Genomic DNA, 48757 nt, shown 5'->3' on the forward strand with positions numbered 1-48757 from the left:
TATATCATATCATCTTCATTCAAGCATTGTCAAGAAGAAATTTAAAATCTTTTTTCTGTAACTCGCTCTCAAGAAGCAACTTTTATATGTTATCGCAGTATCGAAATACTGTCAATAGTTTTTTCAATAACTTTCTAAGCAAGAATTGCTTGTCCGCTATTGGATACTTATATTACGCCCAAATTTACAAAATGTCAACAAAAACAACACTATATTTTAACCTGAATTTCATACAAATAATAAAAACCGCTCAACAGAGCGGTTTTCTTAATAACAATTGTAAATTTTACTTAGAAGTTTTTCTCTAATAAGTAGCTAAAATCTGTATCATCTAGTTTTTCAACTAGCAATACGCCATCACCTAGGGGTAGAATACTTGTTTTTAAATTTGGATGTTTCACAACTTCATCAAGTAATAAGTTCAGTTTTTTATGGATTTTACGTACACGTTTAGGAATGGTTTCCAATTCATGGAAGACCGTTCCCCCTTGGAAGATGTCATCAATCATCAACACACCACCGACTTGTAGACGATCCATAATAAGTGGGAAGAAATCAAAATATTTTGCTTTAGCAGAATCTAACAGTGCAAAATCATATTGATCCGTTAATGTTGGTAAGACATCTTTCGCATCACCTTCGTGAATCGTTACTCTATCTGCAACACCTAATTTTTCAAAGTTTTCTTTAGCAGCAGCAATCATTTTGTCATAACGATCGATGGTGTCTAATGTCCGGTCTTCATGACCATAAACCATTAATGAGCCAGAAAAGCCAATAGCCATTCCGATTTCAAGAATTCGTTTTGGTTTTTTGATATCTAACAGGAAATCCAAGAAGATTGCGGTTTCGTGTGGAATAACTGGTACACGGTTTTCATGTGCATAATCTTCTAATTCTTTCAGCGGTCCCGGGAAATCTGCTTGACCCGTACGCATAAAATTCAATACGCCTGCTTCTACGACTGGACGGTCCATCATTTCATTTTGAACGACTTTTGTTGTATTTGTTTCTTCCATAATGTCTCCTTTTGGCAGAAAAAAAGTCCGGGAATACTCCGAACTTCTTTCCTTTGCATGTTAACCTTCTAAGTTTTCAGCTGCTTCCGCTGCTAATTGTTCTTCTGTTAATTGTTTTACTTGAATACCTCGGATTCGACCATTTTCGACAGCTGTTGTCATCAAATTATAGTTTTCAATACGAATCACTTCTTCGGCACGGTCGTCAGGGAAGAAACCTAAAATTTCAATCATATAACCTGCAATCGTATCTGACTCAGCAGATTCAACTGATGTATGGAACAATTGATTAAACTTATCAATTGGCATAATCCCATTGATGATATAAGTTGTTTCATTGATTTTCTTATATAGGTGTGAAATTTCATCGTATTCATCTTCGATGTCTCCGACGATTTCTTCAATCAAGTCTTCCAAAGTTACTAGACCAACTACACCATTATATTCATCTTTTAAAATTGCCAAATGTTGGTGATTTTTCTTGAATTGTAATAGCAAGTCATCAATAAAGCTTGTTTCAGGTGCGAAGAATGCAGGTTTAATGACATTTCGTATTTCTACATTTTCGAAACCAACTTTTCTAGCTTCACGTAGAATGTCTTTTGTATGGATAATCCCTACAATATCATCTTTATCTGTTTCGAACACTGGCACACGTGAATATTGTGAACTCAAAATTTGATTTAAAATTTCTTGGCTGTCATCTTCAATATCAACCATGAATGTATCCGTACGTGGTGTCATAACCTCACGTGCTAACTTAGTATCTAATGATAAGACACCTTGCATCATTCTAAACTCGTCGATATCAATAACCCCTTCACGGCGTGATGAGTTAATGATCCCTTGAATCTCTTCTCTGGTAAATTGTTGGCTATCTGCCGAAAATTCGATAGGTGTTAAATGTTTCAAAATATTTGTAGATGCTGTTAGCAACCATACAAATGGTTTAAAAATCGTTTTTAACACGGAAATTGTACCCGCTGCGTTACGTGCATATGTTTCTGGCACTTGTAAAGCTAGTTGTTTCGGATATAACTCCCCTAATACTAAGGTGAAGTATGACAAAATAATAGTTACAGCTGCCGTTGCTAGTGTTTCTGCTGCAGGTAATCCTTCCATATACGGTTGTAAGTATGAAACGAATGTTGTAGATGCTGCCGCAGAAGAGAAGAACCCTGCAAAGGTAATCCCTACTTGAATTGTAGATAAGAAGTCGTCAGAATTTTCCAAAAGTTTTAATACTTTTTTTGATTTAACGTCCCCTTCTTCAGCCATATCCTCTAATTTTGAATGATTTACGGATACAAAGGCCATTTCAGCCCCTGCCAAAAATGCATTCACCAATGTCAAAATAACGATTAATAATATCTGTCCACCTACGTTTGAGGCCCCAGGATCTCCCATAATGTCGAATTCTCTCCTTTATTTTCAAGTACAATACGTCTAATTTTAGTATACAACCCAAACGTTCAAAAGGCAACATTCGCATACCACCTTTAAGATATACGTCACACTTATACTGGGAAGTCTCAAAAAGGCCCCGCACGCAGCGGAGCCTTTACATAAAAGGTAGATGATGTGATTTGCTTAAGGAATTTTATAGTGTTGGGCAATTATTTTGTTTTCGCAGGGTTCACGCGGTTAGCATATACATCTGCTGATGAGTAGTGTGTATCTTCAAATCCAGTGTATGAGTCAACAGGATCTACACCCTTGAATGCTTCTGGACCAGTCATCAATTTATCTAATAAGATTTCTAAGTTGAATGGTTGATCATCATAAGCATTGATGTAAGTTTGTACTTGAGGTACATCAGCTAAAGCAAATGGATGGTTCACTGAGATGTATAGCGTTGGAATTTCGTTCACATAGAATGGAATATCCGGTGTACCTTTAGATACTGGCCAAGCCACACGTTGAACAGTACCTGCTGCAATTTTCGCTAAGTTGATTACTAAGTCGTATTGATCAGTTAATTTAGCGATTGGTTGTTTTTGTGCATATACGTTTGCTACAGCTGCAGCACGTTCTGCTTCAGGTAACTTCATGATACGTTCTTCAGTTGATTCCCAAACAGAAACATTGAATCCTTTTGCTTCCATTTGCGCTTTCATAATATCTACTGGCGATTCTTTAGAAGCGATCATTTGACCAAATCCACCTTTCACACCTTCGTTCAATACTAATAGTACTGATTTATAGCGTTCAGGTGTAATGGGGAAGATATCTGGTTGTTCATTTTTCACTAAAGTGATGGCATGATCTGCAACTTCACGTGCCATTGCTTTATGTTCATCAGTAGAGATTTTTGCTAAAGCTTCTTCTTTAGGCGCTAAGATGTTTGTACGGTCCACTTTGTGTAAACCTAATTTTGCACGTAAACCTAATGTACGAGTTAAAGCGTCATGTAGACGTTCTTCTGTGATTGTACCGTTTTCGTAACCTGCTTTCATCCAAGCAAAGTCTTCATCCGGATCATTGAAGAATAAGAACATGTCACATCCGGCAGCAATTGCTGTTGGTAGTGCATCTTCACGTTTTAAGGCACTTGTGAAAGCAACCATGTGAGACGCATCTGTAATAACTGCACCGTTGAAACCTAATTCTTCTTTCAATAATTGTGTAATTAATTCATATGAAAGTGTTGCAGGTAAGTTCTTTTCAGATAATGTTGCATCTGGGTTAACTTTTTCTACCCAAGCAGGTAAACCGATGTGACCAGCCATGACTGCAGGAAGACCTTCATCGATTAAAGCTTTGTAAATTTTACCGTATGATTCAAACCATTCTTCTAATGATAAGTTGTTTGTTGCAAATGAGAAGTGGTGGTCACGTTCGTTGTTACCATCACCAGGGAAGTGTTTTGCAGTTGCAAGAATCCCTTGTTCTGAAATACCTTTTAGGTATGCTAATGAGTTTTGTAATACTTTTTCTGTATCGTTAGACCAAGTACGCACTGAGATAATTGGGTTACGCCAGTTTTCAGACATATCCACGATAGGTGCAAATGACATGTTGCAACCAATAGCAGCAGCTTCGATACCTGCAATACGGCCCATTTCGTAGGCATATTTCGGATCGTTTGTTGCAGCGATTTTCACTTCATGACCTACATACGTACCGTCGTTAGCAGCACCATTACCACCAGCTTCTGTATTCGCAGCGATTAACACAGGGTATTTTGAGTGACCTTGCAATACTTTGTTTTGTTCATATACAATTTCAGCTTTTGATTTGTTGTAACGAACACCTGAGATATGGTAAGTGTCTAAGACATCTTTTAAGTACTCAGGTTCAGTACTTGCACCCATATTAAAGAACAATTGACCGATTTTCTCGTCAACAGACATGCTTGCGATTGAATCCTCAACCCACTTGATGTCTTCTGCATCTAAATTATAGGGTTGTTTCGTTAAGTCAACTTTTGCCATGTAAAATTTTCCCCTTTCAAAATAGGTAACCGCTTACTTTTTTTGACGTAAACGTTTACAAAAAATTATTAACAAGACCATTATAACAAGAATTTCAATAAATGGAACCCCTTTTAGAGATTATTTTCACATTTAAATAAATGCAGTACATTTTTTGCAATATTCTAACCTTTTTGTAATCTTACGCATGATTTTGCCATTTTTATGGTATAATGAGAATTGAAAACAAAGAAAGAGCGAGGTACTAATATGAATATCCGCGAATTAAGTATTAAGCGGGATGCCATCAAATATGTTACCGAGGCGAACACCCTACAAGACGCCCTGGACATCATGCAAGATAACAATTTCCGCTCCTTGCCCATTTTGAGCCAATCAGGGACCATGTACCGCGGAAACGTTTATCGCCAGCATATATACAAACGCATAGTAAATGGTGAATCGTTAGATGTGTCCGTAACACATCACTTAAAGAATGCTACAAAATACATTTATACAAACTCTACCCTATTCCAAACAATCTTTGCCATTAGGGATTTACCGTATATCAGTGTCTTAAATGAAGATCATACTTTTTACGGCATTCTTACCCACCGCGCCTTCGAGCGAGGACTATTCCAAGCATGGAGTTTGGACGAAGAAGGTTTCGTACTTACCATCCAAGCTCGACAAGATGATCAAGGGGCAATAGCTGTCATCTCTCGCATCATTGGACGTTTCACCTCAATCAACACCGTCGTGACATCCGTTGATCCGAAAACTGACCTATCAAACATCATCATTTCATTGAATGGCGACTGTTCGCCCGCTTCTCTTGAAAAAATAGTCACTAGAATCGAACGAAAAAACTACAAGGTACTATCAGTGGACAACACCAAATCAATAGCCCTCAGTTAGCCAACACAAAAATAACCTGCCTTTCACGAAATCTCTCGCGAAAAGCAGGTTATTTTTTTAGTCTTAATCTTGTAAAAATGGATTTGTTGCTTTTTCAATACCAATCTTGGTAACATCACCATGGCCACTTAATACCAGTGTTTCATCCGGTAAAGTAAACAAGTGTTTTTTGATACTAGCAAGTAAAGCTTCTAGGTCACCGTATTCAAAATCTGTACGGCCGATAGAACCTTTAAATAACGTATCACCAGCAACGACAAAACCATCTTCTTCAAAAATGTATACAACTGATCCTGGAGAATGTCCAGGTACGTGTTCACTTCTAAAGTCGAAACCAGCAACTGATTGTTGGCCCATATTTTCCCAGTAATGTGTTGTCGTTAATGGTTCATGTGTTTGCTTGTCTGTTAACCAGTCAGCTTCTAACTCATGTTGCCATACATCGATATTGTAACGTTCACGAATGTATTCAACAGCCATCACATGGTCAAAATGTGCATGTGTTAATAAAATAGCTACAGGGTTTAGTTCGTTTTCTTCAATGTAACTTGCGATTAGTTCGCCGTCATCACCTGGATCAACGACTAAGGTATCTTTGTTATCTTTAACGATGAAATAAGGATGCTCTTGAATGCGTCCTACGGTTAATTGGTAAATGTTCATGTAGTGTTTTCCTCCACTTTGGGGTATTGACTTTTACTAGTCTGGCTAATTGTAGCAAGAGTCTAATCCACTTACAAATAATTAGTCTTCCATCATTTTATGGAAATCTAATCGTTTATCTAAATAGTAGAATAATGGTGCAGTAATACCCATGATGAATAATTCACTTAAGAAAGTTGTTAAGTAAGTCATCCAGAATGGTAATTGAATTACCCAGAACAATTCCAACGCGATGATGAAGATCATCACTGAGAATACGATACTAATAATCGTTAAACGTTGTTTCGTATTTTTCGCAAAACGGAATAATTGCTCTGCAACAAGGAATGAGATTAACGTATGTAAGGTACCAAATACGATATCATATACACCTAATGAAGCTGAAAACATTAAGTTAGATAAGAATACCCCTAACACAACGCCCCATTTATAATCCTTGTGGAAGACAGCTAAATGGTTTAAACCTTCTGACACACGGAATTGGATTGCACCAAATCCAAGTGGTTGCACAAAATACATCAATACGATGTAGATGGCCGTAACCATAGCTGAAGTGACTAATTTCTTCGTTTTCATAAAATATTTCCCCCTAGTTTTTTTATGTTGGATTTTTCGAACAACAGTTACTAAAATACCGCAATTTTGCCACATTAACAAGGGGTAAGCCCGTATTTAGGAATTTTATGCAAAAAAACGCGACTGACCAAGTGGATCAATCGCGTTTTCTTATGCGTATTATTTATCTTCGGATACATCTTTGTCATTTTGTTCAACAGGAGGATCACCATAAAAGTGCCCTGCCTCTTCAACATAATCTTCTTTTGAATCGACTTCTTCAATCGTGATGTTATCCAATTGTTCATCTTTCACACGTGAACGTCTGATTAAGCGAGGGTTTACTCGTTTTGACCAGAAGCCACCGTGAATATATTTGGCATCATAGGAAATATAGAAGGCTTTCGGATCAATTTCCTCGATCGTCTTGCGCAAGTATACTTCATTTGCTCGTGGCGTTAAGATGGTTAAAATCAAGCGGTCGCCGTCACGGCCATAACCGACTTGAATCGTAACCCCATAACCACGCTCACGTAGTGCATTTGCAAGTGTATGGTCGTCATTTTGAACATATACTGCTACTACGGAATAACCGAGTGCCATTTTTGTTTCAATCATCATACCTACATAAATACCTACCCCGAAACCTAAGGCATATGCCAATAGGTATAAAGGATTAGATAAATAACGCATCACCATTGATAAACCTAAGGTATAAACCGTGATCTCCATTACAGCGATAATTGGTGCTACCATCCGGTAACCACGCATGGTCATCAAGGTTCTAATTGTGTTTAGCATAATATAGACTAAGTTAATAATAAAGATTTGGAGCAATATTCCCCAATCCATAGTGTCACCCTTTCATTGCTATTTTGGTTATTTGCTTGAAGAAGGATCTAGTTTTTTCTCGATAAGGCCCAATAACCAGTCGGCAATGATAGACATTAAAGAAATTGGAATAACGGCTGCAATGATAATGGATGTACCATCTGAGGCGTTTACCCCACGTTGTAATACGTCACCTAAACCACCTGCACCTACAAAAGTACCAATTGTGGAGATACCAATACCGGTAATAAAGGCATTACGAATACCACCCATGATGACAGATAAAGCTAGTGGCAGTTCTACTTGATAAATGACTTGCCAAGGCGTCATACCCATCCCTTTACCCACATCAATCATATTGTCATCCACGCTGATTACACCAGTATAGGTGTTACGTAAGATTGGCAAAATGGAATATAGGAAAATCGTGAAGACAACCAAGTTAGTACCTAATCCCATAATCAACATGACAACTGATAGTAGTGCCAAGTTGGGAATGGTTTGGATAATATTGGCTACACCTAAGACAAAGGCCGATGTTTTTCGCTTATGGGCAATAAAGAATCCCAGCGGTACGGCAACAATAATGGCGAAGATAACACCATATGTTGTCATTAATAACTGACGGAAGAACTGTGACAGTAAATAGCCCCCATTTTGTTGGAAGTAATAAACTGTTTGTTCAAATAAATTTAATTGTGTCACATCTACCATTATTGTTCACCTCCTAATCCTTTTTCTGCTACTGGTTCCATATATGGTTCTGCATCTTCAAAGTAATTATTTTCTTCTAACCAACGTTCCGCAACCACTTGTGGTTCTAACAAGTATTGGTCACTTGTAAAGTTCAATTCTTGCATGGTTTCGTTGTCGATTTTATTGGCTAATTTTTGGAAAATCCCATCTAATTCTGGATACTCTTCACGCGCTTCGTTAGTTGCCACGGCTGCACCATCATAAGGTGGGAATAGTCGTTTATCATCTTCCAAAACAACTAAATCTTCAGAAATGATACGACCATCAGTTGAGTAACCTAACACAACATCCACTTCACCTGATGAAACGGCTGAATAAACCAAACCGATTGTCATAGGGTATAGATTTGGAAAATCAAAGCCATAAATTTCCTTGAAGGCTTGGTATCCATCACCTGCACGGTTAATCCAGGTGTTATCTACCCCCACCTTAACGTCGGCGGCGATTGCTTCTAAATCAGAGACAGTTTCTAAGCCATATTTTTCTGCATCTTCACGGCGTACCATGAAGGCGTATGTATTCTCGAAACCGTAGCCTGGCGTGTACCAAGTCATATCGTATTGTTTGTCGAATTCGGTGATGACAGTGTCCAAGGCTTTTTCAGGATCTGTTTCTGCTTCCATACCAAGTTCCCCTGTTAATGAAGTACCAGTATAGTTGACGGCTGAAACGTTGGCATCACCTGTAATGATGGCTTGATGGTTCATAGTTGATGAACCCAAGTTTGGAATAATGTTGGTTGGATAGTCTGTATAATGTTCGACCATACCTGCAACGATGTGTCCCATGATTTGACGTTCTGTGGTTGACCCAGAAACAATGGAAATCCCTGAATCCGCTGATCCACCTAATCCTGGTAAGGAACATGCTGATAAAATAAGGGTCGCTACAAAAGCTAGGACGGTCATTTTGACTGCTTTTAATTTACGCAAGGGATTCATCTCCTTCCTTGGAAGAGGTTGTTGGTGAAACCCAATCTTCTACGCGGGCCATAATGAAATCGGCAACGACTGCTAAAATCGTTACAGGAATTGTCCCACCTAAGATTAAATCAGGTCTAAATAGGTTTAATCCGTTGAAAATCATGTCGCCAAGACCACCACCACCGATATATGATGCTAGGGTTGTCCAGGCAATTACATATACTGTTGATAGACGAATACCAGCCATAATCACCGGTACTGCTAGTGGTAGTTGAACCTGACGGATTACTTGCATACGAGTTAAGCCCATTCCCTTGGCTGCATCCAATAACGTTGGATCTACTTTTGACATACCTAAATAAGTATTACGTAAAATCGGTAGTAGTGAGTAGATGAATAGTGCAACGATTGCAGGGACTTTCCCTACCCCAAGGATTGGAATCATTAAGGCTAATAGAGCTAGGGTCGGGATGGTTTGTAAGACGGATACGACACCTATGACGAAGTCAGCGATTTTTGGTGTTTGGGATAGCAGGATACCTAGTGGTACGGCTACGATGATCCCCAAACCAAGTGAGATGGCTGACATGTAAATGTGTTCCCACAGGAGTCGGACTAATTCGCTTCCTTGTGTTGCAAAGAATTCTTGCATTACTTCTCAGCTCCTTCAGTCGTGGCACTTGTGTTTACTGGTGTCGGATTGATAACTGGTTCGTCGGTTAGGTTATCAATTTCTTCTTCGTCACCCCAGATTGAGTTGTAGACAAGGTTTACTAGGGCAGTACGTGTAACCAATCCTGTTAAGTGACCTTCTTTGTCGACTACAGGCATGTTCGGAATACGGCCTTTCAAAATACGAGTTGCTGTATCTTGAACTAGGGCGTCTTCTAGTACTGGACGTAAGTTGGTGTGCATTACGTCAGCGACAGATAAGTTTGAATGCGCTGAACGAGATGCAACGTCGTTTAGGGTTAATAGCCCTTTTAGACGGTGGTCGTCATCGACTACAAATAGTGAGTCGACACGGTTTTTACGCATGACGCTAATCGCACGTGCAAGTGACATACCCATTGTTGCTGTCAACGGTTGGGTAATCATGATTTCTTTTACGGTAATGAATTCTGTTTGTGCTTGTAGTAAACGATCTTCACCTAAGAATCCACGTACATGCTCGTTCGCAGGGTTACGTAAGATTTCATCTGGTGTATCGTATTGAATCAATTCACCTTCATGCCATACCGCGATTTTGTCTGAAAGATTTAGCGCTTCGTCCATATCATGGGTTACGAAGACAAAAGTTGAACCAAATTCAACTTGTAATTCTTTTACTAGTTCTTGTAAAGCTTCACGCGTGATTGGGTCCAAGGCACCAAATGGCTCATCCATTAATACGATTTTTGGATTGGCAGCTAAGGCACGGATTACCCCGATACGTTGCTGTTGTCCACCTGATAGCTCACTTGGGTAACGATCTAAGTATTCTAAAGGTAACTCAACGCGTTTCATTAAGCGTTCTGCGATTTCTCTATTTTTCTTTTCGTCCCATTTCAATAAACGGGGTACCGTAACGATGTTGTCATACACTGTTAAATGTGGCATTAAACCTGTTTGTTGGATTACATACCCAATACCGCGACGTAATTTCACGGGATCAATCGATGTTGTTGCTTGACCATCAATCAAAATTTCCCCACTTGATGGGTCATGCATTCTATTAATCATTCTTAAGGCAGTTGTTTTACCTGAACCTGAGGTCCCGATGAAACACACAAATTCGCCATCTTCAATTGTCAGCGTGGCATCCTTAACAGCGGTTGTGCCGCCTGGATAAACCTTCTCAACATGTTTGAATTCTATCATTCACTAGTCCTCCTAATTTTTCGTTTGTGAAAAAATACCCTTTTAACTTTATCAAAATATGACCATATCCCCAACCATATAGCGGTAATTTCGACAAAAAAGCCGACAAATCGCCTTTTTGAACCTATAACCTTTAATGCGGTAAGGTATAGGTCATAAGGGATTGACGGGCTTTTTCACAAATAAAATAAACTTTTAGGTAAAATACAATTTTTGTACTATACATTTTCATGTAAGCAGTTGCAAAAATTAGATACTTTCGATGATGACAGTGGCCGTTGCATAGTGGGCTGTGTGGCTAATAGTGATGTGCACATAATCATCCACCTTACTCGTTTTGATGTATGGCTTTTGCTGTTCATCATTGGCTACTTCAATGTCATGAAAATGTAGCTGACTAGAGATGCCTGTACCATAAGCTTTGGAGAAGGCCTCCTTAGCCGCCCAACGTCCTGCTAGATACTCATAGCGTCGGGTATCGTTTGAAAAGGCTTCAAAGATGCTTAATTCGGCATCTGTTAATACTTTGCGGGCAAATCTAGGATTATTTGCCACCGCCTTTTGGATACGGTCGATTTCTACGATATCTGAACCTAAACCAATGATCATTTAAAATTTCCTCGCTTCTCTTCTGCTGATTGTTTGATGCTAGGGATTTGGTCCCTCAGCTACAATCTCGTTTTACCTTATTTTAGCGTATTTTCGTGGATTTATCGATAAGATTGACGGTTTGTGGTGTAACGGTAAAATGACTAATTTTGTTTTTTTAGGTAGGGGGTTGTGGCAGAATGCTGTGTCTCGCATTCCGGACAAATTTTCATTTTTGTATTGAATGGCGACCCATTCAATACAAATCCCACGTTTCTTTATGGAATGCGATGCCATTCAATACAGTTTCCGCGTTTCTTTATAGAATGGGATTTCATTCAATACAAATCCCGCGTTTCTTTATGGAATGAGATGTCATTCCATAATCCCAACTCGCGAATCGCACCACGCCCACCTTCAAACGACATAAAACGCCAAACACCACCAATCAAAAAACAGGCAACAGTGGAAGGTTGCCCTTCTACTATTGCCTGCTTAATCGGTTTATTTAGAAACTATCTAATTTTAAATTCTGCTGATTTAGGCTTAGATGGTTTTCCGCCGCCTTGGCCACCTGATTTTTTACGATCGTAGCTGTTGCGGTTTTTGTCTTTGTTGTTACCTTTGTAGCCACCTTTACGGTCACCACCACCTGAACGGTCGCCACGGTCGCCGCCGCTACGGTTACCATTGCGGTTACCTGAACGGTTACGGTTGTAGTTACGTTTTTGACCATTTCCACCACGGTTAGGTAATGGACGTTCTGGTGTGATTTCAACTTTAACATCAGAAGGATCTTTCACTAATGAACGAATCAAAGCGATAGCGATTTGATCTTCAGTGTAGTGTTCTGATAAGTAGTTCACAGCATCTTGGTATTTATCAGTGTCGTCAACGTCAGTAAGTTCTTTTACTTGTTCAACAACATTTGATAATTGACCACGGAATGCTTCTTGTGGCGTAGGTGGACGTAGGGCAGTGATTGGTTTCTTGGTTAAGTTTTCAATCGTACGTAGGTATGACATTTCATTACCTGTTACGAAAGTAACTGACATACCTTCTTTACCAGCACGACCTGTACGACCAATACGGTGAACGTATGATTCTGGGTCTTGTGGAATATCGAAGTTGTAAACATGTGTTACACCGGTGATGTCTAATCCACGGGCTGCAACGTCTGTTGCGACTAAGATATCTAATTTTCCGTTTTTGAAGTTACGTAAAACGCCTAGACGTTTTTCTTGACTTAAGTCACCGTGAATACCTTCAGCAGAGTAACCACGTTCGATTAAACCACGTGCTACTTCGTCTACACGACGTTTTGTACGGGCGAAAACGATTGATAAGTCTGGGTTATGAACATCGATAAATTGTGTTAATAAATCGAATTTTTCATAATCTTTACAACGAGTGTAGTATTGATCAATCAAATCAGCTGTCATTTCTTTTGATTCAACTTGAACACTAACTGGGTTTTTCATGAAGTGGTCAGCAATACGTTTAATTTCTTTAGGTACTGTAGCTGAGAACAACAATGTTTGACGTTCAGTTGGTAATTCACGAATAATTGATTCAATGTCTTCGATGAAGCCCATTTTCAACATTTCATCCGCTTCATCTAAAACCAATGTTTCCACATCGTTTAATTTTAAGATACCACGTTTGATCAAGTCTAAGATACGACCTGGTGTACCGATAACAACTGGTGGGTTTTTCTTCAATAACTTGATTTGGCCACCGATTGATGCACCACCGTAAACAGTAGTTGTATGGATGCCTTTAAATTTACCTAAACGGTATAATTCTTCACCTGTTTGAACAGCTAACTCACGAGTTGGTTCAATAATTAAGGCTTGAACACTGCTCTTGTCATGGATTTTTTCCAACAAAGGCAAACCGAAGGCTGCTGTTTTACCAGTACCTGTTTGCGCTTGTCCAAAGATATCTTGCCCCTCAAGTGCCATCGGAATTGTTTGTGCTTGGATGGGTGTTGCTTCCTCAAAACCCATTTCTTCGACTGCGCGAAGCACTGGCTTTGATAGATTCATTTCATTAAATTTCATCTAGTCTCTCCTTTTTCTACTTGAGTGAACTATTTATCTGTGAAAAATTTTCTCACATAACAAAAATAGTCGAGTATGCCAAATGCATCAGGCTCGACTATTTCTCATTTGATATTTATTACGTTGGCAGTAGACATTTCTACTGCTCCTCTAAACATACTCAAGCTAGTACAATATAGCATAGATACTTCAATTGCACAAATGAAATCACCTTGAAATTCAAGACTTTTCGTAACTTTGTGAAACTTAACCTATAAATGAAGCCGTCATCATTCTTGTTCTGATGACACTCTTAACGCTTCCACAACTTCGATTAATCCCATCCCATTACTTGCCTTAATTAAAATTTTATCTTCCGGCTCTAAAACAACTTTAACTTGTTCAATCAAGGCGGCTTTGTCCGTTTCGATATGGGTAATGATACTTGGATCAACCCCTTTTTGTACTAAAGCATCTGCTAATGGGCGAATACGTGGACCGAATAGGAAAATGTGTTTGAAGATATTCAAACCAATCACTGTAGCAATTTCTCCGTGTAATTCATCAGAGAACGTACCAAGCTCCAACATATCACCTAAGACAAGAATCTTCTGAGCGCTACCTTTCGTCGGAATCGCTGAGAAATTACGAATGACAGCCTTCATTGCAGATGGGCTTGCGTTGTAAGTGTCGTTCAAGATTTGCGTATCTAAAATACCACGTTCCCAAGCACCACGGTTAGCGGTCATTGAAAACTCAGCTAAATTTGTACGCACTTGCTCCATTGATAAACCTAAACTGTAGGCCACAGCTAGGGCTGATAAGGCATTTTGAACATTGTAACCACCAGATAATGGGATTTCCATTTTTAATTCTGGCGATAAATTTGTAAAGAAAGTTGAACGGAATTGATCCATTGTTACATCAAAAGCGAAGATATCTTGTTGATCATCCAAGCCAATCGTCAATGTAGATTGGGTCATATCTTGTGGCATTTGGTTCACAATTAATGGCTCATCTCCAGGGTAAATGAAAGTACCTTCCTCTTTCAAACCATCCAAAATCTCTAGTTTTGCTTTGGCAATATTGGCACGAGAACCTAGGAATTCAATGTGGTTTTCACCAATCATGGTAATCACAGCAACATCCGGTTGTGCTAATTGACTTAGGAACGAAATCTCTCCCGCAGCAGACATACCCATTTCAAGCACGATAACGTCTGTATCTTCAGGCATATCCAAAATTGTTTTTGGTAAGCCAATGTCATTATTGTAATTACCATTTGTTTTGTGGACTTTCAGTGCTGTTGATAAAACAGCAGCCGTCATGTCTTTGGTAGTTGTTTTACCAGAAGAACCCGTAATACCTACGACTTTTGGATCAATCCATGATAAATATGCGGCTGCAAATTTTTGCATGGCAACCAGGGTATCCTCAACTAGGATGATTGGAAAACCAACCGGTGCTTGGTCAGCTGGATTAGACCATAAAGCTGCAACTGCACCGTTTTCGATGGCTTTGTCAATGTAGCTGTGACCATCAGTTTCGCCTTTTAAGGGTACGAACAAACTGCCTGGTGTCACTAAACGGGAATCGAATTCCACGGAAGTGATCTCTTCAAATCTGGCCGCCGATGTAAAATCAATGGCCCCAACGGCTTTTACGATATCTTTAATTTGTGTGGGTTTCATAACTACCTCTCTAACTATGAACTTGCGCTAAATGCGGTGGCCACAAAGCCTACTGCATTGGGATTGGTTCATCTTAGCGTTCTATAGCTTCTGTTTGTGTCTTGGTTACGCGTTTATCGATTATTTCGATAGCTTGATCTTATAATTCAAATGCTTTTTGAATACTTTGTTTCTTATTATATCTGTTCAAGGCTAATTGAATCAATTCTTCAATCAAATCGTCAAAACCTTTGCCTGATGCTTCCCATAATGAAGGGTACATTGAGAATTGTGTAAAGCCGGGTAAAGTATTCACTTCATTGATATAAATATCCCCTTCTTGCGTTAAGAAGAAGTCGGCACGAGACAATCCTGAGCCATCCAACACAAGATATGCTTCCTTCGCATAGGCTTGTAATTTGGCTACCGTCTCATCATCGATTTTTGCAGGGATGATCATTTCAGTCGAATTGTTGATGTATTTTTCATCGTAATCGTAGAAACCTTGGCCCTTGCCTAATTCACCAGGCACTGACACAAAAACTTCTTCATTCCCTAAAACGGCTAATTCAACTTCACGAGGATTTTCAACGCTCGCTTCTACTAGGACGCGGCGGTCGAAGCGGAATGCTAGTGCTAGTGCCGCTTTTAATTCAGCATCGTCAGTTGCTTGAGAAATCCCTACACTTGATCCCATGTTCGCTGGTTTAACGAAGACTGGGTAGCTTAGGCTTTCAGTAACTTTAGCTACAGCAGCGTCTGCATCTTTTTCCCATTCATAAGCATTTAAAGTTGCGAATGGTACTTGTGGTAAACCAACTTGGTTGAATAAATGTTTCGATACAATCTTGTCCATTCCGGCTGCTGAGGCAAGTACACCTGCACCAACGTAAGCAACGTTTAAGCTTTCGAATAAACCTTGAATTGTACCATCTTCACCATTTGGTCCGTGAAGTGCTGGGAAAACAACTTGATCCTTGTCTTCGCTTAAGATGTCTGTTGGTACAACAGCTTGGCCATTTTCAGCTTGATTAAAACGTAAGTTGATGTCGGCTGCTGGTTTTTCGCTCATGTTCGGTCCAGCAAACCAATGACCATTAATGTCGATGTAGACTGGGGTTACATTGTGTGTCCCGTATTGAATATGTTGGATAATCGATGCTGCGGTTAACACTGAGATGTCGTGTTCCGCACTCTTGCCACCGTATAATACGATAATTTCCATGAATAGATGCCTCCATTGTTGAATTGAATATTATTTTTTTACCTAGATTATGCTTCGAAATTCCAGGTTCCTTCTTTTACATCATAAATTAGTGTACCAAATAATGGTTGTTTTGCCTTATCGGCTTCCACAAAACGTGGGTTGTCTTCTGCTAAATACACATGGAAGACGCGTTGATTCGGTCCCATATCAGCCCGGCCTTCAAAAGTAATGGCAATGCCATCATGACTTAACCCAGCTAAATGACTCAAAATCGGTTTGCTAGGAATGGGAATTGGTTTACTTGGTGGCGTAACGGTTTTTTTGCGGAAAACGAATAAAGGTTTTTGTTCCTTTAAATCTTCAGCCACTCGTTCAGCCAAAACATACCCTAATTGTTTGAAAAAATCATGAATATCGCGGTAATACATTTTGGTCGTTGGAAAAGAATTTGGATACGTTGACCCAAAAAATGTATAGCGATTGCCAAGTTTATAAAAGGTTGGTTGATTTAAAGGTGAATCTGTATGGCCTAGAAATAGTAATTCTGCAATTTCTTGGTCGGATAATTGTTGAAAAAGTGACTCATATTTAAAGTCAATCCATTTCGTTTGCGCTTGTTTACGGCCTTCTTGGGTTTCGATAAAATCTTTTACCTCTTCCGTACCGCTAACAATATGAAAACGAGAAAATTCATCAAAACGCCCTAAATTTTTAGGGTTCTTGATTAGTAACAAGTGATTTGGTAATGTTGTTACTGCAGTCGTAAAATATTTCAAGCCCACCCCTAAAGACTGAACTTGGTTAGAGATTGGGTTTGTAAAAATGTAAATATAATCATTTGTCACAGATGTGCACCTCTTATTCCAAACCATATTTTAACAAATTACATATCAAAACACTATCATTCATCTGATAAAAGCTTTAAAATACCAATGAATCATAGGAAAATCTATAAGGAGGTTCTTATATGCATTTACTTGCATCTCCATTGCAAAAACAATTTTACACTTATTTACCCAAATCACCAATATATAAAACATATTCCGTGGCTGATTTACCAATTGCTTATCATAATTTAGTCAATCATCAGAACGGTGGTTACACATCAAAAAGTTATGTACCGACAAATACACCGACTGAAGATGCCTTAAATGCAGCCTATATTCCATACATTGCAGGCATGTTTGAACAACAAATTACTGCAGCTTATCATATTCCAAGCATCACACGTCAAAACAAATTCAAAAATCGCCAACATGTGCCAGATACAGGAATCATCTTCTACGAAGACCAAGATCGCGTTGCTTATATGGACTATGCCAATGCACCAACTGGCAACCAACCATCTGTTGTGTATATGAATATTGGTTTAGGCCAACAAATTACTTTAGCGGATACTTTTGACGACTTCATCGCTAAATTTGAAGACCGTTTTCTAGGTAATCCCGCGCCTACTTTAATTTCATACCACCGTATCAACGCAGCCATTTTACGAGAATCATCATATGAAAATATCAATTATTTAATTGATACCTTTGGACTATTCTTAGGCAAAGAATGGCAAAACGACTGGCATGAATTAATGAATCACTACGAAGACAAACCATTCAGCCAATTCCAAGAAAGCATCCGGTCATACAGCCAAACACACGAACTATTTGTATAGGATGAGAGGAAAAGCGTTCAGCCCTCAACCAGTGGAAGAATAGTGCCGTGTCACGCGGAGCGTGACGCAAACTATTCTGAAGTGGGCTGAGGGTTGCTTTTTCGAACTCGACTTCATAGGATGTGAGCGCGGGCGTTTAGATAGGTAGCACTGGAAGAGATATGCAGTAGCAAGCGCAGCTTGCTGCAAATTTCTCTGAAGTGGAGACCTGTCTGCCCAAGCGAACTCAACTTCATAGGATGTGAGGTCTGAACTCAATTTTAAGATCTAACAAAATAGCCCACTTCGACGAAAAATCGAAGTGGGCTATTTTACTTTATTTAAAATATCCTTGCATTTCAGCGCTCGCATCTTCAAAGGCTATTGTCTCAACTAATGTCCCTTGTACAATTCGGCGCTGTGTTAAATCAGCCGTACATGTTTGTAGTGTAATAATAGGCTCCCCTTCAATATCTTGGGAAATGTATTGGACCTGATCTGGATTCACATCTTCAACAAAGAATGCTTCATACACATAGATATTTTCTAGGTCAGTTAAATATATTTTATCCCCAACAGAAACTGAATCCGTAATATTATTCAACAAAATATCTGTGCCATAACCGATATGGTGACTCGCCAAAGTATAATTTCCTTGACCCATAACTTGGTCAGGATACATGGTGCCGGCACCTGAAACTAGAGCCGCATCAGACATGCCTTCTAAAACACTTGTCTTCAGATTTGCTGTTGGAATGGCTACTGCACCCAGTACCTCCAAGCCAGCCTTACCTGATTTGATATCTTGACGAATTTCATTCACTTCAGCTGCAGAAACGTTTCGTACTTCATTGAAATCAAATTGACCCTCTGAAGTGTCCGATGAGTTTGATTGAATATCTTCAGCCGTATAATTTTCTATCGCGATATCATTTTGATTGAAATACACTTGTAGTAAAGGACGAACTTGTAAACCGACTAGGCCTAATCCTAATACGATTAAAGTAACGCCTAATATTCTACGCCATCCCCATTTTTTCAATATTTAAGACACCTCTTTGACTTTCTACTTTGACTCAATTATGCCATATACTGGATGATAGAGCTATCAAAATGCCGTTCCAATAAAAGTATTCACAGGACTGATTTTGATTTGTACCCATATTTTCCACAAGTGTGTGAAAAAAACTGTGCTTATATATCAAGTTTTCAACCGTTTTTACACAAGTTACCCACAACTTGTGCATAACTATCTAGATTTGTGCACAAGTTTTTCCCGATTTATCCCCAGTTGTACACACACTTATCCCCAATTGTGTATTTATTCCACAAAATATACGCTTTTTATCCAAAAAACCACCATTTCGGTGTATATCTTTCAAATTTGCAGGTACATATAGGTCAACTTATACACATGGATTAAGTCCAAAGTAATAGAGAAAACAAAAAAAACGACAAGCAAGTTTTCACTAGCTTGTCGCTTTTTCTCTCATCCTATGAAGTCGAGTTCGAAAAAGCAACCCTCTGCCCACTTCAGAATAGTTTGCGTCACATTACATGTGACACGGCACTATTCTTCCACCGGTTGAGGGCTGAACGCTTTTTCTCTCATCCTAAATAATATATTCCCCGATGCGGTTCCAGTTTTTGTCGTGCAAGATGATTCTTGCAGGGACGCCAACGGCTGTGGCATACGGTGGAACATCATGGATGACAACGGCGTTAGCACCTACTTTGGCGTGGTGACCGACTGTCACATTACCCAAAATCGTTGCATTTGCACCAATTTCAGCGTCATGTTTGATGGTTGGGTGACGTTTCGCACCCTTGTCGTTGCCCGTACCACCAAGCGTTACGCCGTGGTAGAGCTTTACACGATCGCCAACAATGGCAGTTTCGCCGATTACAATGCCCATACCATGGTCAATAAAGACATTTTCACCAATTTGTGCACCAGGATGAATTTCAATTCCGGTTTCTTTACGTGTTGCCTCTGCTTCTAGACGCGCTTGGTAGTACTGCTCTTGCAAGTACAACTCGTGTTCCGCTTTGTGGCGAATAATCGCTTGGAAACCGGGGTATAAAAAGACTTCTTCCACTGAATGTGGTGCTGGATCGTGGTCATAAATATATTGGGCGAAGTCGCGATGTTCTTCGTTTAGTTCCTTACTTAGCACTTCCGTCACCAAAGAATCCAGTTGATAGGTAACGTTCACCTGAGTCTGGGAATACTGTTACAACAACTTTACCTTTACCTAATTCTTTTGCTAAACGAGTAGCAGCTACGTAGTTTGCACCAGATGAAATACCAGCGAAAATACCTTGTGTTTTTGCTACTTCAACAGCTGCGTTAATCGCATCGTCGTTAGAAACTGTGACAACTTTGTCTAATACGTTTTGGTCTAATACGTCAGGGATAAAGTTTGCACCGATACCTTGGATCTTGTGAGAACCAGCTTTACCTTCTGATAATAATGGAGAGTCAGCAGGTTCGCCACCCCAGATAACTGTGTTCGCATTCGCTTCTTTTAAGACGTGGCCTACACCTGAAACTGTACCACCAGTACCGATACCAGCTACGAAACCATCAACGTTTGGTAAGTCAGCTAGGATTTCTTTAGCAGTTGTTTCTTCGTGAGCAGTTACGTTTGCAGCGTTTGTAAATTGTCCAAAGACAACCCCACCACGTTCTTCAGCGATTTGTTTTGCAGTATCGCCTGCTAATTTCATACCACCAGCTTTGTCTGTTAAAACAAGTTCTGCACCGTAAGCCGCAATCAATTGACGACGTTCAATACTCATTGATTCAGGCATAACAATTACGATGTTTAAGCCTAAAGCCGCACCAACCATTGCTAAACCAACACCTGTGTTACCAGAAGTAGATTCAACGATTGTCCCGCCTTTTTCAACTTTGCCAGAGTTTAATAAATCTTGAACGATGTATTTTACGGGACGGTCTTTGATTGAACCAGATGGATTGTTTTTTTCTAATTTGACATAGATATCTGCAGAATCTTCGTCTAAACCATTAATCTTAACTAGGGGTGTGAAACCAATTGCGTCTACTACATTTTCAAATAACATATTATCCCTCCAAAATTCATATCACTTATAGTTACTGTTACCCGAATGTTACCCTTTTCAAAAAGTCTGGTCAATCACTTTGCTCACAATAGTATAACCGATTTTCGAAGTACCTTGATATACAGTAACTATCACGGTCCAACTTGTACGGAAAACAGACAAGTGTATAATACTAGTATTACATCAACGGAGGTAAACTATGGACATAAGATACGCACAAACCCAAGATATTGACGACATTTTAAACCTACTAGGCCAAGTCAATCTGATCCACCACCTCGGCCGACCAGACATCTTCAAGAAGGCAACAAAATACACCCGCGACCAACTAGAGAAATTGATTAAAGACGACCGTCGCCCCATTCTTGTAGCTGTTGAAGACAATCATGTACTCGGCTACATGTTCGGTATCTTCGAAATTACCCATGGTGACAACATCTTAATTGATGACAAAACCCTATACATCGACGATATCTGTGTCGATGAAAACGCCCGCGGCAAACACGTCGGTCAAACCATCTACGAAGCCACCAAAAAATTCGCCCGCGAACACGGCTGCCGTCGCATCACCCTAAACGTTTGGTCATTTAACGATAGCGCAAAATCTTTTTATGAAAAAATGGGCATGCACCCCTTAAAAACGACCCTAGAAGACGTACTATAAGCCAAATAAAAAAATCGCTTGGACCATATGGCCAAGCGATTTTTCTTTTACAATGTCTTTTATTCGGCAACTGCTACAGCTTCAATTTCCACTAAAGCACCCTTAGGAATAGCAGCAACCTCAAACGCTGCACGCGCTGGGGTTACACCAGTAAAGAATTCAGCATATACTTCGTTCATTGCAGCAAAGTCATCAATATTGTCCAACAATACGGTTGTTTTCACAACATTTGATAAATCTAAACCAGCTTCTTGTAAGATGGCTTGGATATTGGTTAATGATTGACGCGTTTGGCTTTGAATATCAGTTCCCGCAAACTCACCGGTAGCTGGATCAATTGGTAATTGACCTGATACATAAACTGTACCATTTGCTTTTACGGCTTGTGAGTATGGACCTAAGGCTGCTGGTGCGTTATTTGTTGCGATTGCTTCTTTTGTCATTGGAATCTCCTCTAATCTAAATTTAATCTTTCTTCTATTATGTAATAAAAATTTAGGAATGTCGAGAGGGAATTATTGTACCAATATTCACAGAAATAAAAAGATAATTGCTATCGTAAACTGATATTTACATAAAATACTTACAATTCAATATTTATTTTCTAATCAGTTCTAGCTATCCATCAAAAAAACTCATGCAAAATTACCTAGGTTTCGCATCAATAGTTTTATCAGCCAAAATCGCTTTATAAATTATCTTACAAATTCCAATTATTGTATACTGAACTAAAACGATTGGAGTTATGTCATGGAAAAAGGAAAAAGTATCAATAGCTTAATGAAACATATTCGTACCGAACACAAGATTGATATTAGTGGCTCTAATGATAAAAAACATCTTTTAAATATGGGTTACTACCACGGTTACAAGGCAACAAGATTTATAAAACAAACCGATAACAAACAAGATTTTGAAACATTTAAAGAAGTCAAAGCAATGTATGAATTCGATAATGCAATGAAATCTTTATTTTATCCTTTACTTACCAGTATAGAAACTATTTTAAAAAATAGACTTATAGATTTCTTAGTTTCAAATGATAACCCTAGCCTTGAACATATTTATCAACATAAATTAACTTCATATAAAGACTATACTAAATCTTCTGACATTCAAAAATATCATAACAAAAGACTACAACTCCGAACGAAAATGGATGAAACCATAGCATACAATTATAAAAATAAAAACGTAATAATCAATCATTATTTCCATAAAGAAAAACCTTTACCTTTATGGGCTTATTTCGAAGTTATATCGCTAGGAGAATTTGGTAACTTTATATCTTGTATAAGACGTGATGTAAGAAAAGAGTTCACCTCTACCATCAATTTGCATCATTCGGGTTTTAATGAGGACGGTAGAATACTTGAATCACTTATTTTTCTAATTTCCGATTTAAGAAATGCCGTTATGCATAATTCTATAATCTTTGACTGTCGTTTTAAGAAATCAATGCCCAGCAAACAAGTTAAAGAATACTTTCAAAATGTGCTAGGCATAAACCGAATTGAATTTGAAACAATAACTGAATATCTAATTCTAGCTATTGTTCTTTTGAAAAAATTGAGCATTCCAAAAAAGGATTTAAGAAGAACTGTAAAAGAATTTGAAAATTTAACAGAAAATTTGTATAAAAATATACCTACTCCCGCTTTTTTTCAAATAGTAGATACGCAAAACAAGAATATAATTAAGAGTCTAAACCAATACATTGACAAATAAAAACATATAGAGATATACTATAAGAAATAAAGGTGCGCAAACTTCGGTTCGTACTTGAGGGGTTGGATGAGTCCAACCCCTTTTTTGGCGCTATGAATATTACAATAGCAACAAAAAAAGACCCATTGCCGGAGCAATAGGTCTTTTTAATTGGTTGAAGCTTATGCTTCTGGATCTGCGTTTGAGTCTTTGAAACCGTATTTTTTGTTGAAACGGTCCACACGACCATCGGCTTGTGTGAATTTTTGACGTCCAGTGTAGAATGGATGTGAGTCAGATGAAGTTTCAACACGGATCAATGGGTAAGTGTTACCATCTTCCCATTCAACTGTTTCGTTTGAAGAAACTGTTGAACCTGATAAGAATTTGAAACCTGTACTAGTATCCATAAATACTACTGGATGATAATCTGGATGAATATCTTGTTTCATAAGTTTGTACTCTCCTTTTCGCCCTGAACTTCCTCAGCCCAGAGATTATTTTTAACATAACACGAGTAGTCTATCACAATGAGCTATCACTTTCAAGTATATTTTTAAGATTTATGCTTATTTTTATCCTTGTTTAGGAAGGCACCAAGGCGTTCCACGAATTGTTCATTGTTTTCTGTTTTCTTCATTTCTTTCAGCATTTCATTGGTATATACCAACATATCGCCCTTCATGGTTTGACGTAATTTCCATAAAACCTTCAAGGTTGATTCCTCTAATAATAATTCCTCGCGACGTGTAGATGAACGACGAATATCGATTGCAGGGAAGACGCGACTTTCCGCTAAATCTCGGTTTAGGTGAATTTCTGCATTCCCTGTTCCCTTGAATTCTTCATAAATCATATCGTCCATGCGTGAACCAGTGTCGACAAGTGCCGTTGCTAAAATAGTTAGGCTTCCCCCATCTTCAATGTTTCGAGCGGAACCGAAAAATTTCTTAGGTTTGTAAAAAGCTGCTGGGTCAATCCCGCCTGACAATGTCCGGCCACTTGGTTTTTCTACCAAATTGTAGGCACGTGCTAGTCTAGTGATGGAATCCATCAAAATCACAACATCACGTTTATCTTCAACCAAACGACGGGCACGCTCTAATACTAATTCAGCAACGCGTACATGATTTTCTGGACGTTGGTCAAAGGTAGAAGATACAACTTCGCCTTTAATCGAGCGTTCAATATCCGTCACTTCTTCTGGACGTTCATCAATCAATAGCATGATCAATTCGACTTCTGGATGATTTGCCGTTATCCCATTGGCAATTTCTTTCATTAAAGTGGTTTTCCCTGCCTTAGGTGGTGCCACAATTAAACCACGTTGACCGAAACCAACCGGTGAAATCAAATCAATCATACGGGCTGACAAGCGTCCTGGCGTTGATTCTAGTTTCAACTGACGATCTGGATAAATTGGTGTAAGTGCCGGGAAATGAGCACGTTCTTTCGCTTCATTTGGGTCTTTGCCGTTCACAGCATATACATGCATCAAACCTAGATAACGTTCACTAGCTTTTGGTGGACGAGCTGTACCTGAAATCAAGTCCCCATTTCGTAAACCAAAGCGGCGAATTTGTGAGTTGGAGATATAGATATCCTCTTGACTCGCAGAGTAGTTAATTGGACGCAAGAAACCAAAATCAGTGCCCGTGATATCCAAGACACCTTCAACATTCATGAACCCTTGGCTTACTTCTTGTGCACGCAAAACGGCCATGATTAATTCACGTTTGTTCATTTGACTGTAGTAAGGAATCTTGTATGTTTTCGCATATTCATAGATATCCTTTAACGTCATAGCCTGTAGATTGTTTAATCTTAATGTTTCGGCTTCTTTTTGTTCTTCAATTTCTTTTGTTGACATAATAGAACCTTCATTTCTGTGGAGTATGGCTGCAACATCGATGGTAACGATGATGTGCCGAGGAAAGCTTCATCGGTTGAGAAAGCTTTTTTTACCTGTGCATTTACAAATAAAAAACACAGTTTGCCCTAAAAATAGGAAAAGTCCCTATGTAACAGTAGGGACTCAGATGTTTTAAATAACTTTAGGAATGATATTAGTCTAGGGCAGAGTAGTCATAATGAACTAACTCGATGTCTGCGCCGACTGCTGCTAATTTTTTATCGATATGATCATAACCACGTAAGATATTTCCTGCACCAAATAACTCTGTTTCGCCTTCAGCCATTAACGCTGCGATTACTAAACCAGCACCTGCACGTAAGTCAGAAGCAGTCACAGTAGCACCTGTAAAGGCATTTGGACCTGTATATGAAATTTGATCATTTTGAACAGAGATATTTGCACCCATACGTGCTAATTCTGGCACATGTTTCACACGTTTTGGATAGATTGTATCTAGGATTTTACCTGAACCTGTTGCTGTTAATAATAAAGGTGTAATTGGTTGTTGCAAGTCTGTTGCGAACCCAGGGTATGGTGCTGTTGTAATATCGACAGCTTTTAATTCCCCGTTTGTTGGATGAATGTAAATTGCATCATCAGTGATGTCCATTTTTACACCCATTTCACGCAATTTCGCTAAGAAACTTTCAATATGTTCTGCAATTACATTTTTGATGGTAACACCGTCACCTAATGCAGCAGCTGCCGCAATATAAGTACCTGCTTCGATACGGTCAGGAATTTGTTGGTGAGAAGTACCGTGCATTTCAGCTACACCTTCAATACGGATTGTTGATGTACCAACACCTTTAATTTTTGCACCCATTTTGTTTAATAACATTGCAATATCAATGATTTCAGGCTCACGCGCCGCATTTTCAATGATTGTCGTACCTTGTGCACGAGATGCAGCTAACATAATGTTAATTGTTGCACCAACGCTGACAACATCTAGGTAGATTTCAGCACCTACTAGACCTTTGCCATCTGTTGTTAAATGCATCGCACCTAGTTCATTCGTTACTGTCGCACCTAAGGCTTCAAAACCTTTCAAGTGTAAATCCATTGGACGTGGACCTAGATTACAACCACCTGGTAAACCTACGACACCTTCGCCGTATTTACCTAACAAGGCACCCATAAAGTAGTATGACGCACGTAAACTTTGGATTTTACCATTTGGCATTGGAATATTTTCCATATGCGTTGGATCGATACGGATGACATTTTCACTAAATTCTACATCTACATTAAAGTCTTTAAGAATTTCAATTAAAGCAAATACGTCATCAATTTCTGGTACACCTTCAATTACAACAGGTGAATCTGCCATAATCGCTGCGGGAATTAAGGCAACCGCACTATTCTTAGCTCCGGAAACCGTAATTTCTCCCTTTAAAGGATTACCACCCTTGATGATAAACTTTTCCATTATAAAACCCCTCACTCATCATTTTTGTTTTTTGTTTTGTTTTCTTTCAATTTTAGTCTTTCACAGATTGTTATCTATAAGATAAAGGACAAGTTTGTCCTAACGATTAGTCCACTTGTCCAAATTAGCGTAATAATGCATGGTTGATTATACCTAATTCTAAGCCATATAACTAGCAAAGTCGCCAATTTTAATGGATTTTTTAACTTCTGTGTTATTTTCTTTGCAAAAAATACAGAAAGTCAACTAACCTTTGTCCATCTATTATAACCTATAAGGGGATGAATGTTCATGTTTAGCTATCAATTTTGACCGTATTTACGCATTTCAGCGCATTTTACTAACATATGAATACAAAAAAAGAGCAATAACCCAAAGGCTATTGCTCAACATGTTTATATAAAACAAGTTATTCGCTCAAAAAAGTGAATTATGCTTTGTTGCTTGAACCAAACATACGTAAAGTTTCACGAGCAGTTTCAACGATAGCAGCTTTACCAGGTGCTAACACTTTACGTGGGTCGTAAACTTTGTCGTCGTTGTTTAAGTTTTCACGAACAGCAGCTGTGAAGACAATTTGTAATTCAGTGTTCACGTTGATTTTAGCGTGGCCACGTTCAATTGCTTTCTTAACTTGTTCTTCAGGAATACCAGAACCACCGTGTAATACTAATGGTGCACCAGTGTATTCTGAAATTTCTTTCATTTCATCGAAACCTAAAACAGGTTCACCAGAGTAAGGACCGTGAACTGAACCTAATGCAGCTGCTAAAGCATCTACGCCAGCTTCGTCAACGATACGTTTACATTCTTCTTTATCTGCGTAGTTGATACCAGCAGTAACGCCATCTTCAGTACCACCAACAGTACCAACTTCACCTTCAACAGAAGCACCGCGTTCGTGAGCGTATTCTACAACTTGTTTAGTCATAGCTACGTTGTCATCGATTGGGTGGTGAGAACCGTCGATCATAACTGAAGTGTATCCAGCGTCAATTGCACGTTTAGCAGATTCAAAAGATGAACCATGGTCTAAATGCAAAGCAACTGGTACAGTAATATTCATGTTTTCAACTAAAGCTTTTACCATAGCGGCTACAACTTCTGGGCCACCCATGTATTTGCCGGCACCTTCAGAAACACCTAAGATTACTGGTGAGTTTTCTGCTTGTGCTGCTTCTAATACAGCTTGAGTCCATTCCAAGTTGTTGATATTTAATTGTGCTACTGCATATTTACCGTCTTTTGCTTTTGCAAGCATGTCGACCATATTTTCTAATGGCATAAAAAAGTTCCCCCTGAGTTTTAATTTTGATGTGCTCGAGCTTATTTTAACTCTAATCGTTTACACTTTACAAGCGTTTTGACAAAGAAAAATCAAGTATTAAATTTTGCCATAAAATGACCCTATGTAATCGTAACCATTCGTTATATAAAGTTTGAAGTGCAATAATTGCAATGTTTATTTTTACTGTTTTTTTCAGTATCGAGACCTATATTCTACTATTTAAAAAGAAAAAAGACGATTATTTCCCTAATTATCACTAGGTCATAATCGTCCTTTATAAAACATTAGTCGTTTACTTTATGTTGAATATGTAATTGGTGTTGTTCAAAATTTGCACGTTTTAATTGTTTCAAGCTCATCATCGCGATAAAGCTAATGATATATAGGCTAGATAAGAAAATCATTACCATTGATACGCTAGATACATCCAAGATGTAACCGATGATTACACTTGAGAAACCACCTACAGCACGACCTACGTTCAAGATAGTGTTGTTTGCGATAGCATTAATTTTAAAAGGATATAAGCGACTAATCATCGCACCGTATCCAGCAAACATACCATTTACAAAGAAACCAACAATTGCCCCACCGATTAAGATGGCTGCACCTGAATTTGCGAAAGTAAATAAGTATACTGCAATGGCTGAAGCGATTAGGTATGAACCATAAGCTAATCTAGGTCCTATGCGGTCTAAGATTTGGCCAAATGTTAACATCCCCAAACACATACCAAGAATTGTTGTAATCATCCAAGATGAAGATCCTGATACAGTTACGCCAACTTGTTCTTGCATGATAGTTGGTAGCCAGTTCATCATACCGAAGTAACCGGCAATTTGCACAGTCGTCATCACCATTAAAATGATTGTTTGGTATGTCAAAGCTGGCGTTTTGAATAAATCGCTAATTGCTGGTTTCGCACCAACAATTTCTTCAGCTGCCGCATCTTCAACTACTTCATCTGTATTGATACCTAGTTCGTCCTCTTTGATTGTTAATTTCGCCCAGACAACTACTAGAATTGGTAATAGACCGAATAGGAATAAACCTCTCCACCCTAATGCCGGTACGATAAAACCTGCTAGCAATGCTGAAGTGATGGATCCAATTTGTCCAACAATACCATTTAGGGACGAAATACGACCAAGTTGTTTAGATGGTACTAAACCAGCCATGATTGAAATGGCTACACCGTACTCACCACCAACACCAATACCCGCGATGAAACGTAATAGGTATAAGTATTGAATGTTTGGCGTGAAGAAGATTAATGCTGTTGCGATTGAGAAAGTTAGAATTGTTAAATAGAAGACTTTCATCTTGCTATATCTATCTGCTAACACCCCGAAAACCAAGCCCCCAGCTAACATACCGAAGTTTGTGATGGTTGCAATCCAACCAGCTGCAACACTTGAAATTGCTAGGTCAGCGATGATTGATGACATTGAGAAAGCTAGGAACATGACGTTTAAATCGTCTGTACCTGAAGCGACAATTGCCGCGATAAGTGCATTGCGTTGTGATTTATTTAGTGGCTTTGTAACGTCGGCCGTTTGAAGATTTTTTTCATTTATTTTTTCCATTATATGCTCCTTTATATTGTAAAGTTGGCGTAAATTCCTCATTTTCGCTATACCAAAATAAAAATAGGCAAAAAAAAATAAGGTCTAATTGCAATTAGTAGTCGACTAAAAAGATATTCAATTAAGCGCGAGGCCTAACCGTGAAGGTCAGACCAAGCCTTAGGATCCTTATACCAATCCATCAATTTATCATAATGTGCTGATAATTTTGGATCTTGCACGGCATAATCTAGGATTTTGACATAGTTTGTCAGAGTTAGTAATGGGTAACCTGCTGCTTCAAATGCATCTTTACTTGCTTGTAATAAGTAGTCAAAAATAGCGACAACAGCTAATACTTCCCCACCTGCTTCTTGGACTTTATCCGCTGCTTTAATGACGCTACCACCAGTTGAGATTAGATCTTCAATGATGACAACTTTATCGCCGGCTTTCAAAGTACCTTCAATAGCGTTTTGTTTACCATGGTCTTTAGCAGAAGAACGTACATAAATCATTGGTAAGTTTAAACGGTCACTGACGAAGGCTGCATGCGGAATACCTGCTGTTGCAGTACCTGCGATGATATCAACATCCGGGAAGTTTTCTTTGATTAATTCTGCTAAAGCATCTTCAATAACTGAACGTACTTCAGGGAATGACATGATTAAACGGTTATCTGTATAGATTGGTGATTTCAAACCACTTGCCCATGTATAAGGTGCATCTGGGCTAAAGTTTACAGCTTTAATTTCTAATAATTTTTGGGCAACTAAGTCCGCTTTTGATAATGTCATGAAAATCCTCCTTATTTTTGTCCTGACCAATCACTTACAATTTGTTGATAGGTCGCTACCGCATCATCAGCTTGGGTAATTGGGCGTCCAACAACGATGTAATCTGACCCGCTGCGAGATGCTTTGGCTGGTGTCATGATACGTTTTTGGTCATCTGCTACAGAGCTTTCCAAGCGAATACCTGGTGTAACGGTCAAGAAATCAGGTCCGCAAGCTGCTTTAATCGCTGCAGCTTCTAATGGTGAACACACAACGCCGTCTAAGCCCGCTGCTTTTGTTAACTCGGCATAACGTAAAACTGAATCTAATACCTCACCAGGAATTCCTTGCTCTTGATTCATTTGTTCAGTTGATGTTGACGTCAATTGTGTCACACTAATTAATAATGGACGTTTCCCATTGGATCCGGCCTCTAAACCACGTAAAGCGGCTGCCATCATCTCTTTCCCACCTGCTGCATGTACATTTACCATCGCAACGCCAGTGCTTGCTAGAATGGCCATAGCACGTTCTACAGTATTCGGGATATCATGTAATTTCAAGTCTAGGAAAATATCATGTCCTTGCGCTTGAATACGCTCTAGGAAGGGTTTACCACCCGCATAGAATAACTCCATGCCAACCTTCACATTCAGTTGTTGACCTTCAAATTGATCTAAAAAATGAAACAGGTCCTCTTGGTTGGAAAAATCTAGGGCAATAATCGGTTTTTTCGGATCCACAGGGCACTTCCTTTCCATAAATACAAGTTTGTTTTCTAAAAATGGGCAAAAAAAATAACCAACAACGAAAACAGGTTGCTGATTATACTAGCCGATGCCGGTTATAAAAAATGTTCGCTTTTATTGATATGGGTACAAATATTGGCGAACAGCTCTAATAAAAAGGTCCATCTTTGTTTCGCTAGTTCAGTTCTCCCCGTTTTTTTACTCTGTTGGCTATTTTACAGAGATATCCATACAGAGTCAACACTTATTTTTAGGAAATTCTAATTATTTCCCATAAAAAAGATGCTGGTAGTAAAGTATAAAATCTACGATTTTCGTCCTTACTGTGTACGGTCCTTATAGCCGTGGCACCACCGGGAGCCACGGTCTCCCGGTTTGAAATCGAGCCACGATCTCGATTTCATGCTCTTTCACGGNNNTGAAACTAATAACAAATTCCAATGAAAAAGAATTTTTCAAAAAAAAGGCGCCAACAACTCTTATAACGAATTGTTGGCACCTGTATTTACGGGCTTTTGTTCCAGCTTCTATAACGATAATTCAATTTTAGCGGTTTTTGTCGCACTCTGTTAAAACCTGTTCCAAAAGGCAGATCCATCTTCACTTCAGATTCATTCGCGCCACTCATTGAGTGGCACATCATAAATCTTCCAGTGACTTGGATCTAAACGCCTTTTGTCACACTCTATTATTTTTGACTTGCTTCTAATGATGCGCCAACGAAACCGTTGAAGATTGCTTGTGGACGGTTTGGACGTGAAGCGAATTCTGGGTGGAATTGAGATGCCACGAAGAATGGGTGTTCTGGAATTTCAATAATTTCTACTAAACGGTTGTCAGGAGAAGTACCAGAGAATACCATACCAGCTGCTTCAAATTGTTCACGATAGTCGTTGTTGAATTCCCAACGGTGACGGTGACGTTCTTCAACTAATGGTTGGTTGTCGTATAGTTCACGTGCTTTTGAACCTTCTTTTAAGGCACATGGGTATAGACCTAAACGTTGTGTACCACCCATGTTTTCAACACCAGCTTGTGTCAACATCAAGTCGATGACAGGATGTTCTGTGTTCGGGTTGATTTCTGTTGAGTTCGCATCTTTGTAGCCTAAAACGTTACGTGCAAATTCGATTGACGCTACTTGTAAACCTAAACAAATACCTTGGAAAGGTACATTATTTTCACGAGCGTAACGAATTGCTTCGATTTTACCTTCGATACCACGGTTACCAAAACCACCTGGTACAAGGATACCGTCAGCTTGACCTAAAATTGCTTCAACATTTTCAGCAGTTACTGTTTCAGAGTCGATCCAGTCGATATCGATTTCTGCATCATGGGCATAACCTGCATGACGTAATGATTCAGCAACTGAAAGGTAAGCATCTTGAAGTGATACATATTTACCTACTAAAGCGATTTTCACTTTCTTAGATAAGTTCAATACACGGTTTTCAAGGTTACGCCATTCACGCATATCAGCTTCTGGTGTTTCATCTAAGCCTAATACTTCGCAAACTTTGTCATCTAAGCCTTCTTGTTGTAAACGTAATGGCAATGTATAGATAGTTTCAACGTCGCGGTTTTCGATAACTGCATCTTCTTCAACGTCACAGAATTGTGCGATTTTTTGACGCATGTTGTCTGGCAATGGTTTTTCAGTACGTACAACCAAGATGTTTGGTTGGATACCCATACCACGTAATTCTTTCACAGAGTGTTGTGTAGGTTTTGTTTTCAACTCACCTGCAGCTGCAATGTAAGGAATTAAAGTTGTGTGGATGTAACATACGTTTTCTGGACCAACTTGGCTACGCATTTGACGTAATGCTTCGATAAATGGTGTAGATTCAATATCCCCAACAGTACCACCTACCTCAGTAATGACAACGTCAGCACCTGTTGTTTCACCGGCACGCAAAATCTTGTCTTTAATTGAGTCTGTAATATGTGGAATTACTTGGACAGTTGCCCCTAAGTAGTCGCCACGACGTTCTTTTTCGATTACTTCAGAGTAAATTTTACCTGTCGTAACGTTTGAATATTTATTCAGATTGATATCAATGAAACGTTCATAATGACCTAAGTCTAAGTCAGTTTCAGTACCATCATCTAATACAAATACTTCCCCATGTTGGTAAGGGCTCATAGTCCCTGGGTCAACGTTGATATATGGGTCAAATTTTTGGATAGTTACTTTCAAACCTCTGTTTTTCAATAATCGTCCTAATGATGCTGCTACTAAACCTTTACCGATTGAAGAAACAACCCCACCGGTTACAAAAATATATTTTGTCATGATATCCTTCCTTTTCCTAAAAATTTTATACTGTGCTAAGAAGGGAGAATCGAATAAATATTTTCCTTTGAAAAAATAAAAAAACCCCCGCCTTTCAAGCTGAAAGACAGGGAGTAACGTGTTCAATCACCTTAGTTGAAAACTAAAGTGCCCAAAAAGAATAATAATGCATTTGTCATTGTGAGTCAAGAAAAAACATTATTTTCATTTTAGATCACGTTTTTATTATCGACTAGAAATCTTCTTCGTCGTCTTCTTCGTCGTCAACCAATGATAAATCGCCTTCAAGGCCATCTTCTAGGTCGTCTTCTTCTTCATCGTCGCCTAAGTCACCTAAATCTGATGAGTAAGCTGCGATTTCATCTTCTTCATCTTCATCTTCGTCGTCGTAGATTTCTTCTTCGTCATCTACGTAATCGCCGTCTTCTGGGTCATCTGAAGCGTAGTCAATTAAGTCGTCATCTTCAGTAGCCGCAAACAAGCTCTTAGTTGTTTTGTGTTTAGATTTGATGTCTTCATCATCAATTGAAGAAATAATTTCTTCATCGATTGAATCAACAGCATACCATTCACGTAAGCCCCAACGGTTTTCACCTAAAGAAATAAAGCTACCATCGTAGTTCATTTCTGTATAGAAGTTTGCCATTTTGCTTTCTAATTCATCTTGAGACATGTTTAAGTAGTCTTGAATTTCAGCCAATAAATCATTGAATTCGTATACGTTGTTTGTTTCAACTAAAATTTCGTACGCTACTTCAATCATTGATAACTGTTCTCTGTTTTGACCAGCTAATCCTTTTAATTCCACTGCTAGTTCATCCTTTCGCCTTATAACCAACGTTCTGTGATTAATCGTCTAGTATATCCACTATATATTACTACACTTGGGCCCTTGATTGCAATGCGATTTGGTATTGACCAATCATTTCGCCTGCTTGATAGAGTTTATAGCTAATATCCGCGTCCACTTTTTGGTTGTCGCCCACTTCAACCTTCATATCTGTTAGCATACCTTGGAACACAATCGTGTGTTGGTTGGCAATCGGGTACAAGATATCCGTCATCGTATCCTTGACCAAAGTCATGGTCGTTTCAGTACCAAATGCTTGGCGACGAATCACCACTTGTTGGTCGCCCATAAATTTCAAACGCACATTCACTGGCGCTTCTGTAATCTCTTCTAGGTACTCAATATAAAAAGCAGAACCCACTTCATAGTAAAAACCACTTGTGTTGGTTGTGAATACTTCTCTCACTTGTTCGCCGTCTCGCGCTTGTTGTATGTAATTGTTCACTTGAACACGTATTGCTTTTTTCCCAGCCGCAGCCATAGGGTAGCCTCCTCTAATTTTCATCCTTTCTATTTTACCATGATTCAAGCCAAGGTCAAAGGTAATCAACCGCGAGAAACCGCCTTGAAATCACGATTGCAAGCCTTTTTATGCTATAATGTAGGCAAAAGTGACGAAAGGATCGACTTATGCTATTCGATAGTTTTCTACCAACGGATCAACCATTACAAATGGCTGTATATCAAGATATTTACCATGACAACGTCCCTCTATCTTTGGCGGACCATGATCAGTTATTGGCGCCATTTGCGGTTGACGATGCCATTCTGAATGCCATTAACCGCGGACAGTTTGATGCGCCGCTCGCCTTACATTTTTGGCCGACGAGCCCGACTGTTATTCTTGGTGGTATGGACACACGTTTGCCTGATTTACCGGCTGCTGTAAAGCATTTGCATGACAACACGGGTATCGTCCCAGTCGTACGTCCTGCAGGCGGTTTAGCGGTCGTTTCAGACCCAAACGTAGTCAATTTCACCCTCTTATTAGATACCAAGCACAAACGTCTGGCTATCGATGACGCCTACCAACTCATCGTTGATTTGATGCAAGAAGCCATGGACGCCCACAACATCCAGCTGGAAGTCGGCGAAATCGAGACATCTTACTGCCCTGGGAAATTTGATGTTTCGATTCGTGGGAAAAAAATAGCCGGCATCGCCCAACGACGTATTGGTCATGCGGTAGGAATTTACGTCTACATTTCAATCACCGGAGACCAAGCCAACCGCGGGCAAGTAGTTCGAGACATGTATGCCGCTGGTCGCGCAGACCTAGATGACAAGGATCGTTATCCGCAAGTAGATCCAGATATCATGCGTAACCTCAGCGATTTTACCGCCATCGACAGCGTACAAGATTTTATTGATGATTTCTTGACTGCTTTTAAAGTCAACGGCGTGACGGTTGAAAACCGTGATGTCACAACAATAGAAACGAGCGAATACCTAGAACGCATGCAGAAGCGCAATCAAGTAATCTACGATATTTTAGGCAAAGATTAATTTTTATCGCTACTTTCTGCAAATATAACGTATATATAGAGTGAATGACTTTCACCAAAGGAGACTGTTATGAGTATTGCCGAAGCAAGTAAACGCATCCCTGAAAAAGTATTCCGGGACCCCGTCCATGACTACATTCATGTGCAACAACAAGTGATTATGGACCTCATCAACACCAAAGAAATGCAACGACTACGCCGTATCAAACAAATGGGTACAGCTTCTTACACCTTCCATGGGGCGGAACATTCTCGTTTCAGCCATTCCCTAGGCGTGTATGAAATTGCCCGCAAGATTTGTGATAAATTTGTCCGCAATTATTCAATAGAAGATGGTGGCGTTTGGGATGATTCAGAACGCTTGGTTGTGCTATGTGCAGCCTTGCTACATGATATCGGGCATGGCCCTTTTTCCCATACCTTCGAAAGTATTTTTAATACCAATCATGAAGAAATTACCCAACAAATCATCTTGTCTGAAGATACTGAAGTCAACCATGTCTTACGTTCAGTTAGCCCAGATTTTCCGAATCAAGTGGCTTCTGTCATCAATAAGACTTATCCAAACCCGCAAGTTGTGCAATTGATTTCTAGTCAAATTGACGCTGACCGGATGGATTATTTATTGCGCGATTCTTATTTCTCAGGGACCAATTATGGGAATTTTGATTTGAGCCGTATTTTACGTGTCATGCATCCTTATAAAGATGGGATTCGTTTCGACTACAACGGGATGCATGCGGTAGAAGACTATATCACCAGTCGTTACCAAATGTACATGCAAGTTTACTTCCACCCTGTATCACGAGGTATGGAAATGCTTTTAAATCATTTGCTTAAAAGAGCACAGGAACTCTTTTTAACAGAAGACCCTTATCTAGACCACGAAACGCATGCACCATTCTTGGAACCATTCTTCATGCAAAATTGGACCTTGGATGACTATCTTCGTTTAGATGATGGGGTTTTACAAACTTACTTCCAACACTGGATTCATTTTGCCAATGACCCAATTCTAAAAGATTTGGCTGTGCGTTTTATTGATCGAAAACCATTTAAATCAGTGACCTATAGCGAAGAAGAAAATCAAGAGGACTTAAAAGTCTTGATTGATCTAGTGGGTAAATTGGGTTACGACATCCGTTACTACGTGGCTTTAAATTCACGTTTTGATTTACCATATGACTTCTATCGTCCGAGTGCCGAAAAACCACGTACGCAGATTGAATTGGTGGAAAAAAGTGGCAACATGGTGGAATTATCTGTCGCATCTAGCTTAATTGCTGCCTTTACTGGTCAACAACGCGGAGATGAACGTATTTTCTTACCAAATGAATTGTTCTATGGTAAGAACCGCAATAACATTACCTTGTTTGAACCAATCTTGAAGCAAATCCATGCTATGACCAAAAGTGGTAAACTGACGCCATTAGCAGAGGGTTTCGACGGGGATGACCAAATATAATCATAAAAATGAAGGGCTTACATCATGAATATGTAAGTCTTTTCTTATATAATAAAGACAACGGAGGTGGCAACATGGAATATATTCGCTTAAATAATGGTATTACCATGCCTAAACTAGGTTTTGGTGTTTTTCAAATTAATGATTTTGATGAATGTGAACGTTCTGTTCTTGATGCACTAGAGGTTGGTTATCGCTCTATCGATACAGCCCAATATTATCAAAATGAGGAAGCTGTTGGTTCGGCTCTAGATAAATCAGACGTCCCTCGTGGCGAGGTTTTCCTGACAACGAAAATTTGGCCAACGAATTTTGGCGAAGAGAAAACCGCAGATGCTGTCTACGGTTCATTGAAAAGACTAGATACCGACTATCTTGATTTAGTCCTATTACATCAACCATTCGGTGACTATTATGGTGCTTGGCGTGCTTTGGAAAAGTTACATCGCCAAGGAATCATTCGCGCTATTGGGGTATCCAACTTCTACCCAGGTCGCTACTTAGATTTTGTGAACTTTGTGGACACTGTACCAGCAGTCAACCAAGTGGAATCACACGTTTTCCATCAACAAGATGAATTGGCAGACACCATGTCAGGATATGGCACTGCCTTTGAAGCATGGGGACCACTCGCTCAAGGGAAACATGATTTCTTCACGCATCCCGTACTTGCGGAAATTGGGGCGAAATATGGAAAAAGTAACAGCCAAGTCGGTTTACGTTTCCTATTACAATTGGACCGCATCGTAATTCCCAAAACAACGCACCGCGACCGCATGATTGAAAACTTCGATGTCTTCGACTTCACCCTGTCTGATGAAGACATGGCTACTTTGAAAACACTCGAAACTGGCCAACCAAACACTTGGCCACATTGGGATCGTCGCCGCGTCAACCAAATCCTACAAATGAAAAACGCTGACTGGAAATAATTTCATTTAACAAAAACATCCACGAACCTATTTTCAAGGGGCGCGGATGTTTTTTTATTGTGATGGGGGTTTTCTGTCTAAAATAAATCACATTAGTAGTGAGTCTGTGCCTTATTTGCCTGAATAAGTCACCACCCTCCTCAAAAAATGGACACGCTCGTATACGATTAGTCGCTCATCTGGACACATGCAAAGAAGTTGGCTGCAACTCACATGCAACCTTAGGTTTTAATCTTTAGTGTCATCCGTTACGATCCCCAACCGTAACGGAAACCCTTTGAAAAGATCTTATAGCTTTACCCAAAAACACAAAAAGACATTCAAGCGATGGCTAGGCTTGAATGTCTTTTGTTATTAATGATTAGTCAATTTGTATTGGTTTGATTATTTAGAAGTTAATGCGTCTACTGCTTGGATAGCGTAAGCAACGTCAGTTGCAGTTACTTCTGGGTCAAAGTTTTGTAATGTTTCACCTTCAGAAGTTGCTAATTCACCGACTTTCACTAAGTCTTCGAATGATGCATTTTCCAAATGGATGTCTGCTAATGTTGTTGGTAAACCAATTGCTTTGAAGAAGTTCGCGTATTTCAAGATTTCTTCTTCTGAACGGCTTTCTAATACTAATTGTACCAAGACACCGTAAGCTACTTTTTGACCATGAGTCAAGTGGTGGATGTCACCTGTTAAAGCTGTGAAACCGTTGTGGACTGCATGTGCTGCCGCTACCCCACCGTTTTCAAATCCTAAACCTGATAGTAAAGTATTTGCTTCGATGATTGCTTCTACTTGTGGTGTTACTAAGTGTTGTTCTACGGCTTTGTAAGCTGCGATACCTTGTTCAAACAAGATTTCTTCTGCTTTTTCAGCGATCGCAGTACCAGCTAATGTTGCTTTACCACCAGCCATTGTAGTTGCATTACGTTTTTGAGATGCTTTTGCTTCTACTAATGTAGCCATTGCGTCACCCATACCAGATGCGAATAGGAATGCTGGTGCACCTACGATGATTTGTGAGTCAACTAATACTAAATCAGGGTTTTTGTTGTAGAATTTGTAACCTTCGAATACACCTTCGTCAGAGTAGATGACTGATAATGAACTTGTTGGTGCATCTGTTGAAGCAGTTGTTGGTGCAACCACGATTTTAGTACCTAAAGCATCGTTTACAGCTTTAGCTGTATCTAATGTTTTACCACCACCTAAACCAACGACTACGTCTACGTTTAGATCTTTACCAATGTTTGCGATACGTTCGATTTCACCTTTAGAAGCTTCACCTGTGAATTCTTCGTAGTGGTAATCAACGCCTGCGTCTTTGAAGCTTTTTTCTACTAATTCGCCTGCGATACCCCAAACGATTTTATCTGCCATGATAAATGCTTTGTTACCCATTTTTCCGACTTCTTCACCGATTGTTGCTAAAACGCCTGCGCCTTGGATATATTTTGCTGGTGAGATAAATACTTTTTTCATAATTTGAGAACCCCTTTCAAAGGTTAAATGTTATTTTTTCATCGTGTTAGTTTTGTTAGTTTTGTTAGTTAGTTAGTTTGATTATTGTTCTTAGTGACGTTGTGATAATGAATTGTTATTTGTTTGTAAGATAAATAATTTTTCATTGTTTTTTTAGTGTTTCGTTTTAATTGTGATTTATTTTTTATATACGTTTTTATTTCATTGGTGAGCGCCAACATCGTTTAGCTGCAACTACACCCTGAAGAATTGTTAGTCATTCTTTTTCACCCCTTAGTTGTCTTGTGATAAAGTTTGTGAAAATTTTATATTATTCCGAATTCCATATTCTCGAATTCGAATTAACTTATGAACATAGTATAGCAAGGCACTTACTTTTTGTCAACACTTTTCACTGACTTTTTTTGACCATTCACAAATATATTTTGACGAATAGACGAAAACCATTGATATGTATAGATTTATAGTGGTTGATGAAATTTGAAGTTTTGTGATATTTCCTTTGATTGCATACAAAAAAGCCATACATATTAAAAAATATGCATGACTTTTTGACAAAATATTAAGCATCAATCTTGGCTAAAGGTTTGCCCGCTTCGATGAGCGCCTTATTTCGGCTAAAGCCAAAGGCAATAATCATTAGCACAAAGCCGGCAAATAATAGAATGATGGATATTGGCATGATATCAGCGAGTGGACCAAATAGAGACATGCCAAGTGGTAACATTGCGGTATTGATCATGGACATAACGCCAAAAACGCGTCCAAGGTAGGCGTCTTCTACGTGCTCCTGAATGAGCACCATGGCTGGTGTATTGAAGAATGGTACGGCAATTCCAGTTAGGACCATCAAGACGACATAAGCCCAAAAATTGGTCGTCATACCTAACCCCAAGGTACAGGCCGCTAGTAGAAAAGCACCTATCGAGATGGTTTTTGTACGGTTTGGAAAACCACCCCACCAGGAGATGATACCTCCACCAAGGACAAAACCAGCAGAAAAGGCGATTTCGATTGCTGATAATCGCCATACTTCATCGCCATAAGTACGGGTAACTACCAGTACCGGCAACATGGACGCAGGAGCGACCATAATCATATACAAGGCTAGCAAAATAAAGAGATTGCGTAGGAATTCGTGTTCCCAAACGTAGCGGATACCTAATTTAAAGTCATCCATATAGCTCGCTTGTTGTTCTTGATTAGCTTTATCGTGGGTTTTGACTTTTAGGAATAACATGGTAAAGATGGCTAGACCGGCCGTCACCACGTCTACTAGGAATATCTGTGATAAGGGCCACACTGCAAATAAGGCGGCTGCAATTAAGGGTGATCCGAAGTTTAAGATTCCCTGGATAGAGGAATTCAATCCATTAATTCGTGTCAGATGTTCTTTTGGCACGATTTGTGGTAAAACGGCACCGACTGCCGGTGTTTGAATAGCAGCACCTAAGGCACGGATAGCCGCCACAATCAGCAACATCCATATTTCCTGGTACCCAATACTATAGAAATAAACCAAGACAAGGGTAGCAATCGCAATCCCCCCATCCGCCAACATAATTAATAATTTTCGGTTATAGCGGTCAGCCCACACACCCGCAAATGGTGACAGTAGGAAAGTTGGTAGAAAACCGCAAACCATATATAAGGTCAACATAAGTCCCGAGCCGGTTTCAATCGTGATATACCACATGATAGCATATTGGACGATAGAGGAACCAAATAAGGATATACCTTGGCTCGTTAAAAATATGATGACGTCACGAACCCAATTCACTTGCTTTATTTCATTCGATTCACTCATCGAATCCCCCCTAAAAACGTTTCTCCGCTCCATTTTACTTGAAGCCTTTTATCTTTGTCTATTGTGACCAATATTTCGCCACAATATTTTGAACATTGCTTTTTGAATCGTCGGAAAAAGACCATCCGCACCAAGTCGTTTAGACAAAAAAAGTGCCCGGCATATCCCGGACACATATTTTTTACAGATAAGCGTTACTTATCTAATGTTTGCATGAAAGCATCCATTCTGTTCATGGCTTCTGCGATATCTTCATACGCTGCAGCATATGAGAAACGGAAATGGCCTTGACCACCTGGTCCAAAAGCAGAACCTGGAATGACGCCGACCTTACCTTTTTCAGCTAAATCTAAGGCAAAACGTTCGTCATCATCGCCATAAACAGCTGGAATACGCGGAAAGACGTAGAAGGCACCGGCTGCTTCAGGTACTTCGATACCCATAGCTTCTAAACGACCGACAATTAATTGACGACGACGGTTGTATTCATCGCGCATATCGTCAACGGCTTGGTCTCCTTGGTTATAAGCTGCGGCACCTGCCCACTGATCTGGCGTAGACACACATGTGACCATTGTTTGGAAGATTTTAAAGAATTCTTCATATAAGTCAGCTGGAATATGTAGGAACCCTAATCGGAAACCAGTCATGGCAAAAGATTTTGATGCACCTGCTAGTAAAATGACTTGTTCTGGCAATTCTTCAAGGATTGAGTAATGCGGTTCGCCGTATACTAAATCAGCATAGATTTCATCTGACAAAACATAAACATCCGGGTGTTGACGTAACACTGCAGCAAGTTCTTGAATTTGCGCCTTGGTGTAAGTCGTACCAGCTGGGTTGTTTGGATAGTTCAACATAACCAATTTAATTTCAGGATGAGCTGATAATTGGGCTTCCAAAGCTTCAGCAGTCAAAGTGAAATCATCATTAGATGTATCAAATTTAATGGTATCAGCGCCTGATAAAATAGAAGCATAACCATATAAAGGGAAGTAAGGTGACGGAATAAATACTTTATCCCCTTCGTTCAATAAGGCCATCATGGTAATCATAAAACCTTGCGTAGCCCCAACAGTCACCAATACTTGATCCCAATTTAAATCAAGATTTTGACGGCGTTTGTAGTAGTCCGCAATAGCATGGCGTAATTCAGGTAGGCCATCTGAAGGTGCATAGTGCGTTTGGTTTTCATCAATGGCACGTTTGGCCGCTTCTTTCACAAAAGTGGGCGTATCGAAGTTGGGTTCTCCAATGGTGAAGTTTAATAAATCTGGAATATTGGAAACCTTGGCGTCAAAGGCGCGGATTTCGGATTTGGTAATTTGAGCTAATCGTTTATTGATCGTCATTGGGAACATCCTCTCATGTTTGGAAATTTAGATATTTGTTTGTATTCTATCATTAATCTTTCATGATGAGTAGGTCATGTATGTAAAGCTTGAAGTGTTTTCATGAAAAAAGGACTAAAATCAAAGACTTTAGCCCTTTTAAACATAAAATATGAAATCTTCGTTTTTCGTCCTTGCAGTGTACGTTCCTTAAAGCCGTGGGACCAGCATAGTATGAGAGAAAAAGCGCTCAGCCCACAACCAGTGGAAGAATAATCTGCTCACCAATAAGCTGTCTAACTAACTTTCAGCTAAACCAAATGAATCAGGGGTTAGGCTTAAGATACCGTCTAGTTTTGTTGCGATAGTATCCTGTAAATGATGGGTAATCATAATCACCGTTAAGTTAGGGTTTGCCAAAAGGTCTTGTTCAATTTTTAAAGCCGTTTCTTGGTCAAGGCTAGACGTACCTTCATCCAGGAGAATGATGCGTTTGCCATGAATTAAGCCCCTGGCTAAGGCCAGACGTTGTTTTTGCCCACCAGATAAAAGACGGCCTGCTTCACCAATATCTGTATCCAAACCATTAGCTAAACCTTGAACTAGGTCTGTAAGACCCGCTTTATCGAGTGCTGCCCAAACCTCTTCATCTGAAAATACATTATCCAAGGTGACGTTATCCCGGATACTGCCCTCAAACATAAATGGTAGTTGATCTAAATAGATAATTTCTTGTCTAATATCATAGCCATCCACGTCTCTTAATTCGTTGCCCATCAATTGGACGGAACCACGATAATCCGTCAACTTCCCATTTAAGATATTGAGTAAGGTTGTTTTCCCTGACCCGCTTTTCCCAACGATGGCATATTTATGACCAGCTTCGAAAGTATAATTCAATTGATCAAAAATAGCCTTATCGCCATAGGCATAAGCAAGTTCATCCAAGTGAATGGTGGGTTCTCCTGCTGTAAAAGGTACATATACTTTGTCTGGATTAGCCTGGATACTATCGAATTTTTCAAATATTGGCTCAACCATCCGGACTTGAATCCAGTAATTATTAATGTTTCCTACACTATTAAAGAGTTGCGAACTCAACCCATCTGTGGCAATAATCGACCCAATCGGCACAATTTGACGGAAAGCTAAAAAGGCAGTTAGTCCCCAAACTCCGATTTGACCAAATACGTTGCCGGTTGCACCTAAAATAGCTGAATAAGTCATTTGCTTATATTGGTGGACAGTCGCTTTCCCCACATCTTTAGATCCTTGCGCTATACGCTTGGTAATCCGTGACAACAAGTTATAAGAAAATAAGGTGTCAAATCCTTGTAGGGAATTCGTGATTACCTGCATGAATTTTTCTTCTTCCTCTGTCGCAGCTAAGGTCGCAGCTTGAACGCGTTTGGTCATCAATCGTGGCAATAACAAGGTAATGACAGATGATACAAGTGAAAATAACAGAATGGACCAATGGAAATACAGTAAAGCAATGATGGCACCAATACCCATAAAAATTAAGGTAATCATTTCATAAACCGCATCAATACCATTTGTTTCAATCGTTTGCATATCATTCGTTAACCATGAGGCTAAGCTAGCAGAATGCTTCTCATGGTAAGCTTGGTAAGATAGTTGCTCAATCGATTGCGTGATGTCCTTACGAATAGCTGTAATCATCTTTTGTGTGACATAAGCTTGGTAGGGAATTTTAAATAAAAGACTGACCACATACAAGAGTTGTAAACCCGTCACCCATAAAATTCCCACCCACATTGCTTGCCAATCAAAAGCAATTAAGGCATTTAATACATTTGCATTCAGGACGCTAGACAATATTTGGGCAACTGCCCCAATGAAAATCAACCCAACTAACAAAGCATTCTCCCGCCAATACCTCAAATAATATTTCTTCATAGAACCTCCTCAATGCAAACTTTTCTTTAACACGTTTCGACTTAACAGTTATACTAACATCAATATTAAAAAAAACTAATGTTTTATTTCTTTTTATAATTATATTATCATTTTGTGAAATCCAAGAAATAAATCTCCCAAACCTGACCCTACTGAATCTATTTCTATATCCACCTATATAAACAATTACAGATTTAGTAAAGATTTCTTTATTGCTACACTTGGTTTTTTAGATAAGCTATAATAAAGAATGAAAAGTAATCGACAGTTTTCATGCTGTAAACTTACTTTTGATAAAATTGCCTAATGAGGAGTGTATCAAATGGCACAACGTAGATATAATACCGACATGGTGAACGACCAGGCATTGGCCCTGCGCAACGAAAACCGTCAAAAAGCCGCAGCCCTATCCGAAGACATGCGCTCATTCTATGACGATTGCGAAACCTATTTCCTAACCAGCGCCCCTGGACAAACAGCCATTTACCAAGAACTGAGTAAACTAATCGAACGCCTGCAAATCGCAGAATTACGTCAAATCTCTGCCGAAGAAGTCCTAGGCATGTCAGGTGAAGACTATTGTAAACTAACCCTTCGCCGCCTAAACATCGCTCGTTACGACTTCGATATCCGCAAATACATCCCTGGCGTAGTAGCCTTTGTACTACTAACCCTTACCATCTACGCGATATACATGTTCATCGCAGGCTACGCATGGTGGGGCGACTTTGCATCCGCAATTCAAATGCCGGTCGCAGTATCAGGACTAGGACTACCCTTGCAAATATTCGTCGTTTTCTCAGCCCTATTCTTCTGGGTCCAATTCCGACGCAACACATCATTCGGCCGTAAATGGTATCAAGACTTCAACATCCTGTACCTATTCTCAGCCGTATTCGCTAGCATCCTAGTCGTCGTCCTACCATATGTCATCCATACCTATCGCGTAGCCCAATTCAACCTACCCGTATGGTTCATCTGGTTCATCGACGCCATCTTCCTTGGCTACTACATCTTGTCCGAATACTTCAACGTCGGCGACAAAGTAGACGATTGGATTTCAAACCGTGTGGCGAAAAGTAATACTGCCGCTGAAGCTGCACCTACTGTAGATGCCTACATGACTGGCCAAGCAGGAGTCAGCGACGGCACACCAACGCCTGTGAAGGAAGCCGAATTAAACAATGACGAAGCAAACGGCTCACCCGTTTCTGACGAACCAATGCGCTTGAACAACTTGTGGAATACTTTAATGCTGAAACGCCCAATCTTGAACCGTAAAACCTACCGCGAAATGCAAGAGCGTCAAGAAAAAGAAGACCACAAAGCAACAAATGATCACAAACGTAAGAAATAAGTAGTATATGTAAAAGGAGCAATTTACGTGAAGATTGCAATCATTGGTGCCGGGATGGTAGGATCTACCGCTGCCTTTTATTTATCCCAAGACCACGACGTAACCCTATATGATGATGGCCACGGCCAAGCAACCAAAGCAGCTGCCGGGATTATCTGTCCCTGGTTTTCCAAACGTCGCAACAAGCCTTGGTATCGTCTAGCCAATGGCGGTGCCCATTTTTACCGAGACCTACTAGCAGACCTAGCCGAAACCGGCATCGAGACCACAGCTTATCAACAAAAAACAACTTGGCTGTTGAAGAAAAAACCCAAACTCATCGATGATTTGATGGCAATCGCTCAAAAACGCCAAGTGGATGCACCATTAATTCAAGAAATTCACAAGTTATCCCCAAGTTATCAACAGGCTGCATTTCCAGCTTGGCGCTACGACGGTGATTTGATTCAAACCGATGCCGGTGCCGTTGTTGACGGCCAAGCCTTGTGCCAAGATTTACTGGCTGGTGCCCGTACATTTGGTTTACGTGTGAAGGATATGAAAGTGTCATTAGACAAAATTTCCGACCATGAAATTATCGTGAAAGAAGACCAAGAATCCTATGATATCGTGGTTTTAACTAGTGGTGCTTGGTTACCAAGTCTCTTAATAGGTCACGACTATCAAGTGGACATCAGACCACAAAAAGGCCAACTAGCAGTCATCCAAACCGATTGGGACACAAGTCAAATTCCTTTAATCATGCCAGAAGGTGAAGGCGATATTATCCCTCATCTTGATGGCAAAATCTTCATTGGTGCCACCCATGAGGATGAAAAAGGCTATGATTTATCCACAGAACCTAGTCAATTGGCGGACATTTTGTCCACAGCCTATGCCCTTGTGCCGGAATTAGCCGATTTTCCTGTGAATGAATTAAAAGTCGGCACCCGCGCCTATGCCAGTGATTATGCGCCCTTCTATGGGCCAATACCTGACCAAGCCAATTTATATGTGGCGAGTGGTCTTGGTTCCAGTGGTTTAACAACAGGTCCCTTAATTGGTCGAGAACTTGCGCGCATGATTAACGGAGAGGCAACAAAACTAGATCCAAGCGATTACCCCGTTGGCAACTACATCAGTCGAGATTAAGTCTGCAACACAAAAAGAGGAAGTCCTCATGCAATTGCGTGATGACTTCCTCTTTTTTACTGCTGAAAATTAATCTTCTGCTACCGCTTGAGCGTCTTGACGTTTATGCATCATAAACAAAACTTGGCGTGCAATTGGTTGTGCCACTAATGCTTCAATGGCAAAGGCAATCGCAAAGTTTCTTGGCCAATTGATGTGGAATGTTTGGAATGGCAACCAAGAAATTTGGCCCATACCAATCCAAGTACCAATAATGGTCATGGAGATAGACATCAAGAAAACATTGAACAAGATATTTACTGTTAATGTTGCATTAAAACTATCTCCCTCTGACAAAAAGTTTTGCGTCATTTTTTCCGCAATTGGATGTGTGAGTAAAACTAAAATCACAACTGCAATCCAAATAAATGGCAATACTTTAAGGGTCATTTTCCATGTTTCCAAACTAAAACCCATTTGGTACATAGTAATGGTTGGCCCAATCGTGTTCACTGAAATTAATGAGACAATTAATAAAAAGATGACAAAATCCTTACCTGAACGTGGTAATTTCATATGAAAATCCATTTTTCCTTTTTCCTCCTAAAAATCTCGCATAAAAAAGACCAGCAATCCCATGGTGTATGGAATTGCTGATCAATTATACGCAATTTGTTATCCTTGGTCAGTCTATCACAATTCAAACAAAGATTTCTAATACTTTCGAACAAAAACGCAAAAAAAGTTGAGATGCGATCCACACCTCAACTTTCTTCTTTATTTAATGTCTCGTAGACATGTGGTTTTTGCACAAGGCGCAAACCATATAGGACTATTCATTTTTCATTAAATTAAACTAAAACAAGCAAATTATTGACGGTTGTTTTGTTCACGTAATAAGTCACGGATTTCTGTTAATAATACTTCTTGGCTATCAACAAGTGCAACTTCTTCTTCTTCAGCAGCTTCTTCTTCTTTAGCAAATTGGCTCTTCAATGAAGCAACAGCTTTCATAACGAAGAACAATACTAAAGCGATGATCAAGAATGAGATGATTGCTTGGATGAAGTTACCTACTGTTAATACAGCTGAACCGATGTTTACTGTGATTGAAGTGAAGTCTGTTGAACCTAAAATCAAACCAACAAATGGCATAATAATGTCGTTTACTAATGAATTAACGATAGCAGTAAAAGCAGTTGCCATTACAACCCCGATAGCCATATCTAATACATTACCCTTAGCGATAAAATCGCGGAATTCTTTTAACATGTGTTTTTTCCCCCTAAAATTAAAATAAAAATAAATATAATGAATAGTACATATCCATTAAACCATATGTATGAAAAAATGTAAAAAAAAAGACGAAAATTATACAAAAAAAGTACAATTTTCGTCTTTCTCATAAACAAGGTTCTATAATAAATAGTGTTGG

43 protein-coding genes and 1 pseudogene are annotated in these 48757 nt (G+C 39.4%); 9 read left to right on the forward strand and 35 right to left on the reverse strand.

Translation table 11 applies throughout. The annotated features are described in order from the left end of the window. Positions 1-290: 290 nt before the first annotated feature. The 3 genes from EF384_RS05745 to EF384_RS05755 form a co-directional block, all read right to left on the reverse strand. Positions 291-1019: an O-methyltransferase gene (locus tag EF384_RS05745; protein WP_123780154.1), complete on the reverse strand. Its 729-nt coding sequence runs from the start codon at positions 1017-1019 to the stop codon at positions 291-293. 60 nt (positions 1020-1079) lie between these two features. Then, positions 1080-2426: a hemolysin family protein gene (locus EF384_RS05750; protein ID WP_123780156.1), complete on the reverse strand. Its 1347-nt coding sequence runs from the start codon at positions 2424-2426 to the stop codon at positions 1080-1082. 209 nt (positions 2427-2635) lie between these two features. Continuing rightward, entirely contained in the window at positions 2636-4453 is a 1818-nt protein-coding gene (locus tag EF384_RS05755) for a glycoside hydrolase family 3 protein (RefSeq protein WP_123780158.1), read from the reverse strand. A 249-nt stretch (positions 4454-4702) separates the two neighbouring features. Here EF384_RS05755 and cbpA point away from each other — a divergent pair, with 249 nt between their 5' ends. Further along, positions 4703-5350, forward strand: a complete 648-nt coding sequence (cbpA, locus tag EF384_RS05760; RefSeq protein WP_123780160.1) for a cyclic di-AMP binding protein CbpA — start codon at positions 4703-4705, stop codon at positions 5348-5350. A gap of 63 nt (positions 5351-5413) precedes the next feature. Here the strand turns inward: cbpA and EF384_RS05765 are convergent, their stop codons facing one another. The 12 genes and pseudogenes from EF384_RS05765 to EF384_RS05820 form a co-directional block, all read right to left on the reverse strand. Then, entirely contained in the window at positions 5414-6013 is a 600-nt protein-coding gene (locus tag EF384_RS05765) for an MBL fold metallo-hydrolase (protein WP_123780162.1), read from the reverse strand. 81 nt (positions 6014-6094) lie between these two features. Beyond that, on the reverse strand, positions 6095-6589 hold the full coding sequence (locus EF384_RS05770; protein ID WP_123780164.1) for a QueT transporter family protein: 495 nt from the start codon (positions 6587-6589) through the stop codon (positions 6095-6097). A gap of 312 nt (positions 6590-6901) precedes the next feature. Then, positions 6902-7420 (reverse strand): annotated as a pseudogene (locus tag EF384_RS05775) (DUF2179 domain-containing protein); the annotation flags it as partial. A 27-nt stretch (positions 7421-7447) separates the two neighbouring features. After that, on the reverse strand, positions 7448-8104 hold the full coding sequence (locus EF384_RS05780; protein ID WP_305000413.1) for an ABC transporter permease: 657 nt from the start codon (positions 8102-8104) through the stop codon (positions 7448-7450). Positions 8105-8112: 8 nt separating this feature from the next. Beyond that, the gene (locus tag EF384_RS05785) at positions 8113-9096 is read right to left on the reverse strand and encodes an osmoprotectant ABC transporter substrate-binding protein (RefSeq protein WP_123780170.1); all 984 of its coding nucleotides are present in this window, start codon (positions 9094-9096) and stop codon (positions 8113-8115) included. Further along, entirely contained in the window at positions 9080-9730 is a 651-nt protein-coding gene (locus EF384_RS05790; RefSeq protein WP_123780172.1) for an ABC transporter permease, read from the reverse strand. The genes EF384_RS05785 and EF384_RS05790 overlap by 17 nt, the downstream gene beginning before the upstream one ends. Continuing rightward, positions 9730-10938 carry an ABC transporter ATP-binding protein gene (locus EF384_RS05795; protein ID WP_123780174.1) on the reverse strand — a complete coding sequence of 403 codons (1209 nt, stop codon included), beginning with the start codon at positions 10936-10938 and terminating at the stop codon, positions 9730-9732. The genes EF384_RS05790 and EF384_RS05795 overlap by 1 nt, the downstream gene beginning before the upstream one ends. A gap of 249 nt (positions 10939-11187) precedes the next feature. After that, the gene (gene acpS, locus EF384_RS05800; protein ID WP_123780176.1) at positions 11188-11547 is read right to left on the reverse strand and encodes a holo-ACP synthase; all 360 of its coding nucleotides are present in this window, start codon (positions 11545-11547) and stop codon (positions 11188-11190) included. 494 nt (positions 11548-12041) lie between these two features. After that, positions 12042-13589 (reverse strand): degradosome RNA helicase CshA, encoded by a 1548-nt coding sequence (cshA, locus tag EF384_RS05805; protein ID WP_123780178.1) that lies wholly within the window; start codon positions 13587-13589, stop codon positions 12042-12044. A 269-nt stretch (positions 13590-13858) separates the two neighbouring features. Then, on the reverse strand, positions 13859-15259 hold the full coding sequence (locus EF384_RS05810; RefSeq protein ID WP_123780180.1) for a UDP-N-acetylmuramoyl-tripeptide--D-alanyl-D-alanine ligase: 1401 nt from the start codon (positions 15257-15259) through the stop codon (positions 13859-13861). Positions 15260-15398: 139 nt separating this feature from the next. Continuing rightward, positions 15399-16463, reverse strand: a complete 1065-nt coding sequence (locus EF384_RS05815; RefSeq protein WP_123780182.1) for a D-alanine--D-alanine ligase — start codon at positions 16461-16463, stop codon at positions 15399-15401. Between the two features lie 47 nt (positions 16464-16510). Then, a complete protein-coding gene (locus tag EF384_RS05820; protein WP_123780184.1) occupies positions 16511-17290 on the reverse strand; it encodes a hypothetical protein in 780 nt (259 codons plus the stop codon). Between the two features lie 122 nt (positions 17291-17412). Here EF384_RS05820 and EF384_RS05825 point away from each other — a divergent pair, with 122 nt between their 5' ends. Beyond that, on the forward strand, positions 17413-18111 hold the full coding sequence (locus EF384_RS05825) for an SMI1/KNR4 family protein (RefSeq protein ID WP_123780186.1): 699 nt from the start codon (positions 17413-17415) through the stop codon (positions 18109-18111). A 316-nt stretch (positions 18112-18427) separates the two neighbouring features. Here the strand turns inward: EF384_RS05825 and EF384_RS05830 are convergent, their stop codons facing one another. From EF384_RS05830 to cysK, 3 genes are all read right to left on the reverse strand, one after another. Next, positions 18428-19132, reverse strand: coding sequence for a class A sortase (locus EF384_RS05830; protein WP_123780187.1), 705 nt, complete (start codon positions 19130-19132; stop codon positions 18428-18430). Positions 19133-19703: 571 nt separating this feature from the next. After that, positions 19704-20267 carry a serine O-acetyltransferase EpsC gene (gene epsC, locus EF384_RS05835; protein WP_123780237.1) on the reverse strand — a complete coding sequence of 188 codons (564 nt, stop codon included), beginning with the start codon at positions 20265-20267 and terminating at the stop codon, positions 19704-19706. Next, positions 20257-21177: a cysteine synthase A gene (cysK, locus tag EF384_RS05840; protein WP_123780189.1), complete on the reverse strand. Its 921-nt coding sequence runs from the start codon at positions 21175-21177 to the stop codon at positions 20257-20259. Before cysK ends, epsC begins: the two co-directional genes overlap by 11 nt. A gap of 199 nt (positions 21178-21376) precedes the next feature. On the opposite strand from cysK, the gene EF384_RS05845 reads away from it, so the two are divergent. Beyond that, positions 21377-21841, forward strand: coding sequence for a GNAT family N-acetyltransferase (locus tag EF384_RS05845; RefSeq protein ID WP_123780191.1), 465 nt, complete (start codon positions 21377-21379; stop codon positions 21839-21841). A 59-nt stretch (positions 21842-21900) separates the two neighbouring features. Here EF384_RS05845 and EF384_RS05850 read toward each other — a convergent pair whose 3' ends face one another. Then, entirely contained in the window at positions 21901-22284 is a 384-nt protein-coding gene (locus tag EF384_RS05850; protein ID WP_123780193.1) for a RidA family protein, read from the reverse strand. A gap of 307 nt (positions 22285-22591) precedes the next feature. On the opposite strand from EF384_RS05850, the gene EF384_RS05855 reads away from it, so the two are divergent. Then, a complete protein-coding gene (locus tag EF384_RS05855; RefSeq protein ID WP_123780195.1) occupies positions 22592-23569 on the forward strand; it encodes an Abi family protein in 978 nt (325 codons plus the stop codon). A 161-nt stretch (positions 23570-23730) separates the two neighbouring features. Here the strand turns inward: EF384_RS05855 and EF384_RS05860 are convergent, their stop codons facing one another. The 10 genes from EF384_RS05860 to EF384_RS05905 all read right to left on the reverse strand — a co-directional run bounded on the left by EF384_RS05860 (position 23731) and on the right by EF384_RS05905 (position 34903). Continuing rightward, positions 23731-24000 carry a type B 50S ribosomal protein L31 gene (locus tag EF384_RS05860; protein ID WP_094518025.1) on the reverse strand — a complete coding sequence of 90 codons (270 nt, stop codon included), beginning with the start codon at positions 23998-24000 and terminating at the stop codon, positions 23731-23733. 104 nt (positions 24001-24104) lie between these two features. Continuing rightward, on the reverse strand, positions 24105-25418 hold the full coding sequence (rho, locus tag EF384_RS05865; protein WP_123780197.1) for a transcription termination factor Rho: 1314 nt from the start codon (positions 25416-25418) through the stop codon (positions 24105-24107). A gap of 196 nt (positions 25419-25614) precedes the next feature. After that, positions 25615-26895 carry a UDP-N-acetylglucosamine 1-carboxyvinyltransferase gene (gene murA / locus EF384_RS05870; RefSeq protein WP_123780199.1) on the reverse strand — a complete coding sequence of 427 codons (1281 nt, stop codon included), beginning with the start codon at positions 26893-26895 and terminating at the stop codon, positions 25615-25617. A 430-nt stretch (positions 26896-27325) separates the two neighbouring features. Beyond that, entirely contained in the window at positions 27326-28180 is an 855-nt protein-coding gene (fba, locus tag EF384_RS05875; protein ID WP_123780201.1) for a class II fructose-1,6-bisphosphate aldolase, read from the reverse strand. Positions 28181-28467: 287 nt separating this feature from the next. After that, a complete protein-coding gene (locus EF384_RS05880; RefSeq protein ID WP_233570050.1) occupies positions 28468-29769 on the reverse strand; it encodes an MFS transporter in 1302 nt (433 codons plus the stop codon). A 134-nt stretch (positions 29770-29903) separates the two neighbouring features. Then, complete coding sequence (gene pyrE, locus EF384_RS05885) at positions 29904-30545, reverse strand: orotate phosphoribosyltransferase (RefSeq protein WP_123780205.1); 642 nt, start codon at positions 30543-30545, stop codon at positions 29904-29906. Between the two features lie 11 nt (positions 30546-30556). Continuing rightward, entirely contained in the window at positions 30557-31267 is a 711-nt protein-coding gene (pyrF, locus tag EF384_RS05890; RefSeq protein WP_123780207.1) for an orotidine-5'-phosphate decarboxylase, read from the reverse strand. Between the two features lie 694 nt (positions 31268-31961). After that, on the reverse strand, positions 31962-33572 hold the full coding sequence (gene pyrG / locus EF384_RS05895) for a CTP synthase (RefSeq protein WP_123780209.1): 1611 nt from the start codon (positions 33570-33572) through the stop codon (positions 31962-31964). A gap of 232 nt (positions 33573-33804) precedes the next feature. Next, positions 33805-34380 (reverse strand): DNA-directed RNA polymerase subunit delta, encoded by a 576-nt coding sequence (rpoE, locus tag EF384_RS05900; protein WP_123780211.1) that lies wholly within the window; start codon positions 34378-34380, stop codon positions 33805-33807. Positions 34381-34450: 70 nt separating this feature from the next. Continuing rightward, the gene (locus EF384_RS05905) at positions 34451-34903 is read right to left on the reverse strand and encodes a DUF1934 family protein (RefSeq protein ID WP_123780213.1); all 453 of its coding nucleotides are present in this window, start codon (positions 34901-34903) and stop codon (positions 34451-34453) included. Between the two features lie 149 nt (positions 34904-35052). Between EF384_RS05905 and EF384_RS05910 the strand changes: the two genes are divergently transcribed. The 3 genes from EF384_RS05910 to EF384_RS05920 all read left to right on the forward strand — a co-directional run bounded on the left by EF384_RS05910 (position 35053) and on the right by EF384_RS05920 (position 38324). Continuing rightward, positions 35053-35928 carry a lipoate--protein ligase family protein gene (locus tag EF384_RS05910; RefSeq protein ID WP_123780215.1) on the forward strand — a complete coding sequence of 292 codons (876 nt, stop codon included), beginning with the start codon at positions 35053-35055 and terminating at the stop codon, positions 35926-35928. A 69-nt stretch (positions 35929-35997) separates the two neighbouring features. Further along, positions 35998-37392, forward strand: coding sequence for an HD domain-containing protein (locus EF384_RS05915; RefSeq protein ID WP_123780217.1), 1395 nt, complete (start codon positions 35998-36000; stop codon positions 37390-37392). Between the two features lie 74 nt (positions 37393-37466). Further along, on the forward strand, positions 37467-38324 hold the full coding sequence (locus EF384_RS05920) for an aldo/keto reductase (RefSeq protein ID WP_123780219.1): 858 nt from the start codon (positions 37467-37469) through the stop codon (positions 38322-38324). Positions 38325-38708: 384 nt separating this feature from the next. Here the strand turns inward: EF384_RS05920 and EF384_RS05925 are convergent, their stop codons facing one another. The 4 genes from EF384_RS05925 to EF384_RS05940 form a co-directional block, all read right to left on the reverse strand. Continuing rightward, positions 38709-39797 (reverse strand): glycerol dehydrogenase, encoded by a 1089-nt coding sequence (locus tag EF384_RS05925; protein WP_199729727.1) that lies wholly within the window; start codon positions 39795-39797, stop codon positions 38709-38711. Between the two features lie 562 nt (positions 39798-40359). Further along, positions 40360-41604: an MFS transporter gene (locus tag EF384_RS05930; protein WP_123780223.1), complete on the reverse strand. Its 1245-nt coding sequence runs from the start codon at positions 41602-41604 to the stop codon at positions 40360-40362. A gap of 194 nt (positions 41605-41798) precedes the next feature. Then, the gene (locus tag EF384_RS05935; protein ID WP_123780225.1) at positions 41799-42956 is read right to left on the reverse strand and encodes a pyridoxal phosphate-dependent aminotransferase; all 1158 of its coding nucleotides are present in this window, start codon (positions 42954-42956) and stop codon (positions 41799-41801) included. 279 nt (positions 42957-43235) lie between these two features. Next, positions 43236-44855 carry an ABC transporter ATP-binding protein gene (locus tag EF384_RS05940; RefSeq protein WP_123780227.1) on the reverse strand — a complete coding sequence of 540 codons (1620 nt, stop codon included), beginning with the start codon at positions 44853-44855 and terminating at the stop codon, positions 43236-43238. A 322-nt stretch (positions 44856-45177) separates the two neighbouring features. Between EF384_RS05940 and EF384_RS05945 the strand changes: the two genes are divergently transcribed. Both EF384_RS05945 and EF384_RS05950 read left to right on the forward strand, forming a co-directional pair. Then, positions 45178-46212 (forward strand): hypothetical protein, encoded by a 1035-nt coding sequence (locus tag EF384_RS05945; RefSeq protein WP_123780229.1) that lies wholly within the window; start codon positions 45178-45180, stop codon positions 46210-46212. Positions 46213-46239: 27 nt separating this feature from the next. Next, positions 46240-47343, forward strand: coding sequence for an NAD(P)/FAD-dependent oxidoreductase (locus EF384_RS05950; protein ID WP_123780231.1), 1104 nt, complete (start codon positions 46240-46242; stop codon positions 47341-47343). A gap of 69 nt (positions 47344-47412) precedes the next feature. On the opposite strand, the gene EF384_RS05955 is transcribed toward EF384_RS05950, so the two are convergent. Continuing rightward, positions 47413-47910 (reverse strand): hypothetical protein, encoded by a 498-nt coding sequence (locus EF384_RS05955; protein WP_123780233.1) that lies wholly within the window; start codon positions 47908-47910, stop codon positions 47413-47415. A 282-nt stretch (positions 47911-48192) separates the two neighbouring features. Continuing rightward, positions 48193-48594, reverse strand: a complete 402-nt coding sequence (gene mscL, locus EF384_RS05960; RefSeq protein ID WP_123780235.1) for a large conductance mechanosensitive channel protein MscL — start codon at positions 48592-48594, stop codon at positions 48193-48195. Between the last annotated feature and the right edge of the window lie 163 nt (positions 48595-48757).

Origin of the sequence: Aerococcus agrisoli (genome assembly GCF_003797145.1) — a bacterium.
GTDB classification, from domain to species: domain Bacteria; phylum Bacillota; class Bacilli; order Lactobacillales; family Aerococcaceae; genus Aerococcus; species Aerococcus agrisoli.

Coding starts and splice junctions, on each gene's coding strand:
- EF384_RS05745 (WP_123780154.1), bottom strand. CDS start 1,019: ATGGAAGAAACAAATACAACAAAAGTCGTTCAAAATGAAATGATGGAC.
- EF384_RS05750 (WP_123780156.1), bottom strand. CDS start 2,426: ATGGGAGATCCTGGGGCCTCAAACGTAGGTGGACAGATATTATTAATC.
- EF384_RS05755 (WP_123780158.1), bottom strand. CDS start 4,453: ATGGCAAAAGTTGACTTAACGAAACAACCCTATAATTTAGATGCAGAA.
- cbpA (WP_123780160.1), top strand. CDS start 4,703: ATGAATATCCGCGAATTAAGTATTAAGCGGGATGCCATCAAATATGTT.
- EF384_RS05765 (WP_123780162.1), bottom strand. CDS start 6,013: ATGAACATTTACCAATTAACCGTAGGACGCATTCAAGAGCATCCTTAT.
- EF384_RS05770 (WP_123780164.1), bottom strand. CDS start 6,589: ATGAAAACGAAGAAATTAGTCACTTCAGCTATGGTTACGGCCATCTAC.
- EF384_RS05785 (WP_123780170.1), bottom strand. CDS start 9,096: ATGAATCCCTTGCGTAAATTAAAAGCAGTCAAAATGACCGTCCTAGCT.
- EF384_RS05790 (WP_123780172.1), bottom strand. CDS start 9,730: ATGCAAGAATTCTTTGCAACACAAGGAAGCGAATTAGTCCGACTCCTG.
- EF384_RS05795 (WP_123780174.1), bottom strand. CDS start 10,938: ATGATAGAATTCAAACATGTTGAGAAGGTTTATCCAGGCGGCACAACC.
- acpS (WP_123780176.1), bottom strand. CDS start 11,547: ATGATCATTGGTTTAGGTTCAGATATCGTAGAAATCGACCGTATCCAA.
- cshA (WP_123780178.1), bottom strand. CDS start 13,589: ATGAAATTTAATGAAATGAATCTATCAAAGCCAGTGCTTCGCGCAGTC.
- EF384_RS05810 (WP_123780180.1), bottom strand. CDS start 15,259: ATGAAACCCACACAAATTAAAGATATCGTAAAAGCCGTTGGGGCCATT.
- EF384_RS05815 (WP_123780182.1), bottom strand. CDS start 16,463: ATGGAAATTATCGTATTATACGGTGGCAAGAGTGCGGAACACGACATC.
- EF384_RS05825 (WP_123780186.1), top strand. CDS start 17,413: ATGCATTTACTTGCATCTCCATTGCAAAAACAATTTTACACTTATTTA.
- cysK (WP_123780189.1), bottom strand. CDS start 21,177: ATGTTATTTGAAAATGTAGTAGACGCAATTGGTTTCACACCCCTAGTT.
- EF384_RS05845 (WP_123780191.1), top strand. CDS start 21,377: ATGGACATAAGATACGCACAAACCCAAGATATTGACGACATTTTAAAC.
- EF384_RS05850 (WP_123780193.1), bottom strand. CDS start 22,284: ATGACAAAAGAAGCAATCGCAACAAATAACGCACCAGCAGCCTTAGGT.
- EF384_RS05855 (WP_123780195.1), top strand. CDS start 22,592: ATGGAAAAAGGAAAAAGTATCAATAGCTTAATGAAACATATTCGTACC.
- EF384_RS05860 (WP_094518025.1), bottom strand. CDS start 24,000: ATGAAACAAGATATTCATCCAGATTATCATCCAGTAGTATTTATGGAT.
- rho (WP_123780197.1), bottom strand. CDS start 25,418: ATGTCAACAAAAGAAATTGAAGAACAAAAAGAAGCCGAAACATTAAGA.
- murA (WP_123780199.1), bottom strand. CDS start 26,895: ATGGAAAAGTTTATCATCAAGGGTGGTAATCCTTTAAAGGGAGAAATT.
- fba (WP_123780201.1), bottom strand. CDS start 28,180: ATGCCATTAGAAAATATGGTCGACATGCTTGCAAAAGCAAAAGACGGT.
- EF384_RS05880 (WP_233570050.1), bottom strand. CDS start 29,769: ATGGAAAAAATAAATGAAAAAAATCTTCAAACGGCCGACGTTACAAAG.
- pyrE (WP_123780205.1), bottom strand. CDS start 30,545: ATGACATTATCAAAAGCGGACTTAGTTGCCCAAAAATTATTAGAAATT.
- pyrG (WP_123780209.1), bottom strand. CDS start 33,572: ATGACAAAATATATTTTTGTAACCGGTGGGGTTGTTTCTTCAATCGGT.
- EF384_RS05905 (WP_123780213.1), bottom strand. CDS start 34,903: ATGGCTGCGGCTGGGAAAAAAGCAATACGTGTTCAAGTGAACAATTAC.
- EF384_RS05910 (WP_123780215.1), top strand. CDS start 35,053: ATGCTATTCGATAGTTTTCTACCAACGGATCAACCATTACAAATGGCT.
- EF384_RS05915 (WP_123780217.1), top strand. CDS start 35,998: ATGAGTATTGCCGAAGCAAGTAAACGCATCCCTGAAAAAGTATTCCGG.
- EF384_RS05920 (WP_123780219.1), top strand. CDS start 37,467: ATGGAATATATTCGCTTAAATAATGGTATTACCATGCCTAAACTAGGT.
- EF384_RS05925 (WP_199729727.1), bottom strand. CDS start 39,797: ATGAAAAAAGTATTTATCTCACCAGCAAAATATATCCAAGGCGCAGGC.
- EF384_RS05930 (WP_123780223.1), bottom strand. CDS start 41,604: ATGAGTGAATCGAATGAAATAAAGCAAGTGAATTGGGTTCGTGACGTC.
- EF384_RS05935 (WP_123780225.1), bottom strand. CDS start 42,956: ATGACGATCAATAAACGATTAGCTCAAATTACCAAATCCGAAATCCGC.
- EF384_RS05940 (WP_123780227.1), bottom strand. CDS start 44,855: ATGAAGAAATATTATTTGAGGTATTGGCGGGAGAATGCTTTGTTAGTT.
- EF384_RS05945 (WP_123780229.1), top strand. CDS start 45,178: ATGGCACAACGTAGATATAATACCGACATGGTGAACGACCAGGCATTG.
- EF384_RS05955 (WP_123780233.1), bottom strand. CDS start 47,910: ATGGATTTTCATATGAAATTACCACGTTCAGGTAAGGATTTTGTCATC.
- mscL (WP_123780235.1), bottom strand. CDS start 48,594: ATGTTAAAAGAATTCCGCGATTTTATCGCTAAGGGTAATGTATTAGAT.